The organism is Streptomyces sp. NPDC001480 (assembly GCF_042894725.1).
In the GTDB taxonomy this organism is placed as follows: Bacteria; Actinomycetota; Actinomycetes; order Streptomycetales; family Streptomycetaceae; genus Streptomyces.
The window spans coordinates 1-55658 of the sequence record NZ_JBIAVX010000005.1; the positions used below are offsets into that span (position 1 = coordinate 1).

Here is a 55658-nt window from a genome sequence, read left to right on the forward strand (position 1 = left end):
GCCGAGGCACAGACGATCTCCCGAACGCCCCCACCTCACCGGTGGAGGCGGCCACAGCCTTGACAGGGTCATTGAAACTCCCGGCCAAAGTCGCTCCACCGACCTTGTTGGGCACCCCCGGCGTCCGACTATCGGACAAGTAATCCGTTTTATCGAACAGATAGGCGGTCGCACCTGATCAGGCACCCCCCGTGGGACGACAATTGGACGTTCATCCGTCTATCGGTCTGACCAACCTACCGGCGCGTCTTCCTGCCACTTTGTGGAGGGCATGACTGCGTGCGCCCCCTGTGCACCGCAGCCGTGGGTTAGGTCACGCTTACCAGCCGTTATTCCGGCGCACACTAGGGGAGACCCACATCACAGAGGTCCACGCAAAAGCCCACCGACCGCTGCACAGGCTTCCCGGCGAGGGCAGCAATCGGTGGGCGCGCACCTAGGAGGTACTGCTATGAGTGTGACCCCAACCAGGCCACTTTCAATCCCCCGTCCGCGAGACTGGGCTGCCGTTCTCGTCGTCATCGTGGTCATCTACGTCCCGGGCACACAGCTCCAAGGCCTTCTCACCAACTTGATCGCACTGTCGGCAGTTCTCGTCTGCGGCTCTGCAGTGAGCACAGCATCAGCGAGGCAGCCACACGGCCACGTGAGCGCCGACTAGATCCAGCCGGTCCTCCTCGGCGTTCCCGACCTGACAATGCGGGAGGAGGCCACACGTGCCCCTTACGCGCCCGATCGAGCGGCAACCAGCGGGGACCAACGGGGAACGTCGGCTAACTACCCGGGAACGCCGAGGTCAGCGTCTCACCAGATCAGCCGGGATCCAGATGCGCGATCTTCCAAACTAGCTACGCGGGTTCGATTGCCGCCCGCACTGAACGCCGAAGGCCCAGGCAAGAGGTTGTTTCCCTCTCCCTGGGCCTTCAGCCGTTCCTGAGACGGGTTCAAGCCTCCGGCAGCGCGCTCAGCGCTTGAAGGAGCCCTTGGCCTGTTCCTTCGTGCCCCGCATCTTGCCTCGTGCTTCGAGAGCGGCGCCTTTCGCCGCGAGGGTTTCCTTGTGCATCGCGTGGGCCGCCGTCCGCACGGTTTTTCCGACGATCTGTTCGGCCTTTGCCTTGGCCCGTTCTCCGGCGCTCATCTCGGTACCTCCGTGGGTCTCACTGGCCGTGTGCCCCGTGAGGCAAAGGGTGAAGCCACCCTTGTGGGCCACGTTGGTAAGGGGCGGCCGAGGCCCCACAGGCCCGACGCGGAGGGGTTCCAGATCCGCTCCCACATGGATGATCGCCCAGGAGCAACGCTGCGGGGGCTGGGCCGTCTCTGGGACGTCCGGCAGTGACCAACGTCGACAGGCGACGACAGATAGCGCGCACGTCAGCGCAGGTCAGGCCAACGCCCAGCAGTGTCCGTCGACTTGAGCACCCATTGAAACCAGTTCTAGTTATAGTGGGCAATGGTCGTGGGTCGCCCATGGACCGGTGGGACGGGGGCGGAGGACGGATGGCGGAGACGTTCGAGCATGGTGGCGGCGTACGGTCCATAGCTGTTCCGATTCCTGACAACCCGCTCGGTCACACGCTGGTGTACGTGGTCGACACCGACCGGGGCCCGGTGCTGGTCGACACCGGCTGGGACGACCCGGCGTCCTGGGACGCCCTGGTGGCGGGGCTGGTGGCTCTCGGGAGCGCGGTCGCGGAGGTGCACGGGGTGGTCGTCACCCACCACCATCCGGACCACCACGGGCTGTCGGGGCAGGTACGGGAGGCTTCCGGGGCGTGGGTCGCGATGCACGCGGCCGATGCGGCGATCGTCCGCCGGGCGCGGGAGACGGACCCCGAGCGCTGGTACACGTACATGGCCGCCAAGCTCACGGCCGCCGGGGCGCCGGACGAGCACGTGGCCCCGCTGCGCGCCGGGCGGCGCCGCCGTGCCGTGCCCGGTCTCTCGCCCGCGCTGCCCGACCGCGAGATCGTCCCCGGCGAACTCCTCGACCTCCCCGGCCGCCGGCTGCGCGCGCTGTGGACGCCGGGCCACACCCCGGGCCACGTCTGTCTGCACCTGGAGGAGGCCCATCCGGGCCGGCTGCCCGGGCACGGCCGCCTCTTCTCCGGCGACCACCTGCTTCCGGAGATCACCCCGCACATCGGGCTGTACGAGGATCCCGACGACGCCACCGTCACCGACCCCCTCGGCGACTACCTGGCCTCCCTGGAGCGGGTCGGTGCGCTCGCCCCCGCCGAGGTCCTCCCGGCCCACCAGTACGCCTTCACCGACGCGCCGTCCCGGGTCCGGGAGTTGCTCGCCCACCACGAGGCCCGCCTCACCGGCCTGCTCTCCCTCCTCGCCGAGCCGCTCACCCCCTGGCAGCTGGCCGAGCGGATGGAGTGGAACCGGCCCTGGGAGCAGATCCCGTACGGGTCGAGGACCATCGCGGTGTCGGAGGCGGAGGCCCATCTGCGCAGGCTGGTGAAGCTGGGGCGCGCGGAGGCGGTGGCGGGGGGCGAGCCGGTGGCGTACGTGGCGGTGTAAACCGGTCGAAGGGCCGGGGACGCTGTTGGTAGACAGGGTCATGGACCCTTTGGAGAACCTCCTCGCCGAACGCGCCTGCGAGCGCGTCGTCCACGAGTTCGTCCACCGTCTCGACCTCGGTGAGCCTGCCTCCGTGGCCGAGCTGTTCACCGAGGACGGCAGCTGGGAATGGCCCCCGCCGGGTGACGGACGGCGGTCCGAGGGCCGTGCGGCTCTGCGGGAGTACTTCGGCTCGCGGCCCGCCGACCGGCTCTCCCGCCGCCTGATGTCCAACGTCCTCGTCACCCTCACGTCCCCGGACACCGCGACCGCCGTCTCGTACTTCTCGACGTACCGGGTCGACGGGTACACCGGCGGCATCGTCCCGCCCGGGCCTCCGGTCCAGATCGGGCAGTACGAGGACACCTTCCGCCGGGTCGACGGTGAGTGGCTGCTCAAGAGCCGGGTCCTCGTCCTGCCCTTCGGCGGCCCGACGCCCCGGGCGCTCAGCTGAGGCCCGCCGCCTCCAGTTCCGCCTCGGTCAGCGGCGGGCCCGGCAGTGGGCCCTTGCGGGGGCCGAAGCAGATGTTCCAGAGCATGTCGGGGGCGAAGAGGCGGGTGGCCGGGGCCTTCAGGCTCATGACGTCCAGGAGGCCGCGCAGGGCGCGGGGGTTTTCCGAGCCGGCGGCCACCGCCTTGTCGACGTAGGCCGTGAGGAGGCGCTCGACGGCGGTGGGGGGCTGGGGGGCGGCCCCCGGGTAGTACGCGTCCTGGCCGACCGCCAGGTTCCACGCGTTGCCGACCGGACGGGCCACCGCGCGCTGGATGCGGCGGGCGGTGCCGGGGGTGGTGGGGCCGTTGCGGTCGAGGACCCGGCGCAGGGCGATGACGCTCTGCGCGGCGACCGAGAGGCCGTGGCCGTAGACGGGGTTGTATCCGGCGACGGCGTCCCCGAGGACGGCGACGCCGTCGGGCCAGGCGTCGGCGTTCTCGTAGTAGCGGCGGCGGTTGGCCGTGCTGCGGGTGGTCACGGGGTCCGTGAGGGGCTCGGCCCGGGAGATCAGGCGGCCGATGACGGGGTCCCCGAGGCCGGTCAGGGCGAACTCCTCGAAGGCGTCGGGGTCGGCGCTCGGTTCGCCGCCCCTCGTGCCGGACAGCGTCACCAGCCAGCGGTCGCCCTCGACCGGGACGACGACCCCGCCCCGGCCGGGCGCCCGGCGCGGGTCAGCCTGGACGTTGACGACCGGGTAGCGCAGGGTCGCGGTGGAGCCGGGGGCCCGGTAGACGCGGCTGGCGTAGGCGACGCCCGCGTCCACCACGCGCTCCACGACCGGGGCCAGACCCAGTGCCGCCAGCCACTTGTGGGCCTGCGAGGCCCGCCCGCTCGCGTCGATCACCAGATCCGCGTGCAGGACGGTCTCCTCGGCCCCCGGCCCGCCCGGCACCCGTACGCCCGTCACGCGGGACCGGTCGCCGACCAGCCCCCGCACCCTCGTCCCGTCGAGCAGGGTGATCCGGCTCCGGGCCAGGACGTCCGCGCGGATCACCGCGTCCAGCAGGTCCCGGCTGCACACGATCATGTGGTGCCGTGAGTCGGTGAACCGCCGGAACCACTGCCCCGAGGGTGCCTTGCTGACCAGGTCGGTCATCACGTCGATCAGCCCGGCGCCCTTGCCGGCCAGCTTCCCGGTGATCCCCGGCAGCAGCGCCTCCAGCGCGGCCACTCCCCCGGACCACAGCAGATGGGCGTGGCGGGCCTGGGGCAGTCCCTTGCGCGGTTCGGGCCCCTCGGGCAGCCGGTCGCTCTCGATCACCGTGACCTCGTCGAACCGGCTGGAGAGCACGGAGGCGGCGAGCATCCCGGTCGTACTGCCCCCGATCACGATCGCGGTGCGACGGCGAGCGGTCGTTCCCTCAGGCATAGGTTCTCTCAGGCATAGGTTCTCTCAGGCATTCGTTGTCTCAGGCATTCGTTGTCTCAGACATACGGGGTGAGACCTTCCCTCGCCACCGACTCCCGGCGGATCGTCTCCACGGCCGAGGAATGCACGCGCAGCGCCTGCCCGATCGACTCCAGTTCGCTGTCCGGGACATCGGAGGGGCGCCCGTGATCGTCGTGCGCGGGGCCCGGGGCCATGCCCTCCCCCTGGTCCGCGGAGCGCGCCGCGTCGACGGCTACCAGGATGTCCACCGCGCCCGCGATGCCGCGTGCCGCGGAGTCGGGGTGGCCGGCCGTCAGGGCGGCGCGGCGGGCTCGCTCGCGGCGGGTTCCGCTCAGGTGCGGGGCCAGCTTGAGCAAGGCGTCGTTGATGGCGGCCCGGCGCAGTTCGAGCTGGAGTTCGGCGCCGCTGACCCGGCCGGTCGCCGGTGCGGCCGGGGCGGTGACCGTCAGCACGGCCTGCCACAGCGGTTCCAGGCGGCGGTGGGTGCGCCACATCCGCCGGCGTTCCTCGGCGAGCGGTCCGGTCTGCCCGGCGATGAAGCCGACCCCGACCAGGATCGCCTCGGCGATGGCGAACGGCGGCGCGACGTACGTCGACAGCCAGTCCCAGTCCCGGCCGCTCCAGCGGGCCCCGATCGCGGCGACCTTGGCGACGTCGAAGACGAGGCCGAGGGCGTAGGCGACCTGGAGGAACACCACCGCGCGGCGCAGCCAGGTGTCGCGGACCTCCCGGAACCAGGCCCACAGCATGCTCGCGGCGGCCACGGCGGACATCATGTGGGCGACGAGGTACAGCACGGCGAACTCGCGCATCCACGGCGTCGTCGCGTAGTAGGTGTCCAGGTCGCGCAGCCGCTCGACGTGGTGGTCGCCGAGGAAGAAGGTCACCCACAGGCCGACGATGATCAGGGAGTACGCGATCCAGATCGTCCGGGTGCGCCGGCGCCGCGCCGGGGAGGGCGGCTCGCGCCAGGTGACGATCAGCCACAGGCAGGCGCCGCAGTAGACACTGAGCAGCGAGTAGACCCAGAGTCCGGCGAAGTTCGGCACCCCGGTGAGCTCGTTGATGCGGTGCAGGTTGCCCGGCGGCAGGGAGACGAAGGTGACGGCGCCGATGCCGAGCAGCAGGGCCGTCGCCCGCAGGATCGGGTCCTGCCACGCCCGCCTGAGCAGTGGCACTTTGATCACGAAGGCCACGGCGAGCAGCACGGCCGGCACGGCATAGGCGAGGAACGAGCCGGCTATGTCCCAGCGCATCACAGGCCGCCGGCGTTGCCCAGCGACGACGACAGGCGGTCGGTCAGGGTGTCCTGGGTGGTCCGGCCGGGCGCGGCCGACGGGCCGACGACCTTGGCGAACTTGGCCGCCAGGCGCAGTCCGCACTCCTCGGCCTCCCATTCGGCCTCGGCGGTCACGGCGGCCGGGGACCGCGTGGCCATGGCGACCACCCGCTCCCAGGGGATGTCCTCCTCGGCCTGGGAGAGCAGCCGACGCGCGGCGGTGGGCAGGCCGGCCGGGTAGTGCACGTCCAAGGTCTGGTAGTAGATGTGGCCGATCTCGTGCCCGGCGATCACGAACTTGTGCGCGCCGGGCGCGCGGTCCTCGACCACGACGATGTACTCGTCGTCCTTGGCGAAGGTGACCCCGGACACTTCCAACTCCGGTGGGAAGGAGACGAACTTGAGCCGGACGGGTCGGTCCAGGCGCGGGCTGAGCGTGTCGCACACGGCGTGCAGGAACGCCTCGGGCCCGGTCGGCGGGGTCAGGGTGCGGGCGGTGTCGCGGACGAGCTGGGCGAGGAAGCGCTTCGGCGATCTTTTCCGGCTCACTGACTGTCCTTCGTGTGCGATGTACGGGGGCCGGCCGGTCCGCGTCCCGCCGACGCCGTGGTGACCGCGCCCGCGCCCACGTTCCGATCCGGGTCCTCGGACGTAATGATCATCTCCGCCAGGTCGGCAAGCGTGGCGAGCTGACGGGCATTCATCTGCGGGGCCCGCATGGCCAGTCGTACCAGTCCGCTCTCGCGCAGCCGCAGCAGCGGGTCGGCCTGTGCCTCCAGGCTCTGGAGCACCGGCTGGAGGGCCTCGTACAGGGCCTCCGGCTCGTCAGCGGTGAAGTATCCGGCGGGGAGGCCGAAGAACCTGCGCAGCCGGTCGGTGTGTTCCAGGCTCGGCATACCGCTCTTGCGCCACTCGCTCAGCCACTGCCGGCTGGTGCCCGCGATCCTGGCCAGCTCGTCCAGCGCGTAACGCTTGCCGTCCGGCCGGCGCCGGGTCTCGCGGATGAAGTCGAGCCGCTGCCGCACCCGTTCGGCCAGCCCGGTCTCGGGGGCGGTGCCGCCCGAGAGCAGCCGGGCGACCACCTCGGCGGGAATGCCGGTGCGGTACGAGAGGTCGGCGACGTCCAGGACCTCCGGCAGCCGGCCCGGGCGTTCGGTCAGTTCCCCGAGCCGCTCGAGCAGTCCGGCAAGCGGGACGTGGGCGTCACTCACCGAGGTCCCCCCTGGGCATGTCGTCGGTTGTCGTGGCTGAGTTGACGCGAGGCTACCGGGTCACCCGACGGTCGAGAAGTGATGTCAATGACAGCTGCCGAATCAGGCAGCAATCGTTGACAGTTGAGGCTCGGCGAGTCAGGATCATGACGCCACCCGGCCCCGGCCCCGGGTGCCGCCTATGGGGGAGCGGCATCGGGGGTCGGGACATCCTGGGCATGTCACATATCGTGACACCCTGGTTCATCAGCGAGTGAGCGTCCGCACCAACTCCACCGCATCACCGAGGAGTTCGACCTCCCGCGTGCTCATCGTCGGATTGTCCGCGCGCCACCGCCGCGCCTCCGTGAGCCCCGCCTCCGTGAGCCCCGCCTCCGTGAGGTCGGACGGATCGGCGAGCAGGGCGGTGAGCAGCGCGCGGGCCGGGCGGCGAGGGCATCGTCGCCGACGGCGACCTGGGCGAGGATCACCGCGGACGTGCCCCAGTCGAGGCCGGGCGGACCGTCCTCGGCGTTGCTCCAGTCGATGACCCGGGGACCGTCCGGGGTGAGGATCACGTTGTCGGGGTGCAGGTCCAGGTGCAGGACGCGGGCGCCGGGGTCGGCGGAGTCCCGGGCGGGGACGGCGTGCAGCAGCCGCAGCAGCCGGGCGAGTTCGGCGGCGCAGCACCCACGCCTCGTCGATCTCGTACACGTCGGCCGTCCGGCCGGAACCCAGCAGTCTCCCATCGGCATGGCGCGACCCTGACCACCGCACCCACCGGCACCCGCGCCCGCGGCCCTGACTCACAGCCGCCTCCCAGCCGCTGTCTACCGCCGGGTACAGTGTCCGGGCGTCATCACACCCGTACGGGGGGAAGCCGGTGCAATTCCGGCGCTGCCCCTTCCCCAACTCTCGGCTTCGCTCGAGCCGGGGAGGCTCCTATCGTGAACCGTCACCGACGGTGAGCCGGACTGCCCCGCACGGACGTTGACCGGCTCACGTGCGCGGCAGCCCGCCGCGCGCGGCACCGTCGAGGTCTACGGAGCCGAGCCGCCCGGGGTGTCCCCGTGCTGCCCGCGCTCCCCCGCAGGGAGAGGCAGTAGCCGACCATGAACGTCCGCCGCAACGCCGCGGTTCTCGCCGCCGTCGGCGTCATAGCCGCAGCCGCGCCCGCCATGGCCGCGCCCGCCACGGCCGCGTCGCCTTCGCCCTCCCCGTCGAAGACGCTGCCTTCCGGGCTGTACGGCAGCGCGGACCCGAAGTACGACGGCGTGTGGCGGCAGTCCCTGGCGCTGCTCGCCCAGCACACGGTCGGTGTCCGGCCCGCCGCCGAGGCCGTCGACTGGCTGGTCGGGCAGCAGTGCGCGGACGGCGGCTTCGCCGCCTACCGCCCGGACCCCGCCAAGACGTGCGAGGCGACCGGCGCCCAGGCCGACACCAACAGCACGGCCGCCGCCGTACAGGCCCTGGAGGCGCTCGGCGGGCACGACGGCGAGGTCCGCAAGGCCGCCGCCTGGCTGAAGACGGCGCAGAACAAGGACGGCGGCTGGGGTTACACGCCGGGCTCGCCCAGTGACACCAACTCCACCTCCGTCGTCATCGGCGCGCTCGCGGCGGCCGGCGAGGATCCCCTCCAGCTCCGCAAGGAGGGCAAGGCCCCGGCCGGACTGCTCGCCAAGTGGTCCCTCCCCTGCGACGAGGACGGCGGCGGCGCCCTCGCCTACCAGCCGGACAAGAAGGGCAAGCTGGCGGCCAACGCGGACGCGACGGCGGCCGGGGTGCTGGGCACGCTCGGCAAGGGCTTCGTGACGAAGGCCGGCAAGGCGCCGGAGAAGGGCTACGTCTGCGCCGACTCCGACAAGCCGCTCACCCCGCAGGAGGTCGCCCGTAACGGCGCCGCCTACCTGGCGGACCAGATGCGGGACACCAGCCACCTCACCTCCAGCCTCCCCGGCGCCAAGGACCAGCCCGACTACGGCAACACCGCGGACGCGGTCGTCGCCCTCGCCGCCCAGGGCTGGACGAGGCAGGCGCGGGAGCCGTACGGCTGGCTGGTGACGAACGCCGTGCCGTGGGCGAAGCAGTCCGGCCCCGCCGCCTACGCCGAGCTGATCTTCGCCGCGCACGCGATGGGCGCCGACCCGCACGACTTCGGCGGTACGGACGTGGTGCAGGCGCTCAACGCGACCGGACCGGCGCCACGGACGGCAACGGCCCGGGCGACCGGCGGTGAGACCGAGCGGGCCGAGCACGACGCCGGTCACGACTCGGGGACGAAGGTGTGGTGGATCGTCGGCACCGGCCTCGTCGCGGGCATCGGCATCGGCTTCCTGCTCAGCGGCCGCCGCAGGAAGCAGCAGCCGTGACCGTCGTCCGCCGTGCCGGGGCGGTACTCCTGGCCGCGTTCCTGTGCGTGGTGTCGGCCGGGCAGGCCCAGGCCACCGGCTACCGCTACTGGTCGTTCTGGGAGCGCACCGGCGGCCACTGGACGTACGCCACGCAGGGTCCGTCGACCGCGCGTCCCGCCGACGGCGACGTCCAGGGCTTCCGCTTCGCGGTGAGCGAGGACTCCGCCGGTGCGGCCCGACCGCGCGGCACCGCGGACTTCGACGCGATCTGCGCCAAGACGCCCGCGCGGGAGGGCAGGAAGCGCATCGCCCTGGTCCTCGACTTCGGCACGGCCGCGGACGCCCCCTCCGGCGAGACCCCGCCCGGCCGCCGGACGGCCTGCGCGGCGGTCTCCGGCGACGGGACGACGGCGGACGCGCTGGCCGCCGCGGCCGGACCGCTCCGCTACGACGCCAACGCGCTGCTGTGCGCGATCGACGGGTATCCGCGGAAGGGCTGCGGGGAGCAGGTGGCGGCCGGGAAGCCGGAGGGGAAGCCGACCGGGAACGCGGCCGGTAAGTCCGCCGGGAGCGAGCCGTCGCACGGTCCGTCGGTGGGGCTGCCGGTGGGCGTGGGTGTGGTCGTGCTGCTGGGCGCGGCGGCGGTATGGCGGGCCAGGCGCCGTGGCCGCGCGTAGCGTCCGCGCCCCGCACCCCGGTGCCTGGTGGCTGTGGTCCATAGGCCTGGGCACCGCGGCCACCCGCACCACCAACCCCCTCCTCCTCGCCCTCCTCGTCACGGCTTCCGCCTACGTGGTGGCCACCCATCGCGGCTCGGCCCCCTGGGCCCGTTCCTACGGCGCCTTCGCCAAGCTCGCCCTCGCCGTCCTCCTCGTCCGCCTCGTCTTCGCGGTGGCGCTCGGCTCCCCCATCCCCGGCACGCACGTCCTCGCCACCCTCCCCGAAGTCCCGCTCCCCCACTGGGCGCAGGGCATCCGTCTGGGCGGCGAAGTCACCGCCGAGGCAGTGCTGTTCGCGGTGTACGACGGTCTGAAGCTGGCCACGCTGCTGATCTGCGTCGGCGCGGCGAACGCCCTCGCCAACCCGGCCCGGCTGCTCAAGTCCCTGCCCGGCGCGCTCTACGAGACGGGCGTGGCCGTGGTCGTCGCCCTCACCTTCGCGCCGAACCTGATCGCCGACGTCCAGCGGCTGCGCGCCGCCCGCCGGCTGCGCGGCCGCCCGGACCGGGGCGTACGGGGCCTGCTCCAGGTCGGACTCCCGGTGCTGGAGGGCGCGTTGGAGCGGTCCGTCGCGCTCGCCGCGGCGATGGACGCCCGCGGTTACGGCCGTACCGCCGACGTCCCCGCCCGGATCCGCCGGACGACCGCCGCCCTCACCCTGGGCGGCCTGCTCGGCGTCTGCGCGGGCACGTACGGCCTGCTCACCGCGGAAGGCGGCACGTACGGGCTGCCGGTCCTGCTGGTCTCGGTCGCCGCCGCCCTCGCGGGTCTGCGGCTCGGGGGCCGCCGTACCCTGCGCACCCGCTACCGCCCGGACGCCTGGGACGCGCGCGCCTGGCTGGTCGCCGCGTCCGGCGCGGCCGTGGCCGCCCTGATGACCCTCGCCTCCGTGAACGACCCCGAGGCCCTGCGCCCCGGGGTCGTACCGCTGACCGCACCCCAGCTTCCCCTCTGGCCCGCGGCCTCGATACTCGTCGCCCTGCTGCCCGCGTTCGTCGTCCCCGCCGCCCCCGCCGCCCCCGCCGCCCGCAAGGAGTCGTCGTGATCCGCTTCGAGGATGTCTCCGTGACGTACGACGGGGCGCCCGAACCGACGGTCCGGGGTGTGGACTTCGAGGTGCCGGAGGGCGAACTCGTGCTGCTCGCCGGGCCGTCGGGCGTGGGCAAGTCCACCGTGCTGGGCGCGGTCAGCGGGCTGGTGCCGCACTTCACCGGAGGCACCCTGCGCGGCCGGGTGACGGTCGCCGGCCGGGACACCCGTACCCACAAACCGCGTGAACTCGCCGACGTGGTGGGCACGGTGGGCCAGGATCCCCTCGCGCACTTCGTCACGGACACCGTGGAGGACGAACTCGCCTACGGAATGGAGTCCTTGGGGCTCGCCCCGGAGGTGATGCGGCGGCGCGTCGAGGAGACCCTCGACCTGCTCGGCCTGGCCGACCTGCGCGACCGGCCCATCGCCGGCCTCTCCGGCGGCCAGCGGCAGCGGGTCGCCATCGGCTCGGTGCTCACCCCGCACCCCAGGGTCCTCGTCCTCGACGAGCCGACCTCGGCGCTCGACCCGGCCGCCGCGGAGGAGGTCCTCGCCGTCCTCCAGCGGCTCGTCCACGACCTCGGTACGACGGTCCTGATGGCCGAGCACCGGCTGGAACGCGTCGTCCAGTACGCCGACAGGATCGCGCTGCTGCCCGCCCCCGGAGCCGCCCCGGTCCTCGGCACCCCGGCCGAGGTGATGGCGGTGTCCCCGGTGTACCCGCCGGTGGTGGACCTGGGCCGGCTGGCGGGCTGGTCCCCGCTGCCGCTGACGGTCCGGGACGCGCGCCGCCGGGCGGGCGGGCTCCGGGACCGGCTGACCGGGCGGGACGCGTCCCCCGACGCCTCCCCCGACGCGCCGCCGACCGCCACGGCGTCCACTCCCCCGGCGTCCGTCCCCTCATCGCTCACTCCCTCACCGCCCGCTCCCCGCCGACGCCTGTTCCGGCGTGCCCCCGACAAGGCCGCCGCGCCGCCCGCGGCCGCCGAGGTCCGCTCCCTGGCCGTCCGCCGGGACCGCGTCGACGCGCTCCGGCACGTGGACCTCGCCGTCGCCCCCGGCGAGACGGTCGCCCTCATGGGCCGCAACGGCGCCGGAAAGTCCACCCTTCTCTCCGCGCTGGTGGGCCTGGTCACACCGTCCGCCGGATCGGTGCACGTCGGCGGAGCCGTGCCGCACCGCACCCCGCCCCGCGAGCTGGTGCGCCGGGCAGGACTCGTCCCGCAGGAGCCGCGGGACCTGCTGTACGCGGACACGGTCGGCGCGGAGTGCGCGGCGGCGGACCGGGACGCGGGGGCCGCGCCGGGCACCTGCCGTGCGCTGGTGACGCAGCTGCTGCCGGGCATCGGCGACGACACCCACCCGCGGGACCTCTCCGAGGGCCAGCGGCTGGCGCTCGCCCTGGCCGTCGTACTGGCCGCCCGCCCTCCCCTGCTCCTGCTGGACGAGCCGACCCGGGGTCTGGACTACGCGGCGAAGGGCCGCCTGGTCACGGTGTTGCGCGGGCTCGCGGCCGAGGGGCACGCCATCGTGCTGGCCACGCACGACGTGGAACTGGCGGCCGAGATCGCCCACCGGGTGGTGCTGCTCGCCGACGGCGAGGTGATCGCCGACGGCCCGACGGCCGACATCGTCGTCTCGTCCCCGTCCTTCGCACCCCAGGTGACCAAGATCCTGGCCCCGCAGCGCTGGCTCACGGTCAGCCAGGTCCGGGAGGCGCTCGCGTGACCCGCCTCCCCCGACCCCGCTCCCGACCCCGTCCCGTCCTGCTCGGCCCCCGCTCCACGACCGCGCTGGTCCTGGTCGGCGCGGTCGGTGTGGTCGCCTTCGGCTGGCCGTTCCTCGCCCCGCCCGGCTCCCGGCTGAGCGCCCACGCGCAGGACGCGCCCTGGCTCTTCGCCGGGCTGCTGGTGCTCCTCGTCGCCGTGGTCGCCGCGACGATCTCCGAATCGGGTCTCGGACCGAAGGCCGTGGCCATGCTGGGGGTGCTGGCCGCGACCGGTGCCGCGCTGCGGCCGATCGGCGCGGGCACCGCCGGCATCGAGCCGATGTTCTTCCTCATGGTGCTCAGCGGGCGCGTCCTCGGCCCGGGCTTCGGCTTCGTCCTCGGCTCGGTCACGATGTTCGCGTCCGCGCTGCTCACGGGCGGGGTGGGTCCGTGGATGCCGTTCCAGATGCTCGCCATGGGCTGGTTCACGATGGGCGCGGGCCTGCTTCCGGCCCCGGACCGGCTGCGCGGCCGGACCGAACTGGTGCTCCTCGCCGCCTACGGCTGCCTGGCCGCCTTCGCCTACGGCACGGTGATGAACCTGGCGGGCTGGCCCTTCATGAGCGCGCTGGCCTCGGACATCGCCTTCGACCCGCACGCCGCCGTCCCCGCGAACCTGGCCCGGTTCCTCGCGTACTGCCTGGCCACGTCCCTCGGCTGGGACCTCGGCCGGGCGGTGTGCACGGTCGTACTGACCCTGACGCTCGGCCCGGCGGTCCTCAGGGCGCTGCGCCGGGCCACGCGCCGGGCGGCGTTCGAGACCGCGGTCACATTCGACGCGTCCGCCCGGTGACGAGCGGTGGTCACTCGCACGCCGAGCGTCGGCGGAGCGGTGAAGCGCCCCACATGACGCAGGTCACCTACGATGACACGCCGTAGTTTGATTTGTCCGAAATGTCAGCACACGCACCCCGTCTGACCTGCACATTGAGAGCCAGTTCACACACCAGACTTTCCTCAGGGATCCGGCCACAACTAGTAAAGGGGGGCATTGCGGACACGTTTCGCGCCTGTTTCTCTGGAGCAGTCGCCAGGCGCCGACGAACCCCACGGGTCGCGGCGCCGACGTACGCCCCGCACCGCATCGCGTGGTTCCGGTAAGCGTCCGGCGCTTCCTGTCCCCGTACGAAGAGGTTCTCCGTGTCCGTCGCCATCATCCGTCGCATCGCCACCCCTAAGAAGGCCCTCACCTCCGCCGCCGTGGTCGCCGCCACCGCCGGCATGGTCCTGACCTCGGCCCCGGCCCACGCGGCGACCACCATCGCGCCCGCCCAGGCCCAGTCGATCGCGCACAAGATGATCCCGGACGCCGCGCAGTTCAACGCCTTCGACAACATCGTCAAGCGGGAGAGCGGCTGGAACATCACCGCCACCAACGCCTCCTCCGGCGCCTACGGCCTGGTCCAGGCCCTGCCGGGCTCGAAGATGGCCTCGGCCGGCTCCGACTGGAAGACCAACCCCGCCACCCAGATCAAGTGGGGCCTGGACTACATGAAGTCCCGCTACGGCAGCCCCGCCGCCGCCTGGAAGTTCTGGCAGGCCAACGGCTGGTACTGAGCCGCCCCCACCGACCGGCCGCTTCCCGGGCCGGCCACGCGCACGCACCCTCGCCCACGCCGGCGGGGGTGCGCGCGTATGTGCGGCGTTTCCGTGCACCCGTGGTGGACTGGCAACCAGCACGCCCATCGGGCCGACCGGAGGACACATGACGGCGGAGACCCGGACCGAGGACCCCGAGAACCCCGAGGACCCGGAGCGGCGCGGAGTGCGCCTCGTGGCCGTGCTGCTGGTGCTGACCGTGGTGAGCGGCCTGATCGACGCGGTGAGTTACCTGGGTCTCGGCCGGGTCTTCACGGCCAACATGACCGGCAACGTGGTGGTACTGGGCTTCGCCGCGGCCGGAGCGCCCGGCTTCTCCGTGCCGCACACGGTGACCTCCCTGTGCTGCTTCCTGGTGGGCGCGGCGGCCGGCGGCCGGGTCGCGGCGCGCTACGGCGGCGGCTCCCGCCGGACCTGGGCCCGGGTCATGCTCGGCAGCGAGGCGGTACTGATGGGCATCTCGGCGGCGGTCGCCTTCTTCGCTCCGACCGGCACCGCGTACGCCCTGATCGCGCTCACCGCCTTCGCGATGGGCCTGCGCAACGCGACGGTCCGCAAGCTGGGCGTACCCGACCTCACGACCACCGTCCTGACGATGACCCTGACCAGCCTGGCCTCCGACTCCCCGGCCGGCGACGGCTCCGGCCACCGCCACCCACGCCGCACCGCCTCCGTCCTCGCGATGGCGGTCGGCGCCGCGCTCGGCGCCTGGCTGGTCCTCCACCAGGGCCTGGCCCTGCCCCTGCTGCTCGCGGCGCTGGCGGCGGGGGTGCTGACGGTGGTGACGTCGGGGCGGGAATAGCCTGCCCACAGTCGTGAGTGAGCGTGATGCCGGTGCACGGGTCGAGGAACTGACCCGGGGGTAGCGGCGACTGGCCGCGGGGCTGCTGGAGTCGGCGGCCGAGCATCCGGATGCCGCACGGCTGCCGCGACAGAGACCCCTCCCTCGGCACCCGGATCGCCGGAGCCGCACAAGCGGTGAAAGCGGTGCTCCGGCACTCGGCACCGAACGTCGAGGGCACGGCACCGCCTCAGGGCGTGAGTAGGCCGACGTCCCGTCGACCGCAGGTCGCGTGCCGGGCGACGGCCGTCACCCTTTGCCGCGACTTGGCACAGTCGTGCCGTTCTCATGACCTGCTCTCCCTAGGGTCATAGAGCTGGCATGTACACGGAGTGACGTACGGGGGATTGGCCGCAGGTCTGGCCTGAGGGCGGCCAAGGGCTGAGCGGCCGCAGTCATGGTGGATCTCAACCCGCTGCACTACATCAACAAGTTCAACCACATGTTCGGCGATTCGATCGCCAGTGGGCTGGAGTTCCTGGGGATCTCGGATCCGGCGGTGGATCCGGACGGGGTCCGGGAGATCGCGAAGAAGTGGCGTCAGCTGGCGAAGGGGTTGGAGGACGCCGCCGGTGCCTCCGACCGGGCGCTGGCGGGGGTGGTGTGGGAGGGCAAGGCGGCCAAGGCCTTCCACAAGCGGTCCAAGGCGGCCCGTAAGTCCGCGACGGATATGGCGCATTCGCTGCGGGAGGGTGCGAAGGCGCTGGACGACTTCGCGGACAAGGCGCATGAGCTGCTGTCCGAGATCGGTGTGATGCTCGCGGAGATCGCGGAGTTCGAGATCGCGGGGCTGGCGCTGTCCATCCTGACGGCGGGTGCGTCGGAGGTGGCGTCCACGCTGATGGCCGGTGAGCGGGCGCTGAAGGTGGTCGCGCTGGTCGGGCGGATCGAGGAGGAGGGGACGGCTCTCGGGTCCGTGGTGCGTGGGGTGATGGAGGTCATCCGGGGGGTGGAGCGGGCGCTGAAGGCGCTGAAGGAGATCCGGGGCGTCGCGGCGGCCGGGCGGATGGCCAAGGAGGGGATGGAGTTCACCGCCTTCCAGACGATGCTGGAGGACCCTTCCGCCTTCGGGGACCCGGACAAGCTGGCGGGAATCCTGGCCGAGGGCGCGCTGATGGGCGTCGGGTTCGGGGTGCTCGGCAAGGCCCTCGGCAAGGGGCTGAAGGCGCTCAAGCCCAGCGAACTCGCCAAGCTCGCCGACGCACTGAAGCTGGGCGGCGGCCTGTCCCGGCTGAAGCTGCGGCCCGGCGAGGCGGAAGAGCTGGAAGCCGGCATCGCGGCTGCGGAGAAGGAGTGCAAACTCGACCCTGTCGATGTGGCGACGGGCGCCATGCTGTTGCCACAGACCGACGTCGAGTTCCCTGGTGCCCTGCCTCTGATGGTGGAGCGGACGCACGTCTCGTCCTATCGGTGGGGCGGGTGGTTCGGGCCGTCCTGGGCGTCCACCCTGGACCAGCGCATCCAGGCCGACGACGAAGGTTTCGTCTTCGCCGCGCCCGACGGCGCCCGTCTGGTGTATCCCCCTCTCGCCCCCGACGCCGAGGAGCCCGTCTTTCCGGTGACGGGCCCTCGCCTGCCCATGTCGTGGGACGCCGAAGTCGACGGCGCGCTACGGATCAGCAATCCGGGCACCGGCCTGTCGTATGTCTTCCACACCCCGCGGTCCGCCGACGAGGGCGAGGCGGTCGATCTGCCTGTGCAGCTGATCGAGAACCGTCACGGGCAGCGGATCACCGTCCTGTACGACGAAGACGGAACCCCGGTGGAACTCCTCCACTCCGGCGGATACCGGGTCGCCCTCGACCGGCACCCCGACCTCCCGCGCATCGCGGCCATGCGCTTGATCGAGTCCGGAAGTGCCCTCAGCCGCGGGACCGTTCTGACCTCCTACGGATACGACGAGGCGGGTCACCTCACAGAGATACGTGACTCCTCGGGCGAACCGCTGCGTTTCACCTATGACGCCGAGGGCCGCATCACCTCGTGGACCGACAGGAACGGCAATGCGTATGGCTACACCTACGACGAACACGGCCGCGTGATACGGACGGAAGGCACCGGCGGCTGCCTGACGGGAACACTCGTCTACGACGACACGACGCGCACCACCACTGTCACCGACGCCCTCGGTCACAGCACCCGGTACGAGCACAATGAAACGTTCCGGCTCGTGCGCGAGACCGATCCCCTCGGTAACACCACGCGCCTGGAGTGGGACAGCGCAGGCCGGCTGGTGGCGGTCACCGACCCGCTGGGCAACACCACACGCCACAGCTACGACGAGCGGGGACGGCTGGTATCCGTCCGTCGCCCCGACGGCGGCAAGACCGTCGCCGAGTACGACGACCGGGACCTCCCGTTGGCGCTCACCGGGCCGGACGGCGCGGTCTGGCGCCAGGACTACGACGAGTACGGCAACCGCACCTCGGTCACCGACCCGACGGGCGCCACCACGCGCTTCTCCTACACCTCGGCCGGTCTGCTCGGCACCGTGACCGATGCCCTCGGCCACACGACCCGCTACACCTACAACGCCGCGGGATTGCCTGCCACGATCACCGATCCCCTCGGCTCGGTGACCACCTACGCATACAATGCCATGGGTCTGCCGGCCGCCGTCCTCGACGCGGCGGGCAACGCCACCAGAATGGAGTGGTCTCTCAAGGGCCTGCTGATCCGCGCAACGGGTCCTGACGAGAGCCACGAGTCGTGGACGTACGACGCCGAGGGCAACTGCACCTCTCACACGGACGCGCTGGGCGGTGTCACACGCTTCGAGTACGGCGCGTTCGACACCCTCACCGCCCGCACCGGACCCGACGGAGCTCGCCATACCTTCACCTACGACACACAGCTGCGCCTCACCCGAGTCACCAACCCGCAAGCGCTGGCGTGGGGTTACCACTACGATCCGGCAGGACGCCTCGTATCCGAAACGGACTTCGACGGCCGCACACTCACCTATGCCTATGACGCGGCAGGCCGTTTCGTCTCCCGCACGACACCGCTCGGCCGGACCATCACCCACGAACTCGACGCCGCGGGCCGCGTCCTCGCCAAGGACGTCGACGGCGAGCGCACTACGTACACGTACGACGCAGCGGGCAACCTCACCGCCGCGGCGACGGCCTCCTCTTCGCTGACGCTCGTACGCGACATCGCCGGACGTGTCCTGTCCGAGACGGTCGACGGACACTCCACCCGCTACACCTACGACGTCCTGGGCCGCCGTACGAGCCGCACCACCCCCACTGGCGCCGTCACCCATCTCTCACACGATCCGGCAGGTCTGCCCGCCGCCCTCTCGCTGGCCGGACACGTACTCACCCTCTCCCGCGACGCCCTGGGCCGGGAGACCACCCGCGTCTTCGGACCGCCCTGCTCACCGGTCACTCTCAGTCACTCTTGGGACGTACTCGGCCGGCGCGCCGGTCAGCGCCTGGCGAGCAGCCACCGCACCCTGCGCGACCGGGCCTACGCGTACCGCGTCGACGGCGCCCTCACCGCCGTCACCGACCGGCTCACCGGCGAAGGGCGCCGCATATCCCGGACCCGGTCGGACGCCCCCTCACCGTCACAGCGGAGAACTGGAGCGAGTCGTACGCCTACGACGCGATGGGCAACCAGACCAAGGCCCACTGGCCGGACACGGCGCCTCACCCGGAAGCCCGTGGCCCGCGCACCTACACGGGCACCCGCATACGCGCCGCAGGTGCCGTTCGTTACGAGCACGACGCCGCGGGCCGGGTCACTCTCCGGCAGAAACCCCGGCTGTCCCGCAAGCCGGAGACCTGGCACTACGAGTGGAGCGCCGAAGACCTCCTCGTATCCTGCACGACACCCGACGGCACGACATGGACCTACGACTACGACCCGCTGGGTCGCCGCACCGCCAAGCACCGTACGGCCCCCGACGGCCTGACCCTCCTGGAGACCGTCCGGTTCACGTGGGACGGACCGCATCTGGCCGAGCAGTCCGATACCAGCACCCGATCCGTCACCACCTGGGAGTACGAGGACGACCACCCCGTCGCCCAGTTCGAGCGACGCGCCGGCGCGCTCTCCTCGCAGGACGAGATCGACGCCCGCTTCTTCGCCGTCGTCACGGACCTCGTCGGAAAGCCCACCGAGCTCGTCTCCGAGGACGGCGAAATCGCCTGGCACACCAGGTCGACCATATGGGGAACCACGACCTGGAACCGCAACGCCACCGCTTACACACCACTCCGCTATCCAGGTCAGTACGCGGATCCCGAGACCGGGCTGCACTACAACCTCTACCGCCACTACGACCCTGACACCGCCCGCTTCACGACACCCGATCCGCTCAACCTGGCACCGTCACCCAATCCCGTCTCCTACGTCCACAATCCCGAGACCTGGAGCGATCCCCTCGGGCTGGTCCCCAAGGCCTGCAAGCAGGACCGGTACAAGTGGGACGGCAGTGTCCGATTCGGCAAGCTCGACGATCTGGACCGCCCAACAGGCGTCTTCGCCTCGCTTCGCAAGGAGATGCTGAACACCGGGACCGAGGCGGGTACCACGACGACTCCGGGCTGGCGGGGCAACGGGCCGGCCTTCAACGAAGCCCGCGGCCATCTGCTCGCGAACATCCTGGGCGGCCCCGGCAAGGGCCCCTATGCTCGCCAGAACCTGGTCACGCTGACCCAGAATCCGGTGAACACGCCGGTCATGAAGGGGATTGAGAAGCAAGTCTATGATGCGGTGAAGGGTGACGAGATCGTTCAGTACTCGGTGAAGCCCATTTATGAAGGAGCGAACCCCATACCGCTCAGGCTGGAGATCTCCGCATACGGAAACCGAGGGTTCTCTTTGAAAAAGGTGCTGGAAAACCCCGCTTCGGGAGTGCGGACCGCGATTCCCGGATACCAAGGATGACCATGACCCGTACCACTCCGCCCCGCCCACTGGACATCGAGGCCGAGTTCCCCGAACTCGTCGGCCACCGGGAGACCTGCACCCGGCTGCACCCACGCCCCGGAGCGCCCACGCCCGTCCAGAGCTCCGTGGGCGGCCCGTTCCTGTGGCCCGCCGACGAGCCGTGGCCGACCTGCCGGGAGCCTCACCCGCGGCACACGGGCAGGCGCATCCAGGACGTCCGCGAAGAGCGCCGCCTGCTCGCGCAGGCCTGGGCCCGGGGCGGCTCCGGGCCCACAGATGAAGAGCGGGACGTGCTGACGGCGCTCCGCCGCACGCACCACGAGCCCGGCCTCGGCGACACCGACCCCGTTCCCCTGCTCCCGGTGGCTCAGCTGTTCGCCAAGGACGTGCCGGGACTCGGGGCACCCGAAGGGCGCGATGTGCTGCAAGTGCTGTGGTGCCCGTTCGAGGCGCACGGCTCGCCGCCCGGGCCGGGCGTCCACCTGGTGTGGCGCGCAGCGGCCGAAGCCGGCGATGCCCAGGCCGACCCCCCGCTCCCCGCAGTGGTCGGCGACGAAGGCTACGTACCGGAACCCTGCACGCTCGCCCCGGAACAGGTCACCGAGCACCAGTGGGCCGAGCTGCTGCCCGAAGGCCTGCGGCAGCGTATCGAGGAGTGGGAAGAGACTCTGTGGGAGGAGGCCGGCGAGGAAGACGAGGACGAAGCCGAACCCCTTTCCTACGACGCGGATTTCTCCATCGCCCCCGGCTGGAAGGCGGGCGGTTTCGCGGCATGGGGTGTCACCGGCCCGCGACAACTCCTCTGCTCGTGCGGCAGCCCCATGCGGCTGCTGCTGACCATCGCCTCCGCGGAGTGGGGCGGCGTCCGCAGCAGTTGGACCCCGCTCGAAGACCTGCCACTCGTCGGCACGCACGATGTGAACATCCCCACCCAGGTGCTGGTAGGCCGGGGAGGTCACCTCGACGTCTTCGTCTGCCGGGCCGACCCCGCCCACGAGTACCGGACCAGCCTCCAGTGACGACAGCACAGCACACGGTCTAGGCGTCGCACTCGAACCAGACCGTCTTCCCGCCCCCGCTCACGGGCTCCACCCCCCACTTCCCCACCACGGCGTCGAGCAGCAGCAGCCCGCGGCCGTGCTCCGCCTCCGGTGACAACCGGTGCGGGACGCACGGCAGTCGGGGGCATCCGTCGGTCACCTCCACCCGCACTCCCGCCGCCTGCCTCCGCAGCGCCAGCTCGCAGCGGCGGTCCGGGACGTGCCGTACGACGTTGGCGACCAGCTCGGTCACGGCCAGCTGCACGGCGTCCGTCAGCCCGGCCAACTCCCACTCGTCCAGGCACGATCCGACGATCCGGCGGATGTGCCCGGCCGAGTGCTCGCCGACGGTGAGGCTCATGCGGTACTGGGCCGGGCGGGGGCCCAGGCCCACCAGGGTGGGGGGAAAGTAGTCGTTCACGGGACGAGGATGACCTCGCGCGACTACTTTTAGCTACGGGACGGACACAACGGGTTCCGCAGTGGGCCCGGTTGCGCGAGAGGGGATCGTGCGTGACTCATGTCAACATCCTCGACCCTGGTGCGTCGCCGCTCGACTACTACGGCTTCGAGCTGCGGCGGCTTCGGGAGGCGGCGGGGCTCACGCAGCGGCAGCTCGGGGACATCGTCAACTACACGGGGTCCCTCGTCGGGCAGATCGAGACAGCGAGGAAAGTTCCGACACTGGAGTTCAGCGAGCGCGCGGACGCGGCACTGGGCTCCGACGGGCTGCTGTCCCGGCTGGTCGAGCTGGTGCTGCGAAACCAACTCCCCGCCTGGTTCAGGCAGGTGGCGGAGTTACAGTCCCGGGCCGTGGAAATCTGCTCCTTCGAGACACACATGGTGCACGGCCTCCTCCAGACCGAGGCGTACGCGCGTGCCGTGCTCGGCGCCTTGGACGACACCGACCTCGACGACCGCACCGCCGTACGACTGGCCCGCCAGCGCATCTTCGAGAAGGAGGAGCCGCCGGTGTTCTGGGCGATCCTCAGCGAGGCGGCGCTGCACCAGCAGATGGGCGGTCCCCAGGTCATGCGCGCCCAACTGGGCCATCTGTTGGGATTCGAGGAGAACCCCCGGATCAATGTCCAGGTGCTGCCGTACTCGGTCGGGGCGCACGCGGGCCTGCAAGGCTCGTTCGACCTCTACCGCTTCGAGAGTGACCCGGCCATCGTGTACACGGAGGGCTACAACAGTGCGTATCCGACGGCAAACCGAGCCACCGTCAAGGACTGCTCGCTCCGTTACGATCATCTCCAAGCCGCCGCTTTGTCCCTCCGGGACTCGGCGGAGTTGATCCGGTGTGTGATGGAGGAACGCTATGGAGAACAACACGGTGTGGCGTAAGTCCAGCTACAGCGGCGACCAAGGCGGCAACTGCGTGGAAGTCGCCGAACTCCAAGAGGCCGCCGTAGCCATTCGCGACTCCAAGAACACCACAGGCCCGACCCTCACCTTCGAACCCGCCGTCTTCTCCGCGTTCCTGTCAGGCCTCACCTCCGCCGACTGGTCATGATCTGGGTGATGGCCTGCCAGGTCTCCTCCGGGCAGTCGCCCTGCGGAGTGGACTTCAGGAAGCCGTCGTAGGGAACGCGCCGGGGCGGCAGCACGACGTCCAGCCAGTGCCCGTACTCCGTGTAGTCCCAGCCGTCGTTGGGGATCGGGATGAAGTCCCGCCGACCGGTCTTGTCCTTGCTGGTGATCTGCATGACCTCGGCGTACGAGGGGTGGTTCCGCACGACCACGCAGTAGTGCTGGAGTGTCTGGCTGTCGTCCTCACGCAGGGGGACGTCGGCCAGCCAGATCTCCCCCGCCCGCGGGAGCCGCTCCTCCCGCAGGGAGCCGGGAATCACCACCCGCAGCGGCGGCTCGTCGGGCCGGCACCACCGGCGGATGGCGTAGAAGGTGATCGCCACGGCGACCGCCGCGGCCATCGTCTCCAGCATGGCGGTGAACGACCACGGCAGCTCGGTGGGTGAGCCGGAGGCCCCCGTGGGGTGGGCCCGGAGCTTCGCGGTGATCGACCGGTTGACCCCCATGGCGGCCCAGACCGCCAGGCCGGCGGAGCCGGCGAACAGGGCGGCGTGCGGCAGCAGCAACGGCGGCTTCGGACGGCGGCGCCCCTGGGCGGCCCAGGCGAGGGCGAGCACCACCAGCGCGGACACCAGCCACAGGACGACGTCCTGGGCGGGCGTCGTGGTGCGCGGCCCGTGCTTCTGGTCGGCGAGCAGCGCGGGCAGGGTGATCGGCAGCAGCAGGACGTAGCCGACCATCGGCCAGCCGAAGAGGAGTCCGAAGCAGCCACCGCATCCGCAGCCGGGTGTGTCCGTTCGCCGTGCCATGCCTGTTCCCCCGACTGCCGTACCTTTCCGGTGACGATAGCGGCGGGTTGGCGGGGATGTCCGGGAAACCGGTCGAGTGAGGCAGACGTTCGACAGCGGGCCGTATGAACCGTTATGGGTGCCGGGGCGAGCGGGGCCGGTGACCGGTGCCCGCCCCGGCACCCGAGAGGTCTACAGCCGCTGGATGATCGTCCCGGTGGCCAGCCCACCCCCGGCGCACATGGTCACCAGCGCGAACTCCTTGTCTGCTCGCTCCAGTTCGTGCAGGGCCGTGGTGATGAGCCGGGCTCCGGTCGCGCCGACCGGGTGTCCGAGGGCGATCGCGCCGCCGTTGACGTTGACCTTGTCGAGGTCCTGCTCGAAGACCTGGGCCCAGCTCAACACCACTGAGGCGAACGCCTCGTTGATCTCGACGAGGTCGATGTCCTTCAGGGACATGCCGGCCTTGCCCAGTACCGTACGCGTGGCGTCGATGGGGCCGTCGAGGTGGAAGTGCGGGTCGGCGCCGACGAGGGCCTGGGCGACGATCCGCGCGCGGGGCTTGAGCTTCAGGGCGCGGGCCATCCGCTTCGAGGCCCACATGATGGCGGCGGCGCCGTCCGAGATCTGTGAGGAGTTGCCCGCCGTGTGCACGGCCGTCGGCATGACGGGCTTCAGCCGGGCCAGCGCCTCCATGGAGGTGTCGCGCAGGCCCTCGTCCTTGTCGACCAGGCGCCACATGCCCTGCCCGGCGCGCTGCTCCTCCTCGGTGGTCGGGACCTGGACGGCGAACGTCTCCCGTTTGAAGCGCTCCTCGGACCAGGCGACGGCGGCGCGTTCCTGTGAGCGCAGGCCGAGGAGGTCGACGTCCTGCCGGCGGAGCCCACGGTGGCGGGCGATGCGTTCGGCGGCCTCGAACTGGTTCGGCAGGTCGACGTTCCACTCGTCGGGGAAGGGCTTGCCGGGCCCGTGCTTGGATCCGGAGCCGAGCGGCACGCGGGACATGGCCTCGACGCCGCAGCTGATCCCCACGTCGATGACCCCGGCCGCGACCATGTTGGCGACCATGTGGCTCGCCTGCTGCGAGGACCCGCACTGGCAGTCGACGGTCGTCGCTGCGGTCTCGTACGGCAGCCCCATGGTCAGCCAGGCCGTGCGGGCGGGGTTCATGGACTGTTCGCCGGCGTGGGTGACCGTGCCGCCGACGACCTGCTCGACGGCGTCGGCGGGGATGCCGGTGCGGCCGAGGAGCTCGCGGTAGGTCTCGCCCAGGAGATAGGCGGGGTGGAGGTTTGCGAGCGCGCCGCCGCGCTTGCCGATGGGCGTGCGTACGGCTTCGACGATCACGGGCTCCGAGGCCATGGGGGTGCGTCCTCTCCCTAGGGCCTGTCCGGCGGACAGGCCCGGTAACCCGCGTGGCGCGGGCGTCCCGGCCACCCGCCACGCAGAACTAGTACGCGTTCTAGTTCTGTGTGCAGTCTGCGGACAGGGGTCCCCAATCGCAAGGGGAGTGCACGTAATTGGGGTCGCCATGCCCCTTGCTACTTGTAGAACCCGTTATTACCTTCACCGAAACCCGAGTATCTGATGGACCGTCAGAATGGTGGGAGTGAGTCGCCCATGCCCTGTCCCGCGCTGCCCGACGGGTTCGACCTCACCGACCCCGACCTGCTGCACCACCGCGTCCCGCTCCCGGAGTTCGCCGAGTTGCGGCAGGCCGAACCGGTCCGCTGGATCCCGCAGCCGCACGGTCTGGCCGGGTTCGCGGACGACGGCTACTGGGCCGTGACCCGGCACGCGGACGTCAAGTACGTCTCCACGCACCCGGAGATCTTCTCCTCCTACCTCAACACGGCGATCATCCGGTTCACCCAGGACATGGAGCGGGACGCGATCGACGCGCAGCGCCTGATCCTGCTGAACATGGACCCGCCCGAGCACACCCGGGTCCGCCAGATCGTCCAGCGCGGCTTCACCCCGCGTTCCATCCGCGCCCTGGAGGACCGGCTGCGCGCCCGGGCCCGGGCGATCACCGAGTCGGCCCGTGACCGCTGCGGGCCCTTCGACTTCGTCACCCAGGTGGCCTGCGAGCTGCCGTTGCAGGCCATCGCCGAGCTGATCGGCATCCCGCAGGACGACCGGGCGAAGATCTTCGACTGGTCGAACAGGATGATCTCGTACGACGACCCGGAGTACGCGATCACCAAGGAGACCGGCCAGGAATCGGCCACCGAGCTGATCGCGTACGCGATGAACATGGCCGCCGACCGCAAGCGGTGCCCGGCCCACGACATCGTGACCACGCTGGTGGCGGCGGAGGACGAGGGCAACCTCAACTCGGACGAGTTCGGCTTCTTCGTGCTGATGCTGGCGGTGGCGGGCAACGAGACCACCCGCAACGCCATCACCCACGGCATGCACGCCTTCCTCACCCACCCGGAGCAGTGGGACCGCTACAAGCGCGAGCGCCCGTCGACCGCCGCCGAGGAGATCGTCCGCTGGGCCACCCCGGTCAACTCCTTCCAGCGCACGGCCACGCAGGACACGGAGCTCGGCGGCAAGCGCATCAGGAAGGGCGACCGCGTCGGCCTGTTCTACGCCTCCGCCAACCACGACCCCGAGGTGTTCACCGACCCCGACGCCTTCGACATCACCCGCGACCCCAACCCCCACCTCGGCTTCGGCGGCGGGGGCCCCCACTACTGCCTGGGCAAGTCGCTGGCGGTCCTGGAGATAGACCTGATCTTCAACGCGGTGGCGGACACGATGCCGGATCTCCGCCTGGCCGCCGAGCCCCGCCGCCTGCGCTCCGCCTGGATCAACGGGGTGAAGGAGCTCCGCGTCACCACGGCCTGAACCCGGCACCGAACGCGCACAGGTCTCCCCATGCTCGGGCCGACGGCTCCCGGCGCCGCCGGCCCGGCCCGGGGAGGCAGGAGCACCCCCATGCCCGGCTCCTGCCTCCCCCGGGGGTCCCAGGGGTGCGGTTGCGCGGTCGGGGCGCGAGAAGGATCACAGTGTGACGGCCTGGGTCGGGCACGCGGTTCGGCAGACGTGCCTGTACACGGGGTATTTAGTTGCACCCTGCATCGAAACGCGTGCGACCCGTAAACGGCACAAGTCACCCTATGGTCGTTTTCGGCCCGCCCGCCGACGTGCGGACCGCGTATCTGTCCCCGTCGAAAGGCAGGCGAGCGAAACCTTGGCGAGTGCCACAGCCGCCCCCGTGTCCGCCTCACTGAAGTCCCCCGCCTCCGCGAAGTCCCCCGCCGCCCGGGTCACCGTCACCGAACCGGCGCTGGTCAAGCGTGCCGTGAAGGCCGCCGCGCTGGGCAACGCCATGGAGTGGTTCGACTTCGGCGTCTACAGCTACATCGCGGTGACGCTCGGCAAGGTCTTCTTCCCCTCCGGGAACCCGACCGCCCAGCTCCTGTCCACCTTCGGCGCCTTCGCCGCGGCCTTCCTGGTCCGTCCGCTCGGCGGCCTGGTCTTCGGCCCGCTCGGCGACCGTGTGGGCCGCCAGAAGGTCCTCGCGGTCACCATGATCATGATGGCGGTGGGCACCTTCGCGATCGGCCTGATCCCGTCGTACGCGTCGATCGGCGTGGGCGCGCCCCTGCTGTTGCTGGCCGCCCGCCTGGTGCAGGGCTTCTCCACCGGCGGCGAGTACGCGGGCGCGTCCACCTTCATCGCCGAGTACGCGCCGGACAAGAAGCGCGGCTTCTTCGGCAGCTGGCTGGAGTTCGGCACGCTGGCGGGCTACATCGGCGGCGCGGGCCTGGTCACCCTGATGACGGCACTCCTGTCCTCGCACGACCTGCTGACCTGGGGCTGGCGGGTCCCGTTCCTGATCGCCGGCCCGATGGGCATCATCGGCCTGTACCTGCGGATGCGGCTGGAGGAGACGCCGGCGTTCGCCGCGGAGGTCGAGAAGGCCGAGACGAACCGTCCGAAGGTTCCGCTGCGGGAGATGGTCGCGGGGCAGTGGAAGGCGCTGCTGCTGTGCATGGGCCTGGTGCTGGTCTTCAACGTCACGGACTACATGCTGCTGTCGTACATGCCGAGCTACCTCACCAGTGAGCTGAAGTACGACGAGACGCACGGCCTGCTCGTCGTCCTCGGCGTGATGACCCTGATGATGATCGTCCAGCCCTTCGCGGGCGCCCTGTCCGACCGTGTGGGCCGCCGGCCGGTCATCGCCGTGGGCTGCGCGGGGTTCCTCCTCCTCTCCATCCCCGCCCTGCTCCTGATCCGCCAGGGCAGCCTGCTCGCGGTCGCGCTCGGCATGGGGGCGCTGGGTCTCCTGCTGGTCTGCTTCACCGCGGCCATGCCCGCCGCGCTGCCCGCCCTCTTCCCGACCCGGGTTCGCTACGGCTCCCTGTCGATCGGCTTCAACGTGTCCGTCTCCCTCTTCGGCGGCACGACTCCGCTGGTGGTCACGGCGCTGATCGGGGCGACCGGGAACATGATGATGCCCGCGTACTACATGATGGCCGCGGCCGTCGTCGGCGGGTTCGCGGTATGGCGCATGACGGAGTCCGCGGGGCGGCCGCTGCCGGGGTCCGCGCCGGCGGTGGAGCAGCGCTGACGTTTGCCGTCCGGCGGGTGGGCGGGGCCGTGGGGCGGGCCCGCGACATCGGGTTCCTCGCCCCCGCCGCCCCTACCCTTCCCGTCCCCAGGGGCTCCGCCCCTTCGATCCCGCCGGGGCTCCGCCCCGGACCCCGTCGGCCTGAACGGCGTCGTCCTCAAACGCCGGACGGCCTGCAAATCGAGGGCCGCGCCTTCCAGCCCACCCGCACGGGTGGTGGGTGGGCACAGGCCGGGGGTCTGGGGGCGGAGCCCCCAGCGGCCGGACCGCCTCGGCGGGGAACACCGGACGGGCTGAGAGGGGACCGCGCCGGGCGGAGCCTCCAGCGGCTTGAACGGGACACGCCGGGTAAGCAGGTGATCCGCGTCCGCCGGATGCGTATGGTGCCGCCGGGGTATTCGGCAAGTACCGGACACGGAAAGGCAGTGGACGCATGAGCGGGTCGCAGCTCTGGGACGACGTCGACTTCTACTTCACCAGCCACCTCTCGCCCGACGACGAGGCGCTTCAGGCGGCGCTGCGCGACAGCGAGGCGGCCCAGCTCCCGCACGTCAACGTCACCGCGAGCCAGGGCAAGCTGCTCCACCTCCTCGCCCAGATCCAGGACGCCCGCACCATCCTCGAGATCGGCACGCTCGGCGGCTACAGCACCATCTGGCTGGGCCGCGCCCTCCCGGCCGACGGCCGCCTCGTCTCGCTCGAGTACAGCGCCAAGCACGCCGAAGTAGCCACCCGCAACATCGCCCGCGCGGGCCTGGACAAGATCGTCGAGGTACGAGTGGGCCCGGCCCTGGAGTCGCTGCCCAAGCTGGCCGACGAGAACCCCGCCCCCTTCGACCTGGTCTTCATCGACGCCGACAAGGCCAACAACGCCCACTACGTCGAGTGGGCGCTGCGGCTCACCCGCGCGGGCAGCCTGATCATCGTCGACAACGTCGTACGCGGCGGCCGGGTCGTGGACGCCGAGAGCATCGAACCGGAGGTACGCGGCACCCGGGCCGCGATCGAGATGATCGCCGCCCACCCACGACTGAGCGGCACGGCCATCCAGACGGTGGGCAGCAAGGGCTACGACGGCTTCGCCCTGGCCCGGGTGCTCGCCTAGCGGACGGCCCTACGCCTCGAGGTAGAAGCCCACGTTCACGCTGCGCGGCTCGGTGCGGTCCTGGACGATGATCTCGCCGGAGCCGCCCCGGGGCAGCCGTACGGTGCCGCCGTAGGCGATGGTCTGCGCGTACTCGCCGACGGTCAGCCGTACCTCGGCCGACGGGTCGGCCTGCGAGCCGCGCAACCAGGACACCTGCCAGCCGCCGTCCGGTCCGCACAGGAACTCCAGGTGGACCCGGGAGACGAACAGCCAGTCCTCGGGCGTCACCAGACGGCACACGGCCGCGTCCCGGCCCACCCGCAGCACGGCGCCCGGTTCGCTGGGCGCGTCGGCCATCGTCATGCCGGCCGTGGCGCCCTCTTCCGCCGCGGAGACGGTGGCCATCGTGAGTTCGAGCACGTGCGTTCCCCCTGGACTGTGCTGGTACGGCGGCCGGATTGGCGCTCCGCCGCCGCATGATAAAACGCCCGGCCGGGCCGCGTCCGGCACAATGGCCTCATGACCGAGCGAAAGCCACCCGGGGTGTCGTTCGAGTCCTGGGTCGACAAGCAGATCCATGATGCCGAGGGGCGCGGCGAGTTCGACCATCTGCCCGGCGCGGGCAAGCCGCTGCCGAGGGACCTCGAGACCCCTTACGACGAACTGTGGTGGGTGAAGCGCAAGATGGCCCGCGAGGGCCTGGCGTTCCTGCCGCCGGCCCTGGCCCTGCGCAAGGAGGCCGAGGACGCCCTCACGGCGGCGTACGCGGCGCCCTCGGAGCGGATCGCGCGGAAGATCATCGATGACGTGAACGTCAAGCTCCGCGACATGATGTTCAAGCCGCCGCCCGGCCCCCCGCTGGGTATGAAGCCGTACGACGTCGAGGAGGTCGTACGTGAGTGGCGGGAGCGCCGGGCGGCGGCAGGTGGTGCGGATACCGCACCGGGGGTCATTGACGGGTCACAGGTGTAGCAGCCGCTCCGCCAGTTCCCGGTAGTCCCGCAGGGCCAGCCGGAGTTGTTCGGTGTCGGCCGTCGAGCCGGGCTTGTCGTCGGCGGACTGCCAGGACCTGCGCAGGGTGCGCCGACGCTGGGTGACCGCCTCCGTGAAGCGGGCGGCGATCTCCTCCACCACCCGGTCCGCCTCCGCCACGGCGTCCCGGGGTTCGTCGACGAACCCGGAGACCACCTGTTGCAGCCGCAGCCCGAGCTTGTCTGTCTCCTCGTGGGGGACGAGCGACGAAGCGGAGGCGGCGGTCGCCGCGGGCCTCGCGGGCGTCGCGGCTCCCCGTGCTCCGGTGGAGCCGGTGGTGCCCGTGCTGTCGGTGGTGCCGGTGGTGCCTGTTGTCGCAGGCGTCTCAGGGGTCACAGGAGTCACGGGTGTCACAGCCCTTCGCCCCTCGGTCGCCGACGGCTCGGTCGGCGGTGTCTTGTCGGGTCGGGTCATGTCGGTCATCCGTGTCACCGCCCCGCGACCTGGTGCCGCTGGAACAGGTGCGGCCGGTGGGAGCGCTGTGCCTTGTGGGAGACCGGCGCTCGCTGGTCGGAACGCGTCAGGTCCGCGAACAGGTCCCGCGCCTCCAGCATCGCCGCGCGCAGCTCCTCGGTGTCGGCGCCGGACCCGTCCCCGGCGGTGCCGGTCGTGGCGGCGGCGCGGTGCACGCGCCGGTAACCCTGCACGTTCCCGGCGTGGTGCACGGACAGCGCGGCGAGCTGCTCCTCGTACTGCCCGCCGTCCGGGAAGCCGCGCGCGCCGGCCACGTCGGCGATGAGCCGGTCGACCTCGGCCACCGCCTCGCGCGGCGAGTCGACGAAGTGCTCCTGGGCCGCCGCCCAGCGGGCCTCGAACCGTTCGCGTTCCGCGGGCTCCAGCGGCCGCTCGCGCAGTCCGCCGTGCCGTTCCAGCCGCTCGGTCAGCTCGCGGTCGGCGGCCTTGGTGTCGCCGTCGTGCCGGGCGAGCACGTGGTCGTACTCGGGCCCGAAGCGCCGCCTCAAGTTGCGCCCGCCGTTCCCGCCGCGGGCGCGCCGGGCAAGGGCGGCCGCGACAACGACCACGGCCGCCACGATCACGACCAGAGCAATGATCAAGCCTGTGGACATGTCTGCCTTCCGGTGTGTCGGCCCCGTAGGCCGGTGGTGTCGGCCCCGTAGGCCGGTTCTCTGCGCGGGTTGCCCGGAAGACGGCCCACAAACGACGCTCAGTCAGCGAAGCGGCGCGCTCCGGTCACCGACCAGACGGTGGCGATGCGCCCCGCCACGACCTCCAGCAGGTCGATCCCGCTCTTCTGGGTGCCGTCGGGAAACGTGACGTACCAGGCGCAGGCGGTCCGGCCGGGCCCGGGGTCGGCGAGCGGTGTGCCGTCGACGGTGAAGCGCAGCCCGGGGTTCGCGTCACGGAAGGCGGCGACAAGGTCGACGATGCCCTGCGGGCCCGCCACCGCGTCGGTCTCGGCCCCCCGTTCCGGGTCGTTGCCGAAGCGGATGCGGAAGCCGGGGGCGAGGAAGCGCTCCGGGTCGGTGAAGTCGCCGTTCCACAGGGCGGTCCAGCGGTCGAAGAGGGCGGTGGCGGCGGCCGGGGTGAGGGTGTCGGTGGGGGTGGGAGTACCGGTGGCGGTCATGGTGGCCTTTCGTCGTACGTGCTCGGAACGGGCACCAGCGTCCGCCCCGCCGACGACACCGTCCTGTCGGTGATTGCCGTCACATTCCGAGCTCGCCGAGGGGCCGCAGGTCCGAGCCCAGGGTGTCGAGCCGGGCGAGGTCGAACGGGCGGGGCGGCACCGGCTCGTCGAGGGCCGCCACGGCCCGGATGCGGTCCAGGCGGAAACCGCGCGCCGCGCCGCGCAACCGGCACCAGGCCGCCAGGTACCAGTGCTCGTCACCGCCGAGGAAGCCGAGCGGTTCGACGTCCCGCGCGGTGACGACGCCCTGGGCGTCGGCGTACTCCAGGCGCAGCACGCGGCGCGCGGACAGCGCCTCCCGCAGCGGCGCGGGCACCACCGGGCCGGCCGCCCGCGCCGGCCGCGCGACCGGTACGAGCAGTTGCACCCGCTCCGCCATCTCGGCCGCCGCGGCCCGCTCCCGGCCGGGCATCACGGCGAGCACCTTGTGCAGCGCGCTGCGCGCGTCGGCCGCGAACGGGGTTCCGGCGAGGGCGTGCATCCCCACCGCGAGGGCCGTCGCCTCGGCCGGGGTGACGGTCAGGGGCGGCAGCGTGCGCTCCTTGTCGAGGACGTATCCCCCGGTGCGGCCCGGCTGCGCGTGGATCGGCACCCCGGACTGCTGGAGCGCGGCGAGATCCCGCTCGACGGTCCGGACGCTGACCTCGAACCGCCGGGCGAGCGCCCGGGCGCTGCGTGGGCGCGGGGCGGCGGCGCGGAGTTCTTCGACGAGGGCGTAGAGGCGGTCGGTGCGGTTCACGAGGGCCAGTCTCGGCGAAAACTCGTCCGCCCGGTGTGTCGATCCCGCGGCCGGCCGATCGACGCAAGGGTGAGAGGGGCCGAAGGTCCCGGGAACCGAGGAGGCAGTCATGGGTGAGGTCATCGCGCGGCTGGCCATGTCGTTGGACGGGTACGTCGCAGGCCCCGGGTCGGGGCGCGAGCACCCGCTGGGCATCGGTGGCGAGCGGCTGCACTCGTGGGTGTTCGGGCTACGCACGTTCCGCCGGATGCAGGGGATGGAGGGAGGCGTGGGCGGGCCCGACGACGAGTTGCTCGCCGAGCACGTCGTCCGGCCGGGCGCGGTGGTGATGGGCCACGGCATGTACATCACCGGGGAGATCCCGTGGGGCGAGGAACCGCCCTTCCACATGCCGGTCTTCGTCGTCACCCGGCACCCGCGCGAGCCGCTGGTGAAGCAGGGCGGCACCACTTTCCACTTCGTCACCGAGGGACCGGAGCGCGCGTTGGAGCTGGCCCGGGAGGCGGCCGGCGGCAAGGACGTCTCCCTCGCCGGGGGCGCCGATCTGGTGCAGCAGTTCATCCGCGACGACTGGCTGGACGAACTGCTCCTGCACGTCGTGCCCGTGCTCCTCGGCGACGGACGGCGGCTGTTCGGCGACCCGGGCGACCTCGGCGGCCCCGGTGACCCCGGCGGCCGGCACGTCGAGTGGCACAAGACCCAGGTGCTGGACTCGCCCGAGGTCACGCATATCCGGTTGCGCCGGAAGCCCACCGCGTCCTGACAATGCGGGCATGAACTGGACCATCGCCCCGGAACCCGTGGACTCCCCCGTCGCCGCCTCCCTCTGGCGGGCGTACTACACCGAGGTCAGCGACCGCTGGTACCTGCTGCACGAGGGGCGGCGCACGGAGCCGGCGGAGCTGGAGCGGGGGATCGCGGCCCGTACGGGCGCCGAACTCGCACCGCCCACGGGGCGGTTGCTGGTCGCGCGGTACGACGGTGAGCCCGCCGGCAGCGCGGGCGTACGGCTCCTGGACCCGGCCACCGCCGAGCTCACCCGGGTCTTCCTGTACGAGCGGATGCGCGGCCGGGGCGGCGCCGCGCTCCTCGTGGCCGCCGCCGAGGAAGCGGCCCGCTCGCTCGGCGCCGACCGGATGATCCTCGACACCCGCACCGACCTGGTGGAGGCCCGTGCCCTCTACGCCCGGCTCGGCTACACGGAGACCGAACCGCACAACGACGACGTGTACGCCGAGCACTGGTTCCGCAAGGACCTCACCCGCCAGGACCTCATCCGCCAGGACCTCAGCTGACCTTCGCCACAGTCCCGTTGTGCGGCCGCTCCCGTTCCGAGCCGCACAGTTCGCCGGTCAGCTCCCGCACCAGCCGGTCCAGGTCGGTGGGGCGGTCGGGCCCCCACCAGTCGCCCAGCAGCTCGGCCATCGACTCCTCGCGGGCCTCGGCCAGCCGCTCGGCGACGGCTCGGCCGGTGTCGGTCAGGGTGAGATCGAGGCCCCGCCGCACGGCGAGCCTGCGCTCCTCTGTCTGGCGGGCGGCCTCCAGGATCACGTTCAGCGGCACGCTGGTGCGCTCGGCGAGCATGCCGGGCTCCACCGAGCCGTACCGCCTGATCCGCAGCAGCATCCAGCTCGCCCCGGGCAGCAGGTCGTACCCGGCCCGCTCCGTGATCTTCACGTACACCTCCCGCCGCCCCTCGCGGGTGCCGAGCAGGGACAGCGCGCGGCACACCTCGTCGTACGAGGACCGCTCGACCGGGTTGGGGGCGATGGTCTCCGAGACGTCCGGTGCCGTGACCGAGCCGCGCAGCGGGTCCTCCTTGAGGAACCAGGCGAGTACGAAGCCGAGGAGGGCGACGGGAGCCGCGTACAGGAACACGTCGGTGATCGAGGACGCGTACGCGTGCAGGGCCGCCGGGCGCAGTGGGGGCGGCAGGGCGGCGATGCCGCGCGGGTCGGACTTCAGGGTGTTCGCGGACAGGCCGCCGGGCAGGCGGACGCCCCGGAAGGCGGTGGCGAGGTTGTCGGCGAGCCGGTTCGCGAAGACCGTGCCGAAGATGGCGACGCCGAAGGAGGCGCCGATGGACCGGAAGAAGGTGGCGCCGGAGGTGGCGACGCCGAGGTCCTCGTAGGAGACGGCGTTCTGCACGATGAGGACGAGGACCTGCATGACCAGGCCGAGTCCCAGGCCGAAGACGAAGAAGTCCACGCTCATCACCGCCGTCGAGCTGTGCTCGTCGAGCCGGTGCAGCAGGAGCAGGCCGAGCGTGGTCACCCCGGTGCCCACGACCGGGAAGACCTTCCAGCGGCCGGTGCGGCTGACGATCTGCCCGGAGGCGGTCGAGGAGAGCAGCAGGCCGAACACCATCGGCAGCATGTGCACGCCGGACATGGTCGGCGAGACGCCGTGCACGACCTGGAGGAAGGTCGGGAGGTAGGTCATCGCGCCGAACATGGCGAAGCCGACGACGAAGCTGATCACGGCGGCGAGCGTGAAGGTGCGGATGCGGAAGAGCTTCAGCGGGAGGACGGGTTCGGCGGCCCGGCGCTCCACGGCGACGAACGCGACGGTCAGGACGACGCCCAGCACCGCGAGCCCCACGGTCTGCGCCGAGCCCCAGCCCCAGGTGGTGCCGCCCAGCGAGGCGACCAGCACCAGGCAGGTGGCGACCGCGGCGATCAGGAAGGTTCCCAGGTAGTCGATGACGTGGTGGGCGGCGCGGCGCGGGATGCGCAGGGCCGTGGCGATCACGGCGAGGGCGACGACGCCGACCGGCAGGTTGACGTAGAACACCCAGCGCCAGCTCAGGTGCTCGGTGAACAGCCCGCCCAGCAGCGGCCCGAGCACGCTGGTCGCGCCGAAGACGGCACCGAACAGGCCCTGGTAGCGGCCCCGCTCGCGCGGCGGGACGATGTCGCCGACGATCGCCATCGACAGCACCATCAGCCCGCCACCGCCCAGGCCCTGCAACGCGCGGAAACCGATCAGCTCGGGCATGTTCCGCGCCATGCCGCACAGCGCGGAGCCGATCAGGAAGATCACGATCGCGGTCTGGAAGAGCTTCTTGCGCCCGTACTGGTCACCGAGCTTGCCCCACAGCGGGGTCGCGGCGGTCGAGGCCAGCAGATACGCGGTGACCACCCACGACAGGTGCTCCAGTCCGCCGAGATCGCTGACGATGGTCGGCAGCGCGGTCGACACGATCGTCTGGTCGAGGGCGGCGAGCAGCAGGCCGAGGAGCAGGGCGCCGATCGAGACGAGGACGCTGCCGCGGACGTGCTCGGCGTCCGCGGGACTCTGCGGCTTCCTCGCCGTGCCATGCGCATCCAGGGCCATGGAGACCTCCCGCGGCTCGTGTGACACATTCCATCGTCTTAGGTGTCACCCGTTATGGCCTGTTGAGTCCTTTCGGTGACGGTACTCCGCCCGGGGCGCCGCCGGGCGGTTGTGGGGGACTTCTGCATAATCTGTGGAGCCCTGGGGCCGGTGATCCGTACGGGGAGGGAACGAACGCGTGACAGGACCGAAGGGCCACCCGTGCCCGGAATGCGGCGCGCCGAGGGGGCCGGACAGCGCCCCGGCCTGCGACTGCGCCCAGCGGGCGGCCGAAGCCCTGCGTGACACGCGTACGGCCGAGGCGGCCGCGGCGGAGGACTTCGACCCGCTGCGAATACGGCCGTACGTCGACCTGGACGCCCCGGCCGACTCCACGATGCCGCTGCGCTCACCGGAGCCGGAACCCCCTGCGTCCGCCGCGGACACGAGGCCCATGCCTACGGTGCAACCGGACCGGCCGGACCATCCGGGCCCTGAGGACCGGCTCGGCGAACCCGCAAGCCCCGCGCCACGCCGCCGGCGCACCTTGCTGCTGTCCACGGGCGCGGCCCTGGCCGCGCTCCTCGCGGCGGCCGGTTTCGCGAGCGGCCTGTTCTCCTACGACACGCCGTCGCGGGACGGTGCCGAGCCCCAGGAGGTACGGGAGAGCGTCCCGGACGTGACATCGAGCGCCCCGGCGACGCCGAGCTCGGCCCCCGCCGCCCCGCCCGCCCGGACGTCCGCGCCCGCCTCCCCGTCCGGCACGCCGAGCCCGTCCTCGTCCCCGTCGCCCTCGGCGTCGGCATCGGCGACTTCCGCGTCCCCCACTCCCACCCGCGCCACCCAGCCCACCCAGACGGCCACGCGCGCCAGCACCCCGGCCCCGGCGGCCCCGACGTCCGCCCCGGTACTGCGCCCCGGCGACCAGGGCGCGGAGGTCACCGAACTCGAGCTCCGCCTGCGCCAGATCAACCTCTACACCGGCAAGATCGACGGCGACTACACCACCGCGGTCGAGACCGCCGTCCGCACCTACCAGTGGGCCCGAGGCATCCAGGCGGACGAACTGGGCGTGTACGACGCCCCCACGCGAACGAAGCTGGAGTCGGAAACGTCAGAGCCGTAGCCGGCGCAGCCGCTGAGCCGCCCCAGCTGCGGACAGTCGTGCAGCTGGGGCGGCTCAGCGGCACCCGCCGGCGCTGGTGAGCAGAACCCGCCCGAGCCCCAGCCGACCCGCGCTCAGTGGCCGACGTACAGCCGCGCTCCCCCGCCCGGCAGCGCCTCCACCCGCACCTGCCGAAGATCCGCCACGGCCACGTCCGGCCCATGCAACCCGGCCCGCGGCCCGACCCCCACAACCCGCATCCCCGCGGAGCGCCCCGCCGCGATCCCGGCCCCGGAGTCCTCGAACACCACACACTCCGCGGGGTCGACGCCGAGCTCGGCGGCCCCCTTCAGAAATCCCTCGGGATCGGGCTTGCTCGCGCCCACGGACTCGGCCGTGACCCGCACATCCGGCAGCGGAAGCCCGGCGGCGGCCATCCGTGCCGTGGACAGGGGCACATCGGCGGAGGTCACCAGCGCGTGCGGCACGCCCGCGTCCCGCAGGGAGGCCAGGAAGGCACCCGCCCCCGGCACCTCCACCACGCCGTCCATGTCCGCGGTCTCCTCCGCGAGCATGCGCGCGTTGTCCGCGAGGTTCTGCTCGACGGGCCGGTCGGGCAGCAGTACCGCCATCGACGCGTGCCCCTGCCGCCCGTGCACGACCTCCATCACCTCGTCCGCGTCCAGCCCGTGCCGCTCGGCCCAGCGCCGCCAGATCCGTTCCACGACGGCGTCGGAGTTGACGAGGGTGCCGTCCATGTCGAGCAGGAGGGCACGGGCGGTGAGGACGGTGGCCGGCATCGGCAGCTCCAGTGACGAGAGACCCCGAAGTGAGGAAAGAGGGACAAAGCGCCCCGCCCGCCGGTCAGGGAGAACGGGCGGGAGCCACTTTGTTTCTCCACGGTACAAAACCTTCCCGGTATCCGCCACCGTCCCCGGCAAGCGTTCACCCGGCGTTCAGCTCAGCCGGCGACGGCCTCGTACAGGCTCCACACGCCGAGCCCCAGCATCAGCAGGGCCGCGATCTGCGTGATCAGGCGCAGCGGCACCCGCCTCATCAGGGCCTTGCCGCCGACGATGCCCAGCCCGGCCACCGCCCACAGGCCCAGGACCGCGCCGAGGCCGACGGAGACCGGGTCGTCGTACCGGGCGGCGAGGTTCGCGGTCATGATCTGGGTGAGGTCACCGAACTCGGCGACGAGGATGAGCGTGAAACCGGTGCCCGCGACCTTCCAGAAGGACTGGTCGGCCGGCTTGCGGATCTCCTCCTCGTCCTCGCCCTTCTGGAACAGCAGCATCGCCGCGCCGCCGAGGAAGAGGACGCCCGTGATCGCGTGCACGATCTGCTGGGGCAGCAGGGTCAGGACGCTGCCGGCCGCGACGGCGAGCACGACGTGCAGGAGGAAGGCGGCGGCGACGCCCGCGAACACGTACGAGGCGCGGTAGCGGGTGCCGAGGACGAGCCCGGCGAGCGCGGTCTTGTCCGGCAGTTCGGCGAGGAAGATGACGCCGAAGACCAACGCCGTCACGGTGATGCTGATCAAAATCCCTCAATCGGTCGGGGGCTGCCCCACCGAGAGTGCTGAACCATCACATGAGACACCTCGGCACGGCAGCACACTCGGCGCCCGTGCCGTGGGGCACGGGCGTGCACTGCTTGCCGAAGGTCTCGCTGGGCGGTCCGCGCGGGATCCGCCTCCGGGCGCCGGCTCAGGCTGGCTGAGCAGTATGTCGACGGTCCGGCGAAGAGCTACTCCCCTTCAACGCCCCCCATCGTACGTGACGCCCTGGGCCACACCGGAAGCGGAAAGTTCGCTCCTGAACCTTGTCGTGTCATGTACGCGTCATTAACTTCTTACCCGGCGCACACCTCCCCGCAACACCGCGCCGCGAGCATTCCCTCGCTCGCCCCCCAACGCCCCCACTGCACAAGGGAGTTCGCATGGCCCGCTCCGCAAGGTTCTACGCGCGTCGACGACTGAGCATACTCGCGACCCTCACCGGCCTCATAGCCTCCGCCGCCCTCTTCAACTCCCCGAGCGCCTCCGCCGCCCTCCCCACACCGGTCAGCGCCGCCACCGCCCGGACCTACCTCGCCTCGCTCACCGTGGCCACCGAGAACCGCACCGGCTACGCGCGCGACCTGTTCCCGACCTGGGACACCATCAGCGGCACCTGCAACACCCGTGAGTGGATCCTCAAGCGCGACGGTACGAACGTCGTCACCAACTCCGCCTGCACCGCCACCAGCGGCAGCTGGTACTCCCCGTACGACGGCGCGACCTGGACCGCCGCCTCCGACGTCGACATCGACCACCTGGTGCCGCTCGCCGAGGCCTGGGACTCCGGCGCGAGCAAGTGGACCACCGCCCAGCGCGAGGCCTTCGCCAACGACGTCACCCGCCCGCAGCTCCTCGCCGTCACGGACAACGTGAACCAGGCCAAGGGCGACAAGGACCCGGCCGAGTGGATGCCCGCGCTGACGTCCTACCGCTGCACCTACGTACGCGCCTGGGTCCAGGTGAAGTACTACTACGGCCTCGCGGTCGACTCCGCCGAGAAGACCGCGCTCACCAACTACCTGGCGAGCTGCTGACGGCTGCCCACAGGGCCTCCTCACCCTCCTCCGCGTTCCGTACCGCACGGGGCGACGCAGGAGGGTGTTCGCCGTGGCCGCACTGTGCCCGGAGCGGGCGCGGGCGCGCCGTGGCCCGGGCGGCCCTACGTCCCCACGCGCGTGGATTCGGTCACGTTTTCGGGCGCCTGCGCGGTCGCGGGAGCCGCCCGACGTGCGGCTGCGGCCTGGACGGAACCGCAAACGGAAGCGGAACCATGGCCAAATGTTGAACTTGCAAGCATCTATTAGGTCCTCCTAACCTGGGTCCCTCGTTCGGTACCGCCGCCCCCACCCGACCGGCCAGTCCCCGACCGGTCCGACCGAAACCGAAGGAGCAACCCCCCATGTCCGAACGCCTCAACGCCGCTCAGCCCTACGCCCTCGGCCTGTTCCGGATGGTCGTCGGCCTGCTCTTCGCCGTGCACGGCGCCGCCTCGCTCTTCGGCGTGCTCGGCGGCGCGATGGGCACCGACGGCGGCACCATCGACGCCGGCACCTGGCCCGGCTGGTACGCGGCCGTCATCCAGCTGGTCTGCGGTGCACTGGCGCTGCTCGGCCTCGGCACGCGCGGCGCCGCGCTGCTCGCCTCCGGGTCCATGGCGTACGCCTACTTCGACATCCACCAGAAGGCGGCCCTGTGGCCGATCCAGAACGGTGGCGAACTTGCGGCGCTGTTCAGCTGGTCGTTCCTCCTGCTCGTCTTCACCGGCTCGGGCGCCTTCGGCCTCGACCGGCTGCTGGCCCGGCGCACTTCCGATGCGCAGAAGCGGACGACGGAGCGGGCCACGGTGGCTGCCTGACCAGCCCCGCTCACGGTGCCCTCCCCCGCCGCGCGGGGGAGGGCACCGTCGCATCACCATCACATCGTCGTCACATCAGCCCCCTATGCACCTCCTGTCACAGCTTCGGCGTACGCTGTATGGCTGTCATCGGGGGATCAACGGGGAGTAGTCGTGTTCGAGAACGTGGGGTCACTGGCAGCAGTGACCGCCGCCGGTCCATGGATCTACGCCATGGTGGCCCTGTCGGTACTGCTCGACGTCTTCCTGCCGGTGCTGCCGAGCGGGGTGCTGGTGATCACCGCGGCGACCGCGGCGGCGGCCGGCTCGAAAGCGGCGACGGGAGGCGTCCCGCACGACGTGCCGGACATCCTGGCCCTGATCGTCTCCGCGGCCACCGCCTCGCTCCTCGGCGACCTCGTGGCCTACCGGCTGGCCTGGCGCGGCGGGGAGCGGCTGGACCGCGCGATCGCCCGCTCCCGTCGCCTCACCACGGCGCAGGAACGTCTCGGCGCGGCCCTCTCCCGGGGCGGCGGCGCGCTGGTGGTCCTGGCCCGCTTCGCCCCCGCCGGCCGCTCCGTCGTCTCCTTCTGCGCGGGCGCCGCGCACCGCCGTGCCCGCGACTTCCTCCCCTGGTCCGCCCTGGCCGGTCTGTCCTGGGCCGCCTACAGCGTCGCCCTCGGCTACTTCGGCGCGCAGTGGCTGGGCGCCACCTGGCTGGCCACGGGGGTCTCCCTGGCGGCGCTGTTCCTGGCGGGGGCGGGGGCGGCGTACGTGATGCGCCGCCAGCCGGTGTAGTTCCGGGTCGTTCAGGTCACGCCCACTGGGGGCTGCCGCCCCCAGACCCCCGCTTCGGCCCTGAACGGGCCTCGTCCTCAAACGCCGGACGGGCTGCGATATCCGCATCCGGCACTTCCAGGCCCCGGCCTCCCACTCCCGACCTGGGCTGGGATGTCCCCACCCGGCGCTTCCAGGCTCCCTAGCCTCCTGATCTTGCCGTCCCTCCCCGCACCTCCAGACCTCCGAGCAGCTCCGCGGTCGCCTCCGTCACCGCCTGGACGGCTCGTTCGAACACCTCCCGGTTGTGGGCGGCAGGTGCCCGGAACCCGGAGACCTTCCGTACGTACTGCAAGGCGGCGGCACGGATCTCCTCCTCCGTGGCCTCCTCGGGCAACGCGGGCGGGCGCAGTGTCTTGATGCTCCGGCACATGCCCCCAGTGTCCCCGGTGCCGCTCAGTACGTCAGCAGCCAGCCCGCCGAGACCAGGTGCAGCGCGGCGAGCGTGAGGGAGGAGCCGAGCATGCCCGGGTTGCGCCGGGTGGCGCCGATGGCCGCGTCGCCGAGCTGGGCCAGGCCGGCGACCACGAGGACGGGAGCCACGGCGTCCCAGGCGCCCGCGGCGAGGAGCGCCAGGACGACCGCGCTGAGCGGGACCGCCCGCACGGCGTAGGCGCGGGCGAAGAACACCACGCCCGTGTGGGCGGGCTCGTCCGGGCCGAGGGCCAGGGCGGGGCGGGCGGTGCCGACCGCGGCGAAGAGGCCCGAGACGAGCGCGCCGAACGCGTTGAGGAGGCCGATCAGCAGGTGTGCGGTGTGCCCGGACAGTCCCATCGTTCCCATCAGTCCCATCACCTTGTGAATCGTTCTGGCTCTGAATGATTTCGCGACGGTACCGTACTCGCCATGAATGAAGTCAAGGGCTCCGCAGGCCTGCCGCAGACCCTGGTCTTCCGTCTCGGCACCCTCGGCGCGGTGATCGGCGACCGCTTCGCCGAGCGGATCGAGCCGTACGACCTCAAGCCCAAGCACGTGGGACTGCTCACCGCCCTGGGCCAGGGCTCGTTCGCCTCGCAACAGGACCTGGCGGGCCGGCTCGGCGTGGCGCCCAGCCTGGTCGTGTCGCTCGCCGACCACCTGGAGAGCCTCGGGGCGGTGCGCCGGGTCCGGGATCCGGACGACCGGCGCCGCCAGGTCCTCACCCTGACCGAGCAGGGCCGCCGACTGCTGGGCGACTGCGCCGCCGAGGCCCGCACCCTGGACGCCGAGATCACCGCCCGACTCTCCCCCGCCCAGCGGGAGATCCTGCGGGAAGCCCTTGGCACGCTCGCGGCCGAGGCGGGCCTCCCGACGGACTGAGCGCTCGTGCCCCGTCACACCGAGGACTCGGCGGCCGGCAGTCCGCTCCCTCGCTGCTAGGTTCGCCAGATGTCGATCAATCATGAGCACGCCGGCCAGCGCGTGTACTTCCACCCCGACTACCTGGAACCGGTACGCAGCGGCGCGAAGCGCGCCACCATCCGCTACCGCGACCCGGTCGATCCCGGCCCTGCCGATCTCGTCTTCCAGACCGACCCCGAAGTCGTCCTGGCCGGTGAGGTCACCGACGTCTCCCCCAAGCGACTGGCCGAGGTCACCGACGAAGAGGCGGTCGCGGCGGGCAACCGGGACCACGCCGACCTCCTGGCACGGTTGCCACGGCACTACCCCGAGATCACAGCTGACGACGAAGTCACGATCGTGCGCTTCCGAGTGCTGCCCCAGCGGGCATAGACACGGGACGGTCCACTCGTTCGCATGAACCCCTCGAACGAACTCGCCTCCCAAAATCGAACAGGCGTAGCATTGAGCTGTGGCTGCGACCTATGACTTCCCGAGTGACCTCCTCGCCGGTCAGGAGGAGCTGCATCAGGTCAGGGCCGAGCTGTCGGCCCTGCTGAAGCGGCTGCCCTGGTCGGTCGAGCCGCTGGACGGCTTCAGCGACGAGGGCGGCTGGCGCAAGGTGGAGCGCCCGGCCTCCCCTGGCTGGACGGCCGACGAACAGGCCGAGGTCGAGAAGCTCCGGCAGCGTGAACACGAGCTGGCGGTCTTCGTCAGCGGCCACCGCTTCTGGTCCGAGGTGGCCGCGAGCGACCGCGTCGACGCCCGCATGAAGCTCAAGCACGCGAACGAAGCGCAGAAGGAAGAAGGGGAAGGAGAAGGGGACTGACAGCGGAAGACCCCGACCGGAACCGGCCGGGGTCTTCCCCACGGTGGGCGCGGACGGTTTCGAACCGCCGACATCCTGCTTGTAAGGCAGGCGCTCTACCCCTGAGCTACGCACCCGCGACGAGTCGACAGCCTACATTGCCGGGAGCACTGTCTCGCAAACCCGTATCCGGGGGTTAGCCCCACCCCGCATACGGGAGCGCTCCGGATGGGTTCCCGCGCCGCCGGTTTCTACGGTCGAGGCATGACCTCTGCTGCCGCCCGAACCGCCCCCCTCCGCCGCACCGCCCCCCTCCGCCGTACGGCCGCCCTCCGCCGTACGGCCGCCCTCGGCGGGCTCGTGCTGCTCGCCGCCGCGCTCTCCGCCTGCGGGGCCGCCGCGGGGGACGACAAGGATCCCGACCACCGCTCCTTCGCCCTGCACGGGCACACCCTCACCGTCGACTCCGACGACTCGGCGCTGGAGATCGTCGCCGCCGGCTCGAACAAGGCGGGCACGGTCGAGGTCACCCGGTGGTTCGAGGGCTCGACCGTCGTGGGCAAGGACCCGAAAGTGACCTGGTCGATGAAGGACGACCGGCTGGTGCTGCGGATGACGTGCTCCGGGTTCATCACCGACTGCTCCGCGAAGCACCGCATCGAGGTGCCGCGCGGGATCGCGGTCAAGGTGGAGGACGACGACGGCAGTGTGCGGGCGCGGGGGTTCCGGGACGCCCTCGGGATCCGTACGCACGACGGGTCCGTGCACGTCACCGACTCCACCGGCCCGCTGGAGGTCCGCACCGACGACGGCTCCACGCACGCCGACGTCTCCTCGCCGCGGGTACGGGTGACGTCCCGGGACGGCTCGGTCCACCTCGAACTCGGCGCCGTACCGGACCGGGTGGAGGCCCGCGCCGACGACGGCTCGGTCACGATCGGGCTGCCCCGGGCCACGTACCGGGTGACGGCGAGGACCGCCGACGGCGGGGGGCACGTCACCGTGGCGCGGAGCGACTCCAGTGCCCATGTCGTCTCCGCCCGCAGCAACGACGGCAGCGTCACGGTGCGAAACGTGAACTGACCGGCCCGTGTGTTCGTCTTCAACGGGTGGGAGAATGTCTCCTCGCAGGCGAACCACGGCACAGGAGAGGGATGTGGCGGCGACACCCCGAAGGACCCCCGGTCCGGTCCGTGGCTGGTTCGGCGGCCGGGCGGAGGCCCAGCGGGCGGAGGCGCAGGCCGCCAAGGACGCGGCGGCCGCCGCGTTCTACGAGCTGGACACCGCCCAGCGCGATCTGCGGATCTCCATAGAGACGATCACCGCCGTGGACGACTCCCCGGCGGCCCGCCGCGCGGTCGCGGACTTCGAGGCGCTCGGGCGGCGCATCGACGAGGTCAGTCAGCGGTACATCCAGGCCGTCGACGCGCACGACCTGGACCGGGACGACCTGGAGGCCTCCGTCGCCGGCCGGGCCCGCGCCGAGCTGAGCGCCGCCAAGGACGAGCTGGTCGGCGTCAAGAAGGAGCTGGACCGTTTCGGCGGCTCCCTCGGGCCGCTGCTGGGCAAGGCCGAGACGCAGCTGGCCCGGCTGGCCCCGGCGGTGGAGCGGGCCCGGCAGTCGCTGCTGGCGGCGTCCAACGCCCTGGACGCCGTGCGGGAGTCCGGGCTCAAGGCCGACGACCTCGCGGCCCGGCTCGCGGCCCTCTCCCCCGAGCTGACCAAGCTCAACCAGGGCGCGGGGCAGCACGGCGTGCCGCAGACGCTTCAGCGGGCCGAGCGGGTGCAGCGGGAGGCGGAGGCGATCCGTGCGGCGGCCTCGAAGCTGCCGGAGAAGGCCGCCGAGATCGATCACCGGCTGGTCAGCCTGCGGACCCGCGCGCAGGCGCTGACGACCCGGGCCGGACAGGTGGAGCCGGTGCTGAGCGAGCTGCGGCGGCGGTTCTCCGCCGCCTGCTGGCAGGACCTCCAGCAGGTGCCCGAGCAGGCCGCCGAGAACGTGCGGCAGGCCGAGCGGAAGCTGTCCGAGGCGCAGACCGCCCGGGACGCCCAGCGCTGGCCGGACGCCACCTCGCTGCTGTCGACCGTGCGGGCGCTGCTGAACTCCACCGACGAGGCCGTGTCCGCCGCCGGCGACCGGCTCCAGCGGTTGAACGCCGTACAGAAGGATCCGCAGCAGGAGATCGACCGGACCCGGTTCGCGATCCGGGACGCGCAGCGGCTGGCCATGACCGGCCGGACGACACCGGATCCCCGGCACGCCCGCCCGCTGGACGAGTCCGTGGCCCGCCTGGATCGCGCCATCACCACGCTGGAGGGCCGCCACCCCGACTACTGGCACTTCCTGACCGAGACCGAGGCGGTACGGCAGACGGTGACCCGGGTCGTCAACCAGATCCGCGAGGAACGCGGCGGCGCCCACTGAGCCGCTTGCCGTCGGCACCCGAGCCGTTGCCGTCGGGGCATGGCGGGCGGATATTGGGAGATACGTACCTTCTGCGCCCGCACGGACAGGGAGGCGGAGATGGCCTCGCACACAGCGCACTCGGAGCACTCGGAAAGCCGGCGGATCAGGTTCGACGAGCATCTGCCCGTGGACCACCGGCTGAACATCGTCTACCGGGTCGGTGCCGGCCTGATGGGCCTCTTCCTGCTGGTCTTCGGGATCTTCGGCGTCATCCACCACATCGGCTTCTTCGACACCGGCGGGAACAGCGTCATCGGCCTGAACACCAACGGCACGCTGAGCGTCCTGTCGATCTGTGTCGGGCTGCTGCTCTTCGTCGGCATGGTGATCGGCGGGAACTTCGCCTCGTGGCTGAACATGGTCCTCGGCGTGCTGTTCATCCTGAACGGCTTCCTGAACCTCGGGCTGCTCGACAGCGACTACAACTTCCTGGCCTTCAAGATCCAGAACGTGCTGTTCAGCTTCGTGGTCGGCCTGCTGCTGATGGTCTTCGGGATGTACGGCAGGGTCGGTACGTCCCTGCCGCACGACAACCCGTACTGGCGGGCCCGCCACCCCGAACCGTCGCCGCAGGAGCGGCGGTCGCTGCCGCAGGAGGGCCGGCCGGTACCGCAGGAGCCGCGGTACCGGCAGCCACCGCAGGGTCAGGTGCGGTAGGCGTAGAACGCGGCGTTCGGGTAGGACGCGACGAGGCTCGCCACCGACCGGTTGTAGGTGTTGGTGGAGTGGTACGTCACGTACGGCACACCCTGCGGGCTGCGGTAGGTGACGATCATCGAGTGGTCCTTCTCGCCGTCCTTGTTGAAGTCCATCTGGAGCACGTCGCCGATGTCCGCCTGGTAGACGTTGGCGAGGCTGGTGACGCGCTTGGAGGACAGGGCGAACCAGGAGAACTCGTTGACGCCGACGAACGAGTCCGACTGGATCGAGGAGTTGCCGAACCACTTGTGGAAGTCCGTGCCGTCGCCGGGCACGTGCTTCCAGCCGCCCGCCTTCAGGGTCTGGCTGACGAAGTTGGTGCAGTCGCCGCCCGCACCCGCCCCGTTGAAGTCCGGGTAGTCCTTGTTGTAGTTGTTCCAGTACTTCGTCGCGTACGCCACCATCGCCTTGTAGTCGTAGGCGCCGCCGGTGATCTTCTTGGCGTTGGCCGGCGCGGGCCACGTGGTGGCGGAGCGGGTCGCCTCGGGCGGGCTGTCGTCCGCGGGGGCGGGGCTGGCCTTCACGGCGACCGGCTGCTTGGCGACCTGGTTCACCGCGATGTAGCCGTTGTCGGTGTCCTCGACCTTGGCGAGCTGCCAGTTGCCCTGCCGGTCGGCCTTGAAGGTCAGCTCGTGGTGGGCCTGGAAGCCGGTGGTCTTCGGTTCGGTGCCCTTGACCTTCGCGTAGGTCAGCGTCGTGGTCTCGGTGACGTCGGCCTTGGCGGTGCGGCCGGTCACCCGCGTCGCGTCCAGCGTGACCCGGGTGCTGCCGGCGCTGTACTTCTCGCCCAGCTTCGCGAGGCGGGACTTGCGGCCGCGCAGCTGGCTCAGCGCGGAGCTCTCCTCGCGGTTCTGCGAAGCGGACATCTTCACGTCCCCGGTGAACCCGGTCGTGGTCCGCTTGGTACCGGCCCCGTTCACGAGGGCGTCGGTGCGGTCGGTGAAGACCGCGTCGGCCAGCCGCTGGAATGTCGCCTTGGTCGCCGCGTCCACCGTCGGATCGTCGACGACCGCCGCGCCGGCGCTCCAGTTGGGCACCAGGGCCACTCCGGCGACCACCGAGGCGGCAGCGGCCGAGACTATGGCGGCGCGGCTCCGCTTGCGGCTCAGTTTTCTAGATTTCAATGCTGTTCCCCTCTACACCGGCACAGCTACCGGGAGATGGCATCTTCGCACGGCGTGCGAGCCGGTTGTGAAGGGGGATGCACAAGTGGAATCAACGGGTTACGGGCGTCACTTGACGACCGCCGACCAGTCCGGGTTCTGCGCCGGGTCGAGGGTGCGCAGGGCCGCCAGGGTCGAGGGCTTCTGTACGTCCATCCAGTCGGAGAGTTCCTTGAAGGAAACGCACTTGACACCCTTTTTGGTGCAGACGTTCTTGATGACCTGGTCTATTGCCTTCATGTAGATGCTGCCGTTCCAGTCCTCGAAGTGATTACCGATGAACAGCGGCGCCCGGCTGCCGTAGTAGACGCGGTTGAAGCCCTTCATGTACGAGTCGACGGTCATCTGCTCCCAGTTGGCGTACTGCGACGGGTCGCCGTGGACCTCACCGTTGGACTGGTTGTAGAGGAAGTTGAAGTCCATCGACAGGGCCTGGTTCTTGTCCGTGTAGGGGAGCAACTGCAACGGGAAGTCCCAGATGCCGTTCTTCTTCGTCGGCCATATCTGGAAGTCGCCCGGGGAACTGGCGTCATAGCGCCAGCCGTAGCTCTTGATCGCCTTCAGCAGGTTGGGCTGGCCCTCCAGGCAGGGCGCACGGCCGCCGGTGACTTCCTTCTTGAAGTCGAAGGGCAGCGCGGGAATGTCCTTGAAGCCGGTGTTGGTCTTCCAGTTCTCCACGAAGGAGTAGAACTGGTCGATCTCGCTCTTCCACTGGTCGACACTCCAGTACTTGCCGCCCTTGGCCTCGCAGAAGTGGCCGTTGAAGTGGGTGCCGATCTCGTTGCCCTGGTCGTAGGCCTGCCGGAGCTGCTCCAGCGTGGTGCGTATGTGCTCGTCGGTGGCGTAGTCGATCGCGGCGTCGCCCCGTCCGTGCATCGGGCCCTGGTAGAGGTCCTTCTTGCTCTTGGGCAGCAGGTAGATGCCCGTGAGGAAGAAGGTCATGTGGGCGTTGTACTCCTTGGCCAGCTCCCGGTAGTGCGAGAAGAGGTGGTCGCTGCCCTCCAGCGCGCCGTCCCAGGAGAAGACGACGAACTGGGGCGGCTTCTCGCCCGGCTTGAGCGGAACGGGCTTCAACTGGCCCTTCTGCGGGCCGGTGTAGGAGGTGGAGCCGTCCCCGAGGATCTTGGTCTTGCCGTCCCACTTGGGTTCCGCGGTGCTCTTGGGGGCGGCCTTGCCGCTCTTGCTCGATCCCGAGGCGGCGGTGGGCTCGGTGTGGTCGGGTCTGGTCAGGACCATGAAGCCCGCGACCACGGACGCCACGACGAGCAGGGCGGCGAGGGTCATGACCTGCGGGCGGGTCGCCCGGGGGGCGGGGCGGCGGGCGCGGGCCCTGCGGCGGTGGCCGGTCGACGGCTTGGTGCGGGTCATGCGGGGCTCACTTTGCGAGGGGGACGGCGGGTTGCGGGACGGCCACCGGGATCAGCCGAGTCCCATGGCTTTCGACCATACGGTGTACGGGACGCTGTCCGTGGCGGTGCCGGCAAGTCCCTTGAGAGGAAGCGGTTCGAGGGATTTGGCCAGATCCAAGCGGTAGACGACGACCGCGGTGGTCACGGACGACGCGGTGCCCGTGTACCAGGAGGCGGTGTCGTCCTCGGTGGTTCCGGCCTTCCCGGACACCTGGGCCGTGGCGGGGGCCCCGGCCGGGTGTGCGATGCGGAAGGATTCGCTGAGCGCCCGGCTGACGTCCTGGGCCACCTCCGCGCCGACCGCGCGCTGCGGGTGCGGGTTGGCCATGGCGACCTGGGCGCCGTTGCGGGTGATCCGGCGCACCGAGTACGGCTCGGTGTGCTTTCCGGAGGCGGCGAACGTGGCGTATCCGCCGGCCATCCGGATCGCGCTGGGCGTGGAGCTGCCCATGGACAGCGCGGGCACCTGCGGGCCGATGCTGGAGGAGAGCAGACCGGACGCCACGGCGGTCTGGGTCACCTTGTCGAGGCCGGTGTCCATGCCGAGCTGCATGAAGGGCGTGTTCACGGACTGGGCGAGCGCCTTGTCCAGGGTGATCTGTCCGTAGGACTTGCCGTCGTCGTTGTGGGCCGTGACCCGCTTGCCGCTGCGGTCCCAGTAGGGCCCCTCGGGCGTGGTGACGATGTGGCCGTCGTTGCCGTCGTAGACCGTCTCGGGCGTGATGGGGCTCGGGATTCCGTTGCGCTCCTTGACGATGCCGTGCTCGAGTCCCGCGGCGTAGACGAACGGCTGGAACGCCGAACCGGCCTTGACGGTGGTCGCGTTGGACTCGTTGTAGCCCTGGGTACGGTGGTCCGGGCCGCCGTAGACGGCGAGGATCCGGCCGTCGGTGGCCACCGAGGCGGCCCCGTAGTGCCCGGTCTTCGCCTCCTTGGGGTGGTCCTGCTCGGCCTGCTTGCGGGCCTTGGCCACGGCGTCGGTGAGTGCCTTCTCCCGCTTGTGGTCGAAGGTCGTGTAGATCTGGTAGCCGCCCAGGTCGAACTGCTTGTCCGTGAGGTGCGCGGACTTCTTGGCGTACTGGGACGCGAGCTCCACCAGGTAGTCGCTCTGCTCACCGGTGTCGTACAGCGGGTTGGTCTTCAGCGGGTCGGGGAACTTCGTGTACTTGGCCCGCTCCTGCGGCGACAGCTTGCCGATCTTGACCATCCGGTCCAGGATCCAGGACCAGCGCTCCTCGGCCCGCTTGTGGTTGGCCTTGCTGAGCGTGGGGTCGTACAGGCCGGCGCCCTTGAGCAGGCCGGCCAGACAGGCCGCCTCGGAGGCGTTGAGCTTGCTGACGTCCTTGCCGTAGTAGGCCTGGGCCGCGCGCTGGATGCCGTAGGTGCCGCGGCCGAACCAGCTGGTGTTGAGGTATCCCTCGAGGATCTGGTCCTTGCTCATCTTGTTGTCGAGCTTGAGGGAGATCATCGCCTCGGTGAACTTGCGGCTGACGGTCTGGTTCTGGGTCAGGTAGACGTTCTTGACGTACTGCTGGGTGATGGTGGAGCCGCCCTCGGTGTCCCCCTGGCCGACCGTGCGCCACAGGGCCCGGGTGATGCCCTTGAAGGAGATGCCGGGGTCGCTGTAGAAGCTCTCGTTCTCCGCCGCGAGGACCGCCCAGCGGACGTCCTCGGGTATGTCCTTCAGTGGCATCGCCTGCCGCTGCACCCAGCCGGTGCGGGCCATGGGCGTGCCGTCGGACCAGAAGTAGACGTTGTCCTGCTGGGTGGCGTACGTGTTGAGGTTGTCCGGTATGTCGGTGACGGCGTAGGCGACGGCCAGGAACATGCCCGTCAGGCCCACCGCCGTCAGCCACGCTCCCAGCCACTGCCGCCAGGAGGGCATCCAGCGGCGCCAGCCGGTGCGGCCGGGGCGGGGGTAGACCGGTTTCAGTTTCCGGGCGTAGGGGGATATTCGGTCGGCGAGCGGGGCGAGGTAGCGTGCGGCGGGGGCGGTGACACGAGCAACGGCGGGGGGCAGCGTGCGCTTGCCGCGCGGTTTGCGGCGGTCGGCGCGCCGGCCGGGCGGGCGGACGGTCTCCCGCAGCCGGGACACGCGCAGTGCCATGGTCTCGTCGGGCCTCGGCGGCGCGCCCTCGTCGTCGGCGTTCCAGTCGTGGGCGTTCTTGTCGAGCGCCTCCTTGCGGGCGGCGTCCTTACGGAGGGCCTCGACGCTCAGCTGCATGGTCTCGTCCGCTTTGCGCAAAGCGTCGACGTTCAGCTGCATCGTTTCGTCCGGGCGCGGCGAAGGACTCGCCGCCGGCCGCTTGTTCGACGCAGCACGGCGTTTCCGGGAACGGCGGTCGTCCTCCGGGAGACCCTCCCCCTGCCCTGCCTCGGTCACTACTGCGTCTCCCTCCGCACTGGAACTTGCGCGCGGGCAGACTCAGCGGGTGGCCTTGACCGCCGCTGACGCGGCGTACGCCCCCCTCTTCCCCCGGTCTTGCTCCGGATCTTGCGGCTCCTCGCGGCGCTCACAAATTACCAGCGATCTTTGCAAAATCTCCGCACAAGCGCCCGACAGAAACCAACACTCATGAAACTCTGAGCTGCCCTTGTCACGGCCCCGGCGGTTAGCCTATCCGCATGCCTCGCTACGAGTACCGCTGCCGCAGCTGTGGAGACACCTTCGAACTGAGCCGTCCCATGGCTCAGTCCTCCGCTCCGGCGGCCTGCCCCGCCGGTCACGACGACACGGTCAAGCTGCTGTCCACGGTCGCGGTCGGCGGCTCGGCGGCCGCGCCGGCACCCGCGCCGCGCGCGGGCGGCGGCGGTGGCGGGTGCTGCGGCGGCGGCTGCTGCGGCTGAGCCCGGTTACCCGCGTGCCTGTGCGGTCCTGAGGAACTCACGGGTGATCCGCTCCCCCGCCAGCACCCCGCGCTCGGGCAGGGCCGTGATCCCGGGAGCCGTCCAGCCGGTGTCGGCCAGCTCGCCGTGGCCCGGGCGCCAGCCCCGGTCGACGGCGAGCAGCAGATCGGCGTCGAGGAGCGAGTCGCCGGCGCCGAGGACGAGGTCCGCGCCGGTGCGGCGGGCGACCTCACGGACGGCGGCGCTCTTGGTGAGCGGCTTGGGAACGGCGTAGATCTTGCGACCCTGGAGGGAGACCGTCCAGCCGAGGTTCTCCGCCCATACGGCGAGTTCCTTCACCCAGTCCTCGGGCAGCAGTTCGCGCTCGACGACGAGGTAGGCGAAGAGGTCCTCGGCGACGCGGTGCTTGCGCACCCAGACCGGATCGGCGGTCCGCAGCAGGTGTTCCTGCACCTCGGCGAGCGGCGCGCACTCGCCGGCCAGCCGCTCGGTGACCCGCCGGTGCCAGTCGGCGTCCGAGACGCCGTCCACCAGCAGATGGCCGCCGTTGGCGCAGATCGCGTACTCGGGTTCCGGGCCCGGCAGGTTGATGCGCTGGTACTGCTTGCGCGTACGGGTGGTCGTCGGCACGAACACCGCCGTGTCCCCCAGCTCGGTGAGCAGCCCGCCCGCCGTCTCCGTCATGTACGACAGCGGCCTGCTCTCGTGCACCTCCACGCACAGCAGCCGGGGCGCCCGCGCGTCCGGCATGGTCAGCGCGAGGGCCGCCGCGGAGTAGATCAGCGTACGGTCGAGGTCGCTCGCCACCAGCACCGGCATCAGACGTTCACCGCCTTGCCGTCGGCGCCGGTCGCGCCGCGCGTGTACCTGGGGTGGATCAGGCCCACGCAGGTGTACGGCAGCTCGTCGACCTCCTCGACGGGTACGCCCCGTTGCTCGGCCAGCAGGCGTACGTGGTCGAGGTCGGGGCCCGCCCCGGACCGGGCCAGGATCTTCCACGGCACACGGCGCAGCAGCACGCGCGTGGTCTCGCCGACGCCCGGCTTGACGAGGTTCACGTCGTGGATGCCGTACTCCTCACTGATGCGCTCCACCGCCTTCCAGCCCTCCCAGGTGGGCGTGCGGTCGCCGGCGGCCAGCTCCTTCACGGCCTCGTCCACGCCGTCGGCGACCTCCTGGAAGCGGGCGGAGACCGCGTCCAGGAAGGCCACGGACACGTCCACGCCGGTGAGTTCGCGGTAGAACTTCGCGCCGTGGAAGTCGTTCGGGCCCACCAGGTCGGCGCGCAGCACGGTGCGGGAGATCAGGCCGGAGACGGTGGAGTTGAGGCAGGCGGAGGGGATGAGGAAGTCGTCGCGGGTGCCGTACGTCCGCACGCACGAACCGGGGTCGGCCAGTACCGCGATCTCCGGGTCGAAACCGGTGATGCCGTCGCTCGTCTCGAACTCCTTGAGCGCGTCGGCGAGTTCGCGGGTGATCGCGCCCTTGCCGGTCCAGCCGTCGACGAAGACGACGTCCCGGGGGTCGTGGTGGGCCGCCAGCCAGCGCAGGGCGTTGGCGTCGATGCCCCGGCCGCGCACGATCGACACGGCGTAGTGCGGCAGGTCCAGACCGTGCCGGAACTTCGCCCAGCGGCGCATCAGCACGCCGACGGGGGTGCCCGCGCGGGCCAGGGAGACCAGCACCGGGCGGGGCGACCGCTCGGCGATCACGGTGTCGGTCACGACTCCGACGGCCCGCGCGATCCGCGCCGCCGAGGTATCCAGGGCGGCGTGGAACAGCGCCTGGTACTGCTCGCTCGGCTGGTACTCGACGGGCAGCGACTCGGCGTAGTGCGCGCCGCCGCTCTGGATCGCCTCCTCGCGCTCCTCGGTCGGCGCCTCGAGCGTCACGTCCGAGAGGTCCTGGAGCAGCCAGCCGACCTCCTCGGGCGGGTACGAGGAGAAGGCGGGGCCGCGGAGGGGCTCGGGCAGCATGGCTGGCCTTTCGGGGGCGTGCGGGGGCTCGGGAACGTATGACGGTACGACGGCGAGCAGGACGTACGGGGCGTGCTCGGCCAGTCGGGCCAGGAGGCCGTGCGGGGCGTGCAGCGCGGGTGTGTCGGCGACCGAGTCGACGACGGCGACGACCGCGTCGAAGCCGGCGCCCGCGACGTTGTAGGCGTAGCGCTCGCCGGGGCCGTCGGCGGGGTCGTCATGGGCGGGGAAAACGATTCGGCTGCGTATCGCGTAGCCGGGGTCGTCGACCGCGAGCACGGGCGAGCGGGTGGTGGTGGAGTACCGCACCTCGCCCTCCACCGCCCGCTCCAGCGCCTCGGCCAGCCGCAGCGGGGCGTACATCAGCTCCTCGAACCCGAGCACGAGCACGCGGTGAGCGTCGGCGGGCAGCGCTTCGGCGACCCGGGCGGCCATGCCCGGCAGCGCCCGCTCCAGACGGGCGCGGTCCGCGGGCGTGAACCCGTGCCGGCCCCCGTCGGGGACCCCGCCGGGCCATCCGAGCGGCACGCGGACGACCCGCCCACGCCGACCCACCCGGCCCTCACCGTCCCGCCCCGCGGCACCCCCACCGGCCACGGCCTCCGGCGTGACACCCCCGGCCGCCCGACCGCCGGCCGCACTGGCACCGGCCCCGACCGCGCCCGAGTCCGCCACCCCAGGGCTCACCGCCCCGGCCGCACGACCCTCCACCGCCGCCCCGGCGCCCAGCCCCGAACCAGCCGCACCGGCAGAGCCGGCCGCAGCTTCACGACCCGCCGCCCCGGCTGCTCGGGCTCCAGCCGCCGTTTCGGCCTCGGGCGTCCAGCCGCCGGCTACGGCGGCGCCGGCCGCCTGGCCTCCTGCCGCGGACACAGCCGCATCCGTCGCGCGGCCCGCCGTCTGTGACGCGACGTCCTCGGTCGCGGCCCGGCGGTCGGCAGACGTCTCGTACCGCGCCACCAGTTCCTGTCCCTTCGCCAGCACTCCCTCCGGCAGGAGGACCGTGCCGGAGGCGGCGGCTATCAGGTCCACGCGGGCCCCGATCCGCTGGGCGAAGTCCGCGAGGCGGCCCGTGTCCTGCGGGGAGCGCATGTCGACCAGGGCGACCACGACGTACCGCCGCCGCGGATGGCGCTCGTGCAGGTCGCGGATGGTGTTCAGGACCGTGTTGCCGGTGGAGAACTCGTCGTCGACGAGGACCAGCGGGCCGTCGCCCGCCAGCAGCGCGGGGTCCGCGGGGAGCAGGAGGTGGGAGGTGGCGTGCGAGTGGGACTCCTCGAAGCCGCCCGCCGGGGCGACGCCGGCGACCGGGCGGCGGGTGGAGTGCAGGTAGGGGGCGAGCCCCAGGCCGTCGGCGACCGAGTGGCCGAGACCGGTGGCGGTCTCCGCGTAGCCGAGGACGACCGCCCGGCCCGCCTCCTCGTCGCCGAGCAGCTCACGGACTCGGCGGCCGAGGGCGACCCCGTGGCCGTACACCACGGACGGCGACTGCGGTACGTGCTTGCCCAGCACATTGGAGACGAGCAGGTGGGCCCGCTTGGGGTTGCGGCGCAGGGCCATCCCCAGCAGGTCCGTCAGCACGTCGTCGCCCCTGAGTTCGACCCCGAGCCGCTCGGTGACCCAGGCGCCGGACCAGACCCCGTCGTTCACTGCCTTGTTCATGCGTCCCTTGTGTTCAGCCGGGTATCCCGGCGGCGAGCAGCTCCACGAAGCCGACGTCCTCGTTGGCGACGCCG

General features: G+C 71.5%; 55 protein-coding genes, 1 tRNA gene and 1 pseudogene (1 of these 57 running past the window's edge). 31 read left to right on the forward strand and 26 right to left on the reverse strand.

Annotated features, from left to right (window positions below; genetic code table 11):
* Positions 1-964 precede the first annotated feature (964 nt).
* Positions 965-1138 (reverse strand): hypothetical protein, encoded by a 174-nt coding sequence (locus ACFY01_RS12925; RefSeq protein ID WP_189981608.1) that lies wholly within the window; start codon positions 1136-1138, stop codon positions 965-967.
* Positions 1139-1497: 359 nt separating this feature from the next.
* On the opposite strand from ACFY01_RS12925, the gene ACFY01_RS12930 reads away from it, so the two are divergent.
* On the forward strand, positions 1498-2526 hold the full coding sequence (locus ACFY01_RS12930) for an MBL fold metallo-hydrolase (RefSeq protein WP_390735760.1): 1029 nt from the start codon (positions 1498-1500) through the stop codon (positions 2524-2526).
* A gap of 40 nt (positions 2527-2566) precedes the next feature.
* Positions 2567-3019 carry a nuclear transport factor 2 family protein gene (locus ACFY01_RS12935; RefSeq protein WP_390735761.1) on the forward strand — a complete coding sequence of 151 codons (453 nt, stop codon included), beginning with the start codon at positions 2567-2569 and terminating at the stop codon, positions 3017-3019.
* On the opposite strand, the gene ACFY01_RS12940 is transcribed toward ACFY01_RS12935, so the two are convergent.
* From ACFY01_RS12940 to ACFY01_RS12960, 5 genes are all read right to left on the reverse strand, one after another.
* Entirely contained in the window at positions 3012-4427 is a 1416-nt protein-coding gene (locus ACFY01_RS12940) for an FAD-dependent oxidoreductase (protein WP_390735762.1), read from the reverse strand. The genes ACFY01_RS12935 and ACFY01_RS12940 overlap by 8 nt on opposite strands.
* Positions 4428-4483: 56 nt before the next feature.
* The gene (locus ACFY01_RS12945; protein WP_390735763.1) at positions 4484-5704 is read right to left on the reverse strand and encodes an MAB_1171c family putative transporter; all 1221 of its coding nucleotides are present in this window, start codon (positions 5702-5704) and stop codon (positions 4484-4486) included.
* Positions 5704-6276, reverse strand: a complete 573-nt coding sequence (locus ACFY01_RS12950; protein ID WP_390735764.1) for a hypothetical protein — start codon at positions 6274-6276, stop codon at positions 5704-5706. The genes ACFY01_RS12945 and ACFY01_RS12950 overlap by 1 nt, the downstream gene beginning before the upstream one ends.
* Complete coding sequence (locus ACFY01_RS12955) at positions 6273-6938, reverse strand: XRE family transcriptional regulator (protein ID WP_390735765.1); 666 nt, start codon at positions 6936-6938, stop codon at positions 6273-6275. Before ACFY01_RS12955 ends, ACFY01_RS12950 begins: the two co-directional genes overlap by 4 nt.
* Before the next feature lie 308 nt (positions 6939-7246).
* Complete coding sequence (locus ACFY01_RS12960) at positions 7247-7672, reverse strand: phosphotransferase family protein (RefSeq protein ID WP_390735766.1); 426 nt, start codon at positions 7670-7672, stop codon at positions 7247-7249.
* Between the two features lie 357 nt (positions 7673-8029).
* Between ACFY01_RS12960 and ACFY01_RS12965 the strand changes: the two genes are divergently transcribed.
* The 10 genes and pseudogenes from ACFY01_RS12965 to ACFY01_RS13010 all read left to right on the forward strand — a co-directional run bounded on the left by ACFY01_RS12965 (position 8030) and on the right by ACFY01_RS13010 (position 21148).
* A complete protein-coding gene (locus tag ACFY01_RS12965) occupies positions 8030-9286 on the forward strand; it encodes a prenyltransferase/squalene oxidase repeat-containing protein (protein ID WP_390735767.1) in 1257 nt (418 codons plus the stop codon).
* Complete coding sequence (locus ACFY01_RS12970; RefSeq protein ID WP_390735768.1) at positions 9283-9945, forward strand: SCO2322 family protein; 663 nt, start codon at positions 9283-9285, stop codon at positions 9943-9945. The genes ACFY01_RS12965 and ACFY01_RS12970 overlap by 4 nt, the downstream gene beginning before the upstream one ends.
* Positions 9932-11032, forward strand: a complete 1101-nt coding sequence (locus ACFY01_RS12975) for a CbiQ family ECF transporter T component (RefSeq protein ID WP_390735769.1) — start codon at positions 9932-9934, stop codon at positions 11030-11032. Before ACFY01_RS12970 ends, ACFY01_RS12975 begins: the two co-directional genes overlap by 14 nt.
* The gene (locus ACFY01_RS12980) at positions 11029-12747 is read left to right on the forward strand and encodes an ABC transporter ATP-binding protein (protein ID WP_390735770.1); all 1719 of its coding nucleotides are present in this window, start codon (positions 11029-11031) and stop codon (positions 12745-12747) included. Before ACFY01_RS12975 ends, ACFY01_RS12980 begins: the two co-directional genes overlap by 4 nt.
* Positions 12744-13580, forward strand: a complete 837-nt coding sequence (locus ACFY01_RS12985; protein WP_390735771.1) for an ECF transporter S component — start codon at positions 12744-12746, stop codon at positions 13578-13580. Before ACFY01_RS12980 ends, ACFY01_RS12985 begins: the two co-directional genes overlap by 4 nt.
* A 347-nt stretch (positions 13581-13927) precedes the next feature.
* A complete protein-coding gene (locus ACFY01_RS12990) occupies positions 13928-14344 on the forward strand; it encodes a transglycosylase SLT domain-containing protein (protein ID WP_390735772.1) in 417 nt (138 codons plus the stop codon).
* Positions 14345-14492: 148 nt separating this feature from the next.
* Complete coding sequence (locus tag ACFY01_RS12995; protein ID WP_390735773.1) at positions 14493-15188, forward strand: YoaK family protein; 696 nt, start codon at positions 14493-14495, stop codon at positions 15186-15188.
* 1369 nt (positions 15189-16557) lie between these two features.
* Positions 16558-18447, forward strand: a pseudogene (locus tag ACFY01_RS13000) (DUF6531 domain-containing protein); the annotation flags it as partial.
* A 395-nt stretch (positions 18448-18842) separates the two neighbouring features.
* Complete coding sequence (locus ACFY01_RS13005) at positions 18843-20126, forward strand: RHS repeat-associated core domain-containing protein (protein WP_390735774.1); 1284 nt, start codon at positions 18843-18845, stop codon at positions 20124-20126.
* 2 nt (positions 20127-20128) lie between these two features.
* Complete coding sequence (locus ACFY01_RS13010) at positions 20129-21148, forward strand: hypothetical protein (protein ID WP_390735775.1); 1020 nt, start codon at positions 20129-20131, stop codon at positions 21146-21148.
* 19 nt (positions 21149-21167) lie between these two features.
* Here the strand turns inward: ACFY01_RS13010 and ACFY01_RS13015 are convergent, their stop codons facing one another.
* Positions 21168-21590 carry an ATP-binding protein gene (locus ACFY01_RS13015; protein WP_390735776.1) on the reverse strand — a complete coding sequence of 141 codons (423 nt, stop codon included), beginning with the start codon at positions 21588-21590 and terminating at the stop codon, positions 21168-21170.
* A gap of 92 nt (positions 21591-21682) precedes the next feature.
* On the opposite strand from ACFY01_RS13015, the gene ACFY01_RS13020 reads away from it, so the two are divergent.
* The gene (locus tag ACFY01_RS13020; RefSeq protein WP_390735777.1) at positions 21683-22516 is read left to right on the forward strand and encodes a helix-turn-helix domain-containing protein; all 834 of its coding nucleotides are present in this window, start codon (positions 21683-21685) and stop codon (positions 22514-22516) included.
* Positions 22491-22685 (forward strand): DUF397 domain-containing protein, encoded by a 195-nt coding sequence (locus ACFY01_RS13025; RefSeq protein WP_390735778.1) that lies wholly within the window; start codon positions 22491-22493, stop codon positions 22683-22685. The genes ACFY01_RS13020 and ACFY01_RS13025 overlap by 26 nt, the downstream gene beginning before the upstream one ends.
* On the opposite strand, the gene ACFY01_RS13030 is transcribed toward ACFY01_RS13025, so the two are convergent.
* Together ACFY01_RS13030 and ACFY01_RS13035 are read right to left on the reverse strand one after the other, a co-directional pair.
* Positions 22663-23511, reverse strand: a complete 849-nt coding sequence (locus tag ACFY01_RS13030) for a hypothetical protein (protein ID WP_390735779.1) — start codon at positions 23509-23511, stop codon at positions 22663-22665. The two genes, ACFY01_RS13025 and ACFY01_RS13030, sit on opposite strands and share 23 nt — an antisense overlap.
* Before the next feature lie 171 nt (positions 23512-23682).
* Entirely contained in the window at positions 23683-24852 is a 1170-nt protein-coding gene (locus ACFY01_RS13035; RefSeq protein ID WP_390735780.1) for a steroid 3-ketoacyl-CoA thiolase, read from the reverse strand.
* A gap of 258 nt (positions 24853-25110) precedes the next feature.
* Between ACFY01_RS13035 and ACFY01_RS13040 the strand changes: the two genes are divergently transcribed.
* The 3 genes from ACFY01_RS13040 (at position 25111) to ACFY01_RS13050 (ending at position 29183) form a co-directional block, all read left to right on the forward strand.
* Entirely contained in the window at positions 25111-26346 is a 1236-nt protein-coding gene (locus tag ACFY01_RS13040; RefSeq protein WP_390735781.1) for a cytochrome P450, read from the forward strand.
* Positions 26347-26716: 370 nt separating this feature from the next.
* Positions 26717-28078, forward strand: a complete 1362-nt coding sequence (gene proP / locus ACFY01_RS13045; protein ID WP_390735782.1) for a glycine betaine/L-proline transporter ProP — start codon at positions 26717-26719, stop codon at positions 28076-28078.
* Positions 28079-28511: 433 nt separating this feature from the next.
* Positions 28512-29183: an O-methyltransferase gene (locus ACFY01_RS13050; protein WP_390735783.1), complete on the forward strand. Its 672-nt coding sequence runs from the start codon at positions 28512-28514 to the stop codon at positions 29181-29183.
* A gap of 9 nt (positions 29184-29192) precedes the next feature.
* Here the strand turns inward: ACFY01_RS13050 and ACFY01_RS13055 are convergent, their stop codons facing one another.
* On the reverse strand, positions 29193-29585 hold the full coding sequence (locus ACFY01_RS13055) for a hypothetical protein (RefSeq protein WP_390735784.1): 393 nt from the start codon (positions 29583-29585) through the stop codon (positions 29193-29195).
* A gap of 99 nt (positions 29586-29684) precedes the next feature.
* On the opposite strand from ACFY01_RS13055, the gene ACFY01_RS13060 reads away from it, so the two are divergent.
* The gene (locus tag ACFY01_RS13060; protein ID WP_390735785.1) at positions 29685-30137 is read left to right on the forward strand and encodes a DUF1992 domain-containing protein; all 453 of its coding nucleotides are present in this window, start codon (positions 29685-29687) and stop codon (positions 30135-30137) included.
* On the opposite strand, the gene ACFY01_RS13065 is transcribed toward ACFY01_RS13060, so the two are convergent.
* From ACFY01_RS13065 to ACFY01_RS13080, 4 genes are all read right to left on the reverse strand, one after another.
* Positions 30126-30542, reverse strand: coding sequence for a hypothetical protein (locus ACFY01_RS13065; RefSeq protein WP_390735786.1), 417 nt, complete (start codon positions 30540-30542; stop codon positions 30126-30128). The two genes, ACFY01_RS13060 and ACFY01_RS13065, sit on opposite strands and share 12 nt — an antisense overlap.
* Before the next feature lie 83 nt (positions 30543-30625).
* A complete protein-coding gene (locus ACFY01_RS13070) occupies positions 30626-31264 on the reverse strand; it encodes a hypothetical protein (protein WP_390735787.1) in 639 nt (212 codons plus the stop codon).
* Between the two features lie 98 nt (positions 31265-31362).
* The gene (locus tag ACFY01_RS13075; protein ID WP_390735788.1) at positions 31363-31782 is read right to left on the reverse strand and encodes a nuclear transport factor 2 family protein; all 420 of its coding nucleotides are present in this window, start codon (positions 31780-31782) and stop codon (positions 31363-31365) included.
* 79 nt (positions 31783-31861) lie between these two features.
* Positions 31862-32581 (reverse strand): helix-turn-helix transcriptional regulator, encoded by a 720-nt coding sequence (locus ACFY01_RS13080; protein WP_390735789.1) that lies wholly within the window; start codon positions 32579-32581, stop codon positions 31862-31864.
* 109 nt (positions 32582-32690) lie between these two features.
* Here ACFY01_RS13080 and ACFY01_RS13085 point away from each other — a divergent pair, with 109 nt between their 5' ends.
* Complete coding sequence (locus ACFY01_RS13085; RefSeq protein ID WP_390735790.1) at positions 32691-33344, forward strand: dihydrofolate reductase family protein; 654 nt, start codon at positions 32691-32693, stop codon at positions 33342-33344.
* Between the two features lie 10 nt (positions 33345-33354).
* Positions 33355-33876, forward strand: a complete 522-nt coding sequence (locus ACFY01_RS13090) for a GNAT family N-acetyltransferase (RefSeq protein ID WP_390735791.1) — start codon at positions 33355-33357, stop codon at positions 33874-33876.
* Here ACFY01_RS13090 and ACFY01_RS13095 read toward each other — a convergent pair.
* Positions 33869-35917: a DHA2 family efflux MFS transporter permease subunit gene (locus ACFY01_RS13095; protein WP_390735792.1), complete on the reverse strand. Its 2049-nt coding sequence runs from the start codon at positions 35915-35917 to the stop codon at positions 33869-33871. The two genes, ACFY01_RS13090 and ACFY01_RS13095, sit on opposite strands and share 8 nt — an antisense overlap.
* Positions 35918-36095: 178 nt before the next feature.
* Here ACFY01_RS13095 and ACFY01_RS13100 point away from each other — a divergent pair, with 178 nt between their 5' ends.
* Positions 36096-37022 carry a peptidoglycan-binding protein gene (locus ACFY01_RS13100; protein ID WP_390735793.1) on the forward strand — a complete coding sequence of 309 codons (927 nt, stop codon included), beginning with the start codon at positions 36096-36098 and terminating at the stop codon, positions 37020-37022.
* Positions 37023-37135: 113 nt separating this feature from the next.
* On the opposite strand, the gene ACFY01_RS13105 is transcribed toward ACFY01_RS13100, so the two are convergent.
* Together ACFY01_RS13105 and ACFY01_RS13110 are read right to left on the reverse strand one after the other, a co-directional pair.
* On the reverse strand, positions 37136-37801 hold the full coding sequence (locus ACFY01_RS13105) for an HAD family hydrolase (protein WP_390735794.1): 666 nt from the start codon (positions 37799-37801) through the stop codon (positions 37136-37138).
* Between the two features lie 161 nt (positions 37802-37962).
* Positions 37963-38544, reverse strand: a complete 582-nt coding sequence (locus ACFY01_RS13110; RefSeq protein WP_390735795.1) for a TMEM165/GDT1 family protein — start codon at positions 38542-38544, stop codon at positions 37963-37965.
* A gap of 398 nt (positions 38545-38942) precedes the next feature.
* On the opposite strand from ACFY01_RS13110, the gene ACFY01_RS13115 reads away from it, so the two are divergent.
* The 3 genes from ACFY01_RS13115 to ACFY01_RS13125 all read left to right on the forward strand — a co-directional run bounded on the left by ACFY01_RS13115 (position 38943) and on the right by ACFY01_RS13125 (position 41194).
* Entirely contained in the window at positions 38943-39596 is a 654-nt protein-coding gene (locus ACFY01_RS13115) for an HNH endonuclease family protein (RefSeq protein ID WP_390735796.1), read from the forward strand.
* A 365-nt stretch (positions 39597-39961) separates the two neighbouring features.
* Entirely contained in the window at positions 39962-40417 is a 456-nt protein-coding gene (locus tag ACFY01_RS13120; RefSeq protein ID WP_390735797.1) for a DoxX family protein, read from the forward strand.
* 153 nt (positions 40418-40570) lie between these two features.
* Positions 40571-41194 carry a DedA family protein gene (locus tag ACFY01_RS13125; RefSeq protein ID WP_390735798.1) on the forward strand — a complete coding sequence of 208 codons (624 nt, stop codon included), beginning with the start codon at positions 40571-40573 and terminating at the stop codon, positions 41192-41194.
* Positions 41195-41375: 181 nt separating this feature from the next.
* On the opposite strand, the gene ACFY01_RS13130 is transcribed toward ACFY01_RS13125, so the two are convergent.
* Complete coding sequence (locus tag ACFY01_RS13130) at positions 41376-41606, reverse strand: DUF2277 domain-containing protein (RefSeq protein ID WP_390735799.1); 231 nt, start codon at positions 41604-41606, stop codon at positions 41376-41378.
* Between the two features lie 23 nt (positions 41607-41629).
* Positions 41630-42016, reverse strand: coding sequence for a hypothetical protein (locus ACFY01_RS13135; protein WP_390735800.1), 387 nt, complete (start codon positions 42014-42016; stop codon positions 41630-41632).
* A 63-nt stretch (positions 42017-42079) separates the two neighbouring features.
* Between ACFY01_RS13135 and ACFY01_RS13140 the strand changes: the two genes are divergently transcribed.
* The 3 genes from ACFY01_RS13140 to ACFY01_RS13150 all read left to right on the forward strand — a co-directional run bounded on the left by ACFY01_RS13140 (position 42080) and on the right by ACFY01_RS13150 (position 43382).
* Positions 42080-42532, forward strand: a complete 453-nt coding sequence (locus ACFY01_RS13140) for a MarR family winged helix-turn-helix transcriptional regulator (RefSeq protein WP_390735801.1) — start codon at positions 42080-42082, stop codon at positions 42530-42532.
* Positions 42533-42601: 69 nt separating this feature from the next.
* Positions 42602-42946 carry an ASCH domain-containing protein gene (locus ACFY01_RS13145; protein WP_390735802.1) on the forward strand — a complete coding sequence of 115 codons (345 nt, stop codon included), beginning with the start codon at positions 42602-42604 and terminating at the stop codon, positions 42944-42946.
* A 79-nt stretch (positions 42947-43025) separates the two neighbouring features.
* Entirely contained in the window at positions 43026-43382 is a 357-nt protein-coding gene (locus tag ACFY01_RS13150) for a hypothetical protein (RefSeq protein WP_390735803.1), read from the forward strand.
* A 44-nt stretch (positions 43383-43426) separates the two neighbouring features.
* On the opposite strand, the gene ACFY01_RS13155 is transcribed toward ACFY01_RS13150, so the two are convergent.
* Positions 43427-43498 (reverse strand) — tRNA-Val (locus ACFY01_RS13155).
* A 127-nt stretch (positions 43499-43625) separates the two neighbouring features.
* Here ACFY01_RS13155 and ACFY01_RS13160 point away from each other — a divergent pair.
* From ACFY01_RS13160 to ACFY01_RS13170, 3 genes are all read left to right on the forward strand, one after another.
* Positions 43626-44444, forward strand: a complete 819-nt coding sequence (locus ACFY01_RS13160) for a DUF4097 family beta strand repeat-containing protein (RefSeq protein WP_390735804.1) — start codon at positions 43626-43628, stop codon at positions 44442-44444.
* A gap of 73 nt (positions 44445-44517) precedes the next feature.
* Complete coding sequence (locus ACFY01_RS13165; RefSeq protein WP_390735805.1) at positions 44518-45786, forward strand: hypothetical protein; 1269 nt, start codon at positions 44518-44520, stop codon at positions 45784-45786.
* 99 nt (positions 45787-45885) lie between these two features.
* Positions 45886-46485 carry a DUF4383 domain-containing protein gene (locus ACFY01_RS13170; RefSeq protein ID WP_390735806.1) on the forward strand — a complete coding sequence of 200 codons (600 nt, stop codon included), beginning with the start codon at positions 45886-45888 and terminating at the stop codon, positions 46483-46485.
* Here ACFY01_RS13170 and ACFY01_RS13175 read toward each other — a convergent pair.
* The 3 genes from ACFY01_RS13175 to ACFY01_RS13185 all read right to left on the reverse strand — a co-directional run bounded on the left by ACFY01_RS13175 (position 46473) and on the right by ACFY01_RS13185 (position 51365).
* Positions 46473-47651, reverse strand: a complete 1179-nt coding sequence (locus ACFY01_RS13175; protein WP_390735807.1) for an amidase domain-containing protein — start codon at positions 47649-47651, stop codon at positions 46473-46475. The two genes, ACFY01_RS13170 and ACFY01_RS13175, sit on opposite strands and share 13 nt — an antisense overlap.
* A 108-nt stretch (positions 47652-47759) precedes the next feature.
* Positions 47760-49058, reverse strand: a complete 1299-nt coding sequence (locus ACFY01_RS13180) for a hypothetical protein (protein ID WP_390735808.1) — start codon at positions 49056-49058, stop codon at positions 47760-47762.
* A gap of 51 nt (positions 49059-49109) precedes the next feature.
* A complete protein-coding gene (locus tag ACFY01_RS13185; protein ID WP_390735809.1) occupies positions 49110-51365 on the reverse strand; it encodes a transglycosylase domain-containing protein in 2256 nt (751 codons plus the stop codon).
* Between the two features lie 359 nt (positions 51366-51724).
* Between ACFY01_RS13185 and ACFY01_RS13190 the strand changes: the two genes are divergently transcribed.
* The gene (locus tag ACFY01_RS13190) at positions 51725-51946 is read left to right on the forward strand and encodes a zinc ribbon domain-containing protein (protein ID WP_390735810.1); all 222 of its coding nucleotides are present in this window, start codon (positions 51725-51727) and stop codon (positions 51944-51946) included.
* A gap of 6 nt (positions 51947-51952) precedes the next feature.
* Here the strand turns inward: ACFY01_RS13190 and ACFY01_RS13195 are convergent, their stop codons facing one another.
* The 3 genes in view from ACFY01_RS13195 to ACFY01_RS13205 are tightly spaced (at most 13 nt apart) and all read right to left on the reverse strand, a layout consistent with a single transcriptional unit that may run on beyond the window.
* On the reverse strand, positions 51953-52765 hold the full coding sequence (locus ACFY01_RS13195) for an HAD family hydrolase (protein ID WP_390735811.1): 813 nt from the start codon (positions 52763-52765) through the stop codon (positions 51953-51955).
* Entirely contained in the window at positions 52765-55584 is a 2820-nt protein-coding gene (locus ACFY01_RS13200) for a phosphoribosyltransferase (protein ID WP_390735812.1), read from the reverse strand. The genes ACFY01_RS13195 and ACFY01_RS13200 overlap by 1 nt, the downstream gene beginning before the upstream one ends.
* Before the next feature lie 13 nt (positions 55585-55597).
* Positions 55598-55658: the final stretch of an HpcH/HpaI aldolase/citrate lyase family protein gene (locus ACFY01_RS13205; RefSeq protein ID WP_390735813.1), read on the reverse strand. Its footprint extends 1106 nt past the window's final position; only the last 61 of its 1167 coding nucleotides appear in the window; its start codon lies beyond the right edge, outside the window — the gene reads right to left on this strand; its stop codon occupies positions 55598-55600.

Coding starts and splice junctions, on each gene's coding strand:
- ACFY01_RS12925 (WP_189981608.1), bottom strand. CDS start 1,138: ATGAGCGCCGGAGAACGGGCCAAGGCAAAGGCCGAACAGATCGTCGGA.
- ACFY01_RS12930 (WP_390735760.1), top strand. CDS start 1,498: ATGGCGGAGACGTTCGAGCATGGTGGCGGCGTACGGTCCATAGCTGTT.
- ACFY01_RS12935 (WP_390735761.1), top strand. CDS start 2,567: ATGGACCCTTTGGAGAACCTCCTCGCCGAACGCGCCTGCGAGCGCGTC.
- ACFY01_RS12940 (WP_390735762.1), bottom strand. CDS start 4,427: ATGCCTGAGGGAACGACCGCTCGCCGTCGCACCGCGATCGTGATCGGG.
- ACFY01_RS12945 (WP_390735763.1), bottom strand. CDS start 5,704: ATGCGCTGGGACATAGCCGGCTCGTTCCTCGCCTATGCCGTGCCGGCC.
- ACFY01_RS12960 (WP_390735766.1), bottom strand. CDS start 7,672: ATGCCGATGGGAGACTGCTGGGTTCCGGCCGGACGGCCGACGTGTACG.
- ACFY01_RS12965 (WP_390735767.1), top strand. CDS start 8,030: ATGAACGTCCGCCGCAACGCCGCGGTTCTCGCCGCCGTCGGCGTCATA.
- ACFY01_RS12995 (WP_390735773.1), top strand. CDS start 14,493: ATGACGGCGGAGACCCGGACCGAGGACCCCGAGAACCCCGAGGACCCG.
- ACFY01_RS13005 (WP_390735774.1), top strand. CDS start 18,843: ATGGGCAACCAGACCAAGGCCCACTGGCCGGACACGGCGCCTCACCCG.
- ACFY01_RS13010 (WP_390735775.1), top strand. CDS start 20,129: ATGACCCGTACCACTCCGCCCCGCCCACTGGACATCGAGGCCGAGTTC.
- ACFY01_RS13025 (WP_390735778.1), top strand. CDS start 22,491: ATGGAGAACAACACGGTGTGGCGTAAGTCCAGCTACAGCGGCGACCAA.
- ACFY01_RS13030 (WP_390735779.1), bottom strand. CDS start 23,511: ATGGCACGGCGAACGGACACACCCGGCTGCGGATGCGGTGGCTGCTTC.
- ACFY01_RS13035 (WP_390735780.1), bottom strand. CDS start 24,852: ATGGCCTCGGAGCCCGTGATCGTCGAAGCCGTACGCACGCCCATCGGC.
- ACFY01_RS13040 (WP_390735781.1), top strand. CDS start 25,111: ATGCCCTGTCCCGCGCTGCCCGACGGGTTCGACCTCACCGACCCCGAC.
- ACFY01_RS13050 (WP_390735783.1), top strand. CDS start 28,512: ATGAGCGGGTCGCAGCTCTGGGACGACGTCGACTTCTACTTCACCAGC.
- ACFY01_RS13060 (WP_390735785.1), top strand. CDS start 29,685: ATGACCGAGCGAAAGCCACCCGGGGTGTCGTTCGAGTCCTGGGTCGAC.
- ACFY01_RS13070 (WP_390735787.1), bottom strand. CDS start 31,264: ATGTCCACAGGCTTGATCATTGCTCTGGTCGTGATCGTGGCGGCCGTG.
- ACFY01_RS13075 (WP_390735788.1), bottom strand. CDS start 31,782: ATGACCGCCACCGGTACTCCCACCCCCACCGACACCCTCACCCCGGCC.
- ACFY01_RS13085 (WP_390735790.1), top strand. CDS start 32,691: ATGGGTGAGGTCATCGCGCGGCTGGCCATGTCGTTGGACGGGTACGTC.
- ACFY01_RS13090 (WP_390735791.1), top strand. CDS start 33,355: ATGAACTGGACCATCGCCCCGGAACCCGTGGACTCCCCCGTCGCCGCC.
- ACFY01_RS13095 (WP_390735792.1), bottom strand. CDS start 35,917: ATGGCCCTGGATGCGCATGGCACGGCGAGGAAGCCGCAGAGTCCCGCG.
- ACFY01_RS13105 (WP_390735794.1), bottom strand. CDS start 37,801: ATGCCGGCCACCGTCCTCACCGCCCGTGCCCTCCTGCTCGACATGGAC.
- ACFY01_RS13115 (WP_390735796.1), top strand. CDS start 38,943: ATGGCCCGCTCCGCAAGGTTCTACGCGCGTCGACGACTGAGCATACTC.
- ACFY01_RS13120 (WP_390735797.1), top strand. CDS start 39,962: ATGTCCGAACGCCTCAACGCCGCTCAGCCCTACGCCCTCGGCCTGTTC.
- ACFY01_RS13130 (WP_390735799.1), bottom strand. CDS start 41,606: ATGTGCCGGAGCATCAAGACACTGCGCCCGCCCGCGTTGCCCGAGGAG.
- ACFY01_RS13135 (WP_390735800.1), bottom strand. CDS start 42,016: ATGGGAACGATGGGACTGTCCGGGCACACCGCACACCTGCTGATCGGC.
- ACFY01_RS13140 (WP_390735801.1), top strand. CDS start 42,080: ATGAATGAAGTCAAGGGCTCCGCAGGCCTGCCGCAGACCCTGGTCTTC.
- ACFY01_RS13145 (WP_390735802.1), top strand. CDS start 42,602: ATGTCGATCAATCATGAGCACGCCGGCCAGCGCGTGTACTTCCACCCC.
- ACFY01_RS13160 (WP_390735804.1), top strand. CDS start 43,626: ATGACCTCTGCTGCCGCCCGAACCGCCCCCCTCCGCCGCACCGCCCCC.
- ACFY01_RS13170 (WP_390735806.1), top strand. CDS start 45,886: ATGGCCTCGCACACAGCGCACTCGGAGCACTCGGAAAGCCGGCGGATC.
- ACFY01_RS13180 (WP_390735808.1), bottom strand. CDS start 49,058: ATGACCCGCACCAAGCCGTCGACCGGCCACCGCCGCAGGGCCCGCGCC.
- ACFY01_RS13185 (WP_390735809.1), bottom strand. CDS start 51,365: ATGCAGCTGAACGTCGACGCTTTGCGCAAAGCGGACGAGACCATGCAG.
- ACFY01_RS13190 (WP_390735810.1), top strand. CDS start 51,725: ATGCCTCGCTACGAGTACCGCTGCCGCAGCTGTGGAGACACCTTCGAA.
- ACFY01_RS13195 (WP_390735811.1), bottom strand. CDS start 52,765: ATGCCGGTGCTGGTGGCGAGCGACCTCGACCGTACGCTGATCTACTCC.
- ACFY01_RS13200 (WP_390735812.1), bottom strand. CDS start 55,584: ATGAACAAGGCAGTGAACGACGGGGTCTGGTCCGGCGCCTGGGTCACC.